Origin of the sequence: Allokutzneria sp. NRRL B-24872, from assembly GCF_002155965.1 — a bacterium.
In the GTDB taxonomy this organism is placed as follows: domain Bacteria; phylum Actinomycetota; class Actinomycetes; order Mycobacteriales; family Pseudonocardiaceae; genus Allokutzneria.
In genome coordinates this window covers 1-57,671 of the sequence record NZ_MUMH01000039.1, presented here as the reverse complement: position 1 = coordinate 57,671, position 57,671 = coordinate 1, and the positions used below count along the sequence as shown (strand labels likewise).

Annotated in this window: 32 protein-coding genes (1 of these 32 running past the window's edge); 10 read left to right on the top strand and 22 right to left on the bottom strand. The window is 69.8% G+C overall.

Going from position 1 to position 57,671, the window contains the following annotated elements; genetic code table 11:
* Nucleotides 1–927, bottom strand: partial view of an acyl-CoA dehydrogenase gene (locus tag CCN37_RS10995; RefSeq protein WP_371503971.1) — the 5' portion only. Its footprint begins 804 nt before the window's first position; only the first 927 of its 1,731 coding nucleotides appear in the window; it begins with the start codon at nt 925–927; the stop codon falls past the left edge of the window.
* A gap of 265 nt (nt 928–1,192) precedes the next feature.
* Nucleotides 1,193–2,218, bottom strand: coding sequence for a DUF3103 family protein (locus CCN37_RS10990; protein ID WP_086820626.1), 1,026 nt, complete (start codon nt 2,216–2,218; stop codon nt 1,193–1,195).
* Between the two features lie 133 nt (nt 2,219–2,351).
* Between CCN37_RS10990 and CCN37_RS10985 the strand changes: the two genes are divergently transcribed.
* The 5 genes from CCN37_RS10985 (at nt 2,352) to CCN37_RS10965 (ending at nt 8,073) form a co-directional block, all read left to right on the top strand.
* Nucleotides 2,352–4,265, top strand: coding sequence for an ATP-binding protein (locus CCN37_RS10985; RefSeq protein ID WP_086820625.1), 1,914 nt, complete (start codon nt 2,352–2,354; stop codon nt 4,263–4,265).
* Nucleotides 4,266–4,276: 11 nt separating this feature from the next.
* On the top strand, nt 4,277–4,966 hold the full coding sequence (locus CCN37_RS10980; RefSeq protein WP_086820624.1) for a PIG-L deacetylase family protein: 690 nt from the start codon (nt 4,277–4,279) through the stop codon (nt 4,964–4,966).
* A gap of 65 nt (nt 4,967–5,031) precedes the next feature.
* Entirely contained in the window at nt 5,032–5,301 is a 270-nt protein-coding gene (locus CCN37_RS10975) for a hypothetical protein (RefSeq protein ID WP_086820623.1), read from the top strand.
* 17 nt (nt 5,302–5,318) lie between these two features.
* Nucleotides 5,319–7,154 (top strand): glutamine--fructose-6-phosphate transaminase (isomerizing), encoded by a 1,836-nt coding sequence (gene glmS, locus CCN37_RS10970; RefSeq protein WP_086820622.1) that lies wholly within the window; start codon nt 5,319–5,321, stop codon nt 7,152–7,154.
* A gap of 4 nt (nt 7,155–7,158) precedes the next feature.
* Complete coding sequence (locus tag CCN37_RS10965) at nt 7,159–8,073, top strand: glutaminase (protein WP_086820621.1); 915 nt, start codon at nt 7,159–7,161, stop codon at nt 8,071–8,073.
* 149 nt (nt 8,074–8,222) lie between these two features.
* On the opposite strand, the gene CCN37_RS10960 is transcribed toward CCN37_RS10965, so the two are convergent.
* The 5 genes from CCN37_RS10960 to CCN37_RS10940 all read right to left on the bottom strand — a co-directional run bounded on the left by CCN37_RS10960 (nt 8,223) and on the right by CCN37_RS10940 (nt 13,204).
* On the bottom strand, nt 8,223–9,638 hold the full coding sequence (locus CCN37_RS10960) for an alpha/beta fold hydrolase (protein ID WP_086820620.1): 1,416 nt from the start codon (nt 9,636–9,638) through the stop codon (nt 8,223–8,225).
* Nucleotides 9,639–9,763: 125 nt separating this feature from the next.
* Nucleotides 9,764–10,990 carry a ricin-type beta-trefoil lectin domain protein gene (locus CCN37_RS10955; protein WP_086820619.1) on the bottom strand — a complete coding sequence of 409 codons (1,227 nt, stop codon included), beginning with the start codon at nt 10,988–10,990 and terminating at the stop codon, nt 9,764–9,766.
* Nucleotides 10,991–11,112: 122 nt separating this feature from the next.
* Nucleotides 11,113–11,949 (bottom strand): alpha/beta fold hydrolase, encoded by an 837-nt coding sequence (locus tag CCN37_RS10950; RefSeq protein WP_210407964.1) that lies wholly within the window; start codon nt 11,947–11,949, stop codon nt 11,113–11,115.
* On the bottom strand, nt 11,946–12,413 hold the full coding sequence (locus tag CCN37_RS10945) for a VOC family protein (protein WP_086820618.1): 468 nt from the start codon (nt 12,411–12,413) through the stop codon (nt 11,946–11,948). Before CCN37_RS10945 ends, CCN37_RS10950 begins: the two co-directional genes overlap by 4 nt.
* Nucleotides 12,414–12,424: 11 nt before the next feature.
* On the bottom strand, nt 12,425–13,204 hold the full coding sequence (locus tag CCN37_RS10940; protein ID WP_086820617.1) for an SDR family oxidoreductase: 780 nt from the start codon (nt 13,202–13,204) through the stop codon (nt 12,425–12,427).
* Between the two features lie 167 nt (nt 13,205–13,371).
* Here CCN37_RS10940 and CCN37_RS10935 point away from each other — a divergent pair, with 167 nt between their 5' ends.
* Nucleotides 13,372–13,806 (top strand): OsmC family protein, encoded by a 435-nt coding sequence (locus tag CCN37_RS10935; RefSeq protein WP_086820616.1) that lies wholly within the window; start codon nt 13,372–13,374, stop codon nt 13,804–13,806.
* A 40-nt stretch (nt 13,807–13,846) separates the two neighbouring features.
* Here the strand turns inward: CCN37_RS10935 and CCN37_RS10930 are convergent, their stop codons facing one another.
* The 6 genes from CCN37_RS10930 to CCN37_RS10910 all read right to left on the bottom strand — a co-directional run bounded on the left by CCN37_RS10930 (nt 13,847) and on the right by CCN37_RS10910 (nt 20,753).
* Nucleotides 13,847–14,065: a hypothetical protein gene (locus CCN37_RS10930; protein WP_086820615.1), complete on the bottom strand. Its 219-nt coding sequence runs from the start codon at nt 14,063–14,065 to the stop codon at nt 13,847–13,849.
* Between the two features lie 201 nt (nt 14,066–14,266).
* Nucleotides 14,267–14,443 (bottom strand): hypothetical protein, encoded by a 177-nt coding sequence (locus tag CCN37_RS39760; RefSeq protein ID WP_168200619.1) that lies wholly within the window; start codon nt 14,441–14,443, stop codon nt 14,267–14,269.
* 54 nt (nt 14,444–14,497) lie between these two features.
* Nucleotides 14,498–15,619 (bottom strand): HNH endonuclease signature motif containing protein, encoded by a 1,122-nt coding sequence (locus CCN37_RS10925; protein WP_086820614.1) that lies wholly within the window; start codon nt 15,617–15,619, stop codon nt 14,498–14,500.
* A gap of 299 nt (nt 15,620–15,918) precedes the next feature.
* Nucleotides 15,919–18,342, bottom strand: coding sequence for an Hsp70 family protein (locus CCN37_RS10920; RefSeq protein ID WP_086820613.1), 2,424 nt, complete (start codon nt 18,340–18,342; stop codon nt 15,919–15,921).
* Nucleotides 18,339–18,674, bottom strand: a complete 336-nt coding sequence (locus CCN37_RS10915) for a hypothetical protein (RefSeq protein ID WP_086820612.1) — start codon at nt 18,672–18,674, stop codon at nt 18,339–18,341. The genes CCN37_RS10920 and CCN37_RS10915 overlap by 4 nt, the downstream gene beginning before the upstream one ends.
* A 21-nt stretch (nt 18,675–18,695) precedes the next feature.
* Nucleotides 18,696–20,753 carry a hypothetical protein gene (locus tag CCN37_RS10910; protein ID WP_086820611.1) on the bottom strand — a complete coding sequence of 686 codons (2,058 nt, stop codon included), beginning with the start codon at nt 20,751–20,753 and terminating at the stop codon, nt 18,696–18,698.
* Between the two features lie 964 nt (nt 20,754–21,717).
* Between CCN37_RS10910 and CCN37_RS10905 the strand changes: the two genes are divergently transcribed.
* The 4 genes from CCN37_RS10905 to CCN37_RS10890 all read left to right on the top strand — a co-directional run bounded on the left by CCN37_RS10905 (nt 21,718) and on the right by CCN37_RS10890 (nt 49,732).
* The gene (locus tag CCN37_RS10905; protein ID WP_086820610.1) at nt 21,718–22,977 is read left to right on the top strand and encodes a serine hydrolase; all 1,260 of its coding nucleotides are present in this window, start codon (nt 21,718–21,720) and stop codon (nt 22,975–22,977) included.
* Between the two features lie 78 nt (nt 22,978–23,055).
* The gene (locus CCN37_RS10900; RefSeq protein ID WP_086820609.1) at nt 23,056–29,574 is read left to right on the top strand and encodes a non-ribosomal peptide synthetase; all 6,519 of its coding nucleotides are present in this window, start codon (nt 23,056–23,058) and stop codon (nt 29,572–29,574) included.
* The gene (locus CCN37_RS10895) at nt 29,574–48,512 is read left to right on the top strand and encodes a non-ribosomal peptide synthase/polyketide synthase (RefSeq protein WP_168200618.1); all 18,939 of its coding nucleotides are present in this window, start codon (nt 29,574–29,576) and stop codon (nt 48,510–48,512) included. The genes CCN37_RS10900 and CCN37_RS10895 overlap by 1 nt, the downstream gene beginning before the upstream one ends.
* Nucleotides 48,509–49,732, top strand: a complete 1,224-nt coding sequence (locus CCN37_RS10890) for an MFS transporter (protein ID WP_086820607.1) — start codon at nt 48,509–48,511, stop codon at nt 49,730–49,732. The genes CCN37_RS10895 and CCN37_RS10890 overlap by 4 nt, the downstream gene beginning before the upstream one ends.
* Here the strand turns inward: CCN37_RS10890 and mnhG are convergent.
* The 9 genes from mnhG to CCN37_RS10845 all read right to left on the bottom strand — a co-directional run bounded on the left by mnhG (nt 49,665) and on the right by CCN37_RS10845 (nt 57,514).
* A complete protein-coding gene (gene mnhG / locus CCN37_RS10885; protein WP_086820606.1) occupies nt 49,665–50,036 on the bottom strand; it encodes a monovalent cation/H(+) antiporter subunit G in 372 nt (123 codons plus the stop codon). The two genes, CCN37_RS10890 and mnhG, sit on opposite strands and share 68 nt — an antisense overlap.
* Nucleotides 50,033–50,299, bottom strand: a complete 267-nt coding sequence (locus tag CCN37_RS10880) for a monovalent cation/H+ antiporter complex subunit F (protein ID WP_086820605.1) — start codon at nt 50,297–50,299, stop codon at nt 50,033–50,035. Before CCN37_RS10880 ends, mnhG begins: the two co-directional genes overlap by 4 nt.
* Entirely contained in the window at nt 50,296–50,778 is a 483-nt protein-coding gene (locus tag CCN37_RS10875) for a Na+/H+ antiporter subunit E (RefSeq protein WP_086820604.1), read from the bottom strand. The genes CCN37_RS10880 and CCN37_RS10875 overlap by 4 nt, the downstream gene beginning before the upstream one ends.
* The gene (locus tag CCN37_RS10870) at nt 50,775–52,304 is read right to left on the bottom strand and encodes a Na+/H+ antiporter subunit D (protein WP_086820603.1); all 1,530 of its coding nucleotides are present in this window, start codon (nt 52,302–52,304) and stop codon (nt 50,775–50,777) included. The genes CCN37_RS10875 and CCN37_RS10870 overlap by 4 nt, the downstream gene beginning before the upstream one ends.
* The gene (locus CCN37_RS10865) at nt 52,301–52,690 is read right to left on the bottom strand and encodes a Na(+)/H(+) antiporter subunit C (RefSeq protein ID WP_086820602.1); all 390 of its coding nucleotides are present in this window, start codon (nt 52,688–52,690) and stop codon (nt 52,301–52,303) included. The genes CCN37_RS10870 and CCN37_RS10865 overlap by 4 nt, the downstream gene beginning before the upstream one ends.
* Entirely contained in the window at nt 52,687–53,181 is a 495-nt protein-coding gene (locus CCN37_RS10860) for an MnhB domain-containing protein (RefSeq protein WP_086820601.1), read from the bottom strand. Before CCN37_RS10860 ends, CCN37_RS10865 begins: the two co-directional genes overlap by 4 nt.
* Complete coding sequence (gene mbhE, locus CCN37_RS10855) at nt 53,178–55,484, bottom strand: hydrogen gas-evolving membrane-bound hydrogenase subunit E (RefSeq protein ID WP_086820600.1); 2,307 nt, start codon at nt 55,482–55,484, stop codon at nt 53,178–53,180. Before mbhE ends, CCN37_RS10860 begins: the two co-directional genes overlap by 4 nt.
* A 186-nt stretch (nt 55,485–55,670) precedes the next feature.
* On the bottom strand, nt 55,671–56,465 hold the full coding sequence (locus CCN37_RS10850; RefSeq protein ID WP_246842942.1) for a trypsin-like serine protease: 795 nt from the start codon (nt 56,463–56,465) through the stop codon (nt 55,671–55,673).
* Nucleotides 56,466–56,704: 239 nt separating this feature from the next.
* Nucleotides 56,705–57,514: a helix-turn-helix transcriptional regulator gene (locus tag CCN37_RS10845; protein ID WP_086820599.1), complete on the bottom strand. Its 810-nt coding sequence runs from the start codon at nt 57,512–57,514 to the stop codon at nt 56,705–56,707.
* Nucleotides 57,515–57,671: the final 157 nt, after the last annotated feature.

Here is a 57,671-nt window from a genome sequence, read left to right as displayed (position 1 = left end):
GACCAGCCGCGCGTAGGCGTCCACAAAGGACTGTCGGACGTGCGGGAACTCGGTGACCCGGTTGCCGTAGAGAATCCTGTTGTGCGCGTGGGTGATCGCCTCGTGGAAGGAGTGCTCGGCGATGCCGATCGAAGCCGTGCACAGGTTGAACTTGCCGACGTTGACCGTGTTGAGCGCGGCACTGAACGCCTCCGCCCCGGTGTGCAGCACGTCGGCGTCGGAGACCGGGTAGTCGTTGAGGCGGAAGGCGCTGACGAACATCTGCGAGTCCACGACGTTCTTGATCAGCTCGAAGTTCGGGTGCTGGCTCTCCACCGCGAAGAACACGTAGCCGTCCGGGCCCTCGACGTCCGCGCGCCGCCCGAACACCGACACCATGCCCGCCACGTTGCCGTTGCCGATGTAGTACTTGTCGCCCGTCGCCGTGAAACCGCCTTCCGGCCGAGGCGTCAGCACCATGTCCGTCGAGTAGACGTCGGCACCGTGCTCCTTCTCCGACAGCCCGAAGGCGAACACCGCGCCGCTGTCCAGCAGCGCCGCCGCGCGCGCACGGGCTTCGGCGTTGCCGCTCATCCAGATCGGCCCGAGCCCCAGCACCGTGACCTGCCACGCGTACCAGTAGGACAGCCCGTAGAAGCCCAGGATCTCGCTCAGCGCCGCGTTGCGCGTGGCGTCCCACCGCTTGTCGGGGTCGCCTTTGGCGTCAGCGGCCGGGGTGTTGAAGGTGGCGAACAGCTTCTCGCGCTTGATGAAGTCGAGGAAGTCGGTGTACCACTCGCGGTCGAGGTGGTCGGCGATCAACCGCTGCTTGCCGCGCGACTCGAACCAGTCCACCAGCGCCCGCAGCTTCCCGCGCGCCACCGCGTCCAGGTGCCCCAGGTCAGCGGTGACCGGGTTGAACAACGCCGGGTACTCGTTCTCGGCCACCGCGCACTCCATCCGCCCACCCATTGTTACCGCCCAGTACCCTACCAGCCAGTAACAACCTCGCTCGCGTCCCCGTAAAGCCCTGAACGACCCGTTCGCATACTTCAACGCACCAAACGACCCGTTCAGCGCGCTCAACGCACCAAACGGGTCGTTCAGGGCTTCACCACCTCAATGACTCGTTCATGTGGTTCAACGTGCTGAACGAGTCATTCAGGCGTTCCAACCACCTCAACGAGTCATTCAGCAGGTTTGACGTGGCGGGTCAGGTGGTGGGGATGTGGATGGTGTTGAGGGTGAGGACGCCGTTGGCGCGGGCGCCGGGCAGGGTGGTGGTGGCGCCGACGGGCTGCTTGCGGATGGTGTACCAGGAGTCGACGTAGTCGGCGTCGTTGGTCCAGAAGGAATCCGGGACGGCGGCGAGGATGGCGTCGACGACGGGGACGTACTCGCCGGCGCCGACGACGGACAGGATGGCCTTGGCGGCGGCCCGCGCGAGCTCCTCGTAGCTGAAGTTGTCGTCCTCCTCCATCATCACGGCGTCGGCGGCGGCGTACTTGAAGTGCGACCAGTTCACGAGCACCTGGTTGGGCGTGTAGGTGGTCTTGTCGTGGTCGAGGTAGGGCATCTGGACGGTGTCCACAACGGGCTTGTCGTCGGGGCCGACGCCCGCGACCAGCGCGTAGATCTCGGCGTCGCCGCGCAGGTCGGGCTCGTGGTCCTTGGCGAGCCGGATCGAAGTGATCTTGGCGGCGTCGTAACCCCCAGAAACCGACGGCTCGTCGGCGCGAACACCCAAGGCGCGCAACGAAGCGCGGAGCTTGGCGAGGTTCGCGGAGAGCACGCGGTGGTGGTCGACGGCCACGACGAACAGAGGCCGGTCGACAGGAGGCGAGTCGACGGAGATCCGCCGCGTCCCGGAAGCGGAGTAGGCGGTCACGTGCCGAACCTCGTCGGACGCGGGCTCGGCCACGACGAGTGCGCCCTCAAAAGACGTCAGGGCCGAGCGGTTGCCCGCACGCACTTGGAGCAGGGGCCCGAGGTCGGCGGGCAGCCGTTTCGCCGCGCGCACGTGCGCTCCGGCCTGCTCGACCCGCTGGCGCAGAGCGCCCGACGCGAGCGGGATGAGGTCGATCTTGGACGTGCCGCTGGTCAGGCCCGCGTGGACGCGGGCGAGCACGGACGGTGCGGCGGCGAGGTCGTGCGCGACCGCCTCCACACCCACCGGGGGCGCGGCCACGGCGACGCCGGATGTGACGAACAGGGACAGCACCACTGCCACAGCTCGCATGGTTTCTCCTTGTTCCGCAGGGAATCCCGACGCTAGAGGCACCACGAGAACGATCACCAGAGCGGTGAGACGAACTTGAGAATGAGCAACGCCTACTCATGTCGGGGCGGGCGCGCTCGCGCATGCTGGCCGCATGGCAACGATCGGGGACGGCCTCGTGCGCAGGCAGCTCTCGCGCTTCGTCGGCCGGGACGCGGAGATCGGCGTGTTCCGGCAGGCGCTCGCGGGCGGCCTTGACCACAACGTGCTGTTCGTGCACGGACCGGGCGGCCTGGGCAAGACGAGCCTGCTGCGGATGATGCGGCTGCTCGCGGCCGAGGCGGGGCGCCGCTGCTACTGGGTGGACGCCCGCGCGCTCGCCCCGGTGCCGGACGCGGTGGTGGACGCGCTCGCCGAAGCAACCGCGCACGACGGGGAGCGCGCCCCGGTGGTCTTCATCGACTCCTTCGAGCGGATCGGTGCGTGCGGGCGGACGCTGCGCCAGGACGTGCTGCCGAAGCTCGCCGACGACTCCGTCGTGGTGATCAGCGGGCGGCGACCGCCGGACAGCGGCTGGCGCCTCGACGGCTGGGACCAGGTCGTGGCGGAGCTGCCGCTCGGCGCGCTCACCCCGGCCGAGGCGCAGCGCCTGCTCCGCGCGCACGGGGTCACCGACGACACGGTCGCCGAGCGCCTGCGCGGCTGGTCGGAGGGCTCGCCGCTCGCGCTGACACTGGCGGCGGGCGCCTACCTGGCGACGGGCGCGACGAGCCCGAGACCGACGACGGTCAGCGCGCTGTTCGAGGTCGTCACGGAAGCGGAGCTGGACCCGGCCTTCCACGACGCGCTCACGGTCTGCGCGATCGCCCGCGAGGTCACGGTCGAGCTGCTCGCGCACACGCTCGGGGAACCGAGGGAGGCCTTCGACTGGCTCGCCGAAAGGTCCTTTGTGGACAGTTACGGCGATTCGCTGACGTTGCACGACGTGGTGCGCATGCCGGTGCTGGCCCGGGTCCGGCAGAGCCGCCCCGACCGCGTCAACAAGCTCAAACGACTGCTGTGCGACCACTTCTACGCGCGAGCGCTGAGCGGGGACGCGGGCGCGCTGGTCGACCTCGCACACCTGATCGACTCGCCGGAGATCCGTTGGGGCTACCGCTGGGAAGGCAGTTCGCGCTTCCAGACCGACCGCGTCCGCGTCGGTGACGCCGAGGTCGTCGGGCACGCGCTCACCACGCGCGGCTACGACGAGTGGTGGGCGATGAGCGAGGCCTACTACAGCAACCGCCCGCAGAACGTCACGATCGCGCGCGACGCGGCGGGCTCCCCCGTCGGGCACGCAATTTTCCTTACCCCGTCAGCACTTCCGGTGTGCTCGCGGATCGATCCGTTCGGCGCGCGTCTGCTCCGCTACGCGCAACGGATCAGCCCGGACGGCCAAGCCGTCGTGTGGCGCGACACCGTCGACCTGACCGGCGAGGGCTCGCACGTGCTGGCAATGCTCAACCTGTCGGTGGTGCTGCGCATGGAGGTCCGCAACCCGCGCTACGCGATCGTCTCCGCGTTCGGGCACAACGATCGCGTGCACGCCTTCTGCACGGCGACCGGCGGGCGGCCGATTCCCGAGCTGGAGACCGACGTCGACGGGCGCCGCGTGGTCGTCTACCTGATCGACTACGGACCCGGCGGGCTGTACGTGACCCAGCGCGACATCGTCTACCGCGAGCTGGGCGTCTGCGTGCCGACCGCGGTCACAGCGGCCGATGTCCGTGCGGCGCTTGATGGTTTCGCCTCCAGCGGCGATCTCGCGCAGAGCCCGCTGGCTCGCGGAGCCGACACCCGCGAGCGCGCTGAGCACGTGCGCGCGGTGCTGCGCTCCGCGGTGGAGCTGGAGTTCGGCACGAGCCCGCACGAGCGGCAGCTGAGCGCCGCGCTCACGCAGCGCTTCTTCGACGGGCGCGAGAGCCACGAGAAGATCGCGCGGAGCCTGGCGCTGAGCCGCGCGACGTACTTCCGCAGGCTCAATGAAGCGGTCTCGCGTCTGACAGAGCACCTGGTGCGTCGGTAGGGTCGGCGCCCATGGGAAATGTTGTCGCCTTCCACGCGCACCCGGACGACGAAGCCCTGCTGACCGGCGGAACGCTGGCGCGACTGGCTGACGAGGGGCACCGGGTGGTGATCGTCGTCGCCACCGACGGGTGCATGGACGAGGCCGACGGCGTGCGCATGGACGAACTCCGTGCGAGCGCTGAAGTGCTTGGGGCGCAACGGGTCGCTCACCTCGGGTACGCCGACAGCGGGCACGGCGCGCTGCTCTACGACGATCCGTCCGACCGGCAGCGCTTCGCTCGCGCCGACCCGGACGAGGCCACCGGCAGGCTCGCGGAGCTGCTGCGCGAGGAAAAGGCCGACCTGCTGCTGAGCTACGACCCCAACGGCGGCTACGGGCACCGCGACCACGTGAAGGTGCACCACGTCGGCGCTCGGGCGGCGGCGCTGACCGGGGTGCGCGTGCTGGAGGGCACGGTCCCGGTCCCGGGCTCGGCGAAGCGCAACCGGTACAGCCCGCGCAAGGCGATCACCCACCGTTATGACGTGCGGCGCTACGCCGCGCAGAAGCAGGCCGCGCTCGCCGCGCACCGCACGCCGGTGTTCGGCAACGGCAGGTCGGCGCCGCTCTTCCGGGCGATGGTGCGGATGCCCGCGCCCGTTTTCGGCGCCCTCTTCGGCCGCGAGTGGTACGTGGAGCGCCCTCACCAGCAGAAATGACACGCCTGCCCGATATCGGGCAGGGAACTTGAGTCGGCGGCCCGCGTCTGACACGCTCGCTCCTCGTGAGTGAAGACGGGGCGGGCGAACTGGTCCGGCACGTGTCGGCCACGACCGGCCTGCCCCCGTCGACGGCGGCCCGGGTGGTCGCCGACGTCATCGCGTACTTCGGCGAGAGCGCCGAGGACTACGTACGGCGACGGCACTCCGAACTCCAGCGCCAGCAGCTGCGCAACGCCGAGATCTGGGGCGTGCTCGCGGCCGAGCTGCGGCGGCGGCCAGTGGCCGCCCCCGCGTTCAGCGAACGCCAGCTGCGGCGCATCGTGTACGGCTGAAGGGACAGGTCACAGACGTGTGCGGCATCGTTGGGTACGTCGGGAAACGTCCGGCAGCGCCGATCCTCGTCGAGGGTCTGCACCGGCTGGAGTACCGCGGGTACGACTCCGCCGGGTTGGCGACCCCCGAGGCGGGCGGCCTCCGCGTGATCAAGACCGAGGGGCGCGTCCAGCAGCTGCGCAACCTGATCAAGGAGGAGATCCCGGCCGCCGTCGGCATCGCGCACACCCGGTGGGCCACCCACGGTGAGCCCAGCGACGCCAACGCGCACCCGCACCTGGACTCCGCGGGCCGGATCGCCCTGGTGCACAACGGCATCATCGAGAACTCCGACCGCCTGCGCGCGCAGCTGACCGCCGAGGGCGTGAGCTTCGCCTCCGAGACCGACACCGAGGCGCTCGCGCACCTGATCGGCCGCCTGATGGCCGCCGAGGACGCGCCGAGCCTGGAGGAGGCCGTCCGCGCCGCGCTCAGCCGCGTCGAGGGCACCTACGGCATCGTGGTGCTCGACCGCGACAACCCCGACCACCTGGTGGTGGCGCGCAACGGCAGCCCCATCGTGCTCGGCATCGGCGAGGGCGAGATGTTCGTCGCCTCCGACGTGGCCGCGCTCGTCCGGCACACCCAGCAGGTCGTCTACCTCGACGACGGCGAGCTGGCCGTGGTGCGCTCCGACGAGTTCCACACCAGCACCCTGGCCGTGGAGGCCAGCCCGGTGGTGAAGTCCCCGACCACCGTGGACCTGGTGGCCGACGACTACGAGCTGGGCGGCTCGACGGACTTCATGAGCAAGGAGATCCACGAGCAGCCCACCGCGCTGGCCAGGGCGCTGAGCGGACGGCTCAACGAGCGCTTCGCCACCGCGCACCTCGGCGGCATCAACATGGAGCCGCGCGAGCTGCGCGCGATCCGCCGGGTGAAGTTCCTCGGCTGCGGGTCCTCCTACTACGCGGGCCAGATGGGCGCGCAGCTGGTGGAGGAGCTCGCCCGCATCCCCGCCGACGCCGAGCCCGCCTCGGAGTTCCGCTACCGCAACCCGGTGGTGGAGGCCGACACCCTGTACGTGGCGCTGAGCCAGTCCGGCGAGACCCTGGACACCCTCGCCGCGGCGCAGGAGCTCAAGCGCAAGGGCGGTCAGCTGCTCGGCGTGGTGAACGTGGTCGGCAGCGCCATCGCCCGCGAGTGCGGCAGCGGCATCTTCCTGCACGCCGGCCCCGAGGTGTCGGTGGCATCGACCAAGGCGCTGACCAACACCGCGACCTCGCTGGCCATGCTCGGCCTGCTGCTGGGCCGCGTGCGCGACCTGTCCACCGCCGACGGCAAGCGGATCGTCGCCGGTCTGCGCCGCCTGCCCGAACAGGTCGCGGAGATCCTGGCCCAGGAGCAGGCCGTGGCCCAGGTCGCCGCGCGCTTCGCCGACACCAGGAGCATGTTCTTCGTCGGCCGCGTCCGGGGCTGGCCGGTGGCCCGCGAGGGCGCGCAGAAGCTCAAGGAGATCTCCTACGTGCACGCCGAGGCATACCAGGCCTCCGAGCTCAAGCACGGCCCGCTCGCGCTGATCGACAACACCATGCCGACCGTGATCGTCGTCCCGGACGACGAGCTGCTGTCGAAGAACATCGGCACCATCGAGGAGATCAAGGCCCGCAGCGGCGCGGTGATCGCGGTCACCAACGCCGAGCTGCCCGCCGGTCTCGTCGACGCCGAGCTGCGGGTGCCGCGCAACGAGACCGAGCTGGACCCGATCCTGTTCACCATCCCGTTGCAGCTGTTCGCCTACCACCTGGCGGCCAAGCTGGGGCGCGACATCGACCGCCCCCGCAACCTGGCCAAGAGCGTCACGGTGGAATAGGCGCGTGCACATTCCTGACCTGCTCGCGCGGATCTCCGCCGAGGTGGCCGACGAGGTCGGCAAGGGCTCGGCCGCCGACTACATCCCGGCGCTGGCCCGCGTGGACACCGCGCGCTTCGGCATGGCCGTCGCGGAGCTGGACGGGACGGTGCACGGCACCGGGGAGTGGCGCGAGCGCTTCTCCGTGCAGAGCGTGTCGAAGGTGTTCACCCTGGCCCTCGCCCTCGCCCAGCCCGGCGGGGACGAGGTCTGGGACCGCGTCGGCCGCGAGCCCTCCGGTGACCCGTTCAACTCGCTCGTCCAGTTGGAGCACGAGGACGGCATACCGCGCAACCCGTTCATCAACTCCGGTGCCATCGTCGTCACCGACGAGCTGGCCGCGCGCGGCTGCGATGTGACCGAGGAGCTGCTTTCCTTCCTGCGCAAGGAAAGCGGCTCCCCCGGCATCGTCGTCGACGAGGAGGTCGCCGCGTCCGAGGCCGCCAACGCCGACCGCAACCGGGCGCTGGCGTACTTCATGGCCTCCTACGGCAACATGCGCACGCCCGTGCCCGACGTGCTCGCCCAGTACGTGCGGCAGTGCTCCATCGCGATGAACTGCGCCGAGCTGGCGCTGTCCGGGTTGTTCCTCGCGCGGCACGGCGTGCGCAACGACGGCTCCCGTCTGCTGGAGCGCAGCCAGGCCAAGCGGGTCAACGCCGTCATGCTCACCTGCGGCACCTACGACGCGGCGGGCCAGTTCGCCTACCGCGTCGGCCTGCCCGGCAAGAGCGGGGTCAGCGGCGCCATCCTCGCCGTCGTCCCCGGCCGCTGCACCGTGTGCGTGTGGAGCCCCGGCCTCGACGCGCGCGGCAACTCCGTCGCGGGCGTGGCGGCCCTCGACCGCTTCACCACCCTCACCGGCTGGTCCGTCTTCTAGCTCCGCGGTTCGCCCTGAACGACCCGTTTGGGTACTTGAACGCACTAAACGACCCGTTCAGCTCCTTCAACGCACCAAACGGGTCGTTCGGGGAGTTGAGCGCACCAAACGGGTCGTTCAGGGCTTCCGTAGCGCACTGAAGGGGTCGTTCAGGGTTTGGGGCGGGGAGGGCCTGCGCAGGTGGTGCCGCGCGCGGGGAGGACTCCGTCGATGAGGTAGGTGTCGACGGCCTTGGTGACGCAGTCGTTGCGGCCGTAGTGCCCGTGCACCCCACTGTCCACAACGGACACCAGGCGGTAGTCCATCTTCGCTGCCATGACGGGGCCGCCCGCGTAGCCGGTCACCGGGTCGTGATCGCCCTGCACGACGAGCCCGGCCGGATAACCGGTGCGGCGCAAGGGAACCATGGGCTCGGCAGGAGTGAAGGAGCGGAAGGCGCACTCGGAGGCGGCTGCGGCGTGGGCGCCGCGACCGAAGGGGTACTCGGTGGCGAAGCGGCGCATCTCGGCGGCGTAGAGCCGGGTGTCGCGCGACCAAGCGGCCTCGCAGGTGACGGTCGCGAACGAGCCGGAGTGCAGCAGTTCGAGGCCGAGCTTGAGGTCGTTGAGCATCGCGCCGAGCGCCTTGGCGGTGTCGAGGTCGAGGGTGCCGGAGGCGGAGGCCTCGCGAACCTTCTTGACGGCGGCCGTCAAGGTCGTCCAGCCAGCGCGGTTCGGGGTCTGCGAGCCGAGCACGATGTCGAGCGCGTTGCGGTCGATGGGGTACGGCGCGCCCTGCACCACCAACGGTTTCGCGGCGAGCGCCTTGCCGAGCGCGTCCAGGGACGCCTGGACCTCGGCGGCGGTGCGGCCGAAGCCGTAGTGCGCGTGGTGCTCGGCGACCCAGCCGGTCCAGGTGCGGTAGTTCTGCCGCGCGGAGACGGCCTGCTGCTTGGCCTGCTCGTAATACAGCCACTCGGGGTTCATCGAAGAATCGAAGACACTTCGGTTCATCCGGTGCGGGAACAACGATCCGTAGACGGCGCCGAGATAGGTGCCGTAGGAGAAGCCGAGATAGTTGATTTTCTTCCCGCCAAGGGCCGAACGGATGACATCCATGTCCCTCGCGGTATTCGCGGTGCTGAGATGCGGCCGAATGGCGGCTCCAGCCTGCTGGCACGCGCGCTCACGGCGCTGCGCGTCGGCGGTGTAGTCGCGGATCTGCTGTTCGGTCGGCCTGGTCACCGGGAGCCCGGCTTCCGGCGGAAGTCCGCAGTCCAGCACCGAACTGCCCGTTCCGCGCGGGTTGAAGCCCACGACCTCGAACTTCGCTGCGATCGCGTTGTCCTTGAACGCCATCGGCAGGCCCACGCCCTCGCCGCCGGGGCCGCCGGGGTTGAGCAGCAGCAGCTCACGCCCCTTGCCGCCGGTCGCCTTCAGCCTGCTCACATCGATGGTGAGCTTGCGCGAGAACGGGTTCCGGTGGTCCAGCGCGACATCGAGCTTGACGCACTCCAGCTCGGCGGGCAGACCTGCGCACTCACCCCAGGCGAGCGCGGGAGCGGCGACGGCCGGAGTCGAGGTCATTGCGATCAAGGTCGCGACGACCAGCGCGGTTGATCTTTTCAGCACACCGGCATGTTACCCAAAAGAAATCCGCCGCTTTCTCTCTGTGAATAAAAGAAAAAGCGGCGGATTGAGCCCTTTCGGACCTAGCGCGGAACGTTCCACTTCTGGTTCGCGGTGCCCGCGCACGTCCACACCTGCAGCCGCGTCCCGTTGGCGGAGTTGTTGCCGGTGACGTCGAGACATCTGTTGCCGGAGATGCTCACGATGTCCCTGGCGGCCGGTGTCGCCCACTTCTGGTTGGCACCGCCGTGGCAGTCCCACAGCACCACGGCCGCCCCGTCGTTGGCGCCGTTGTTGTTCACGTCGAGGCACTTGCCGAGCGCGCGGATCGTGCCGTCACCGGCGACCGTCCAGTTCTGCGCGGCGTTGCCGTTGCAGTCGTGCAACTGGATCGGTGTCCCGTTTGCGGTGCTGGCGTTCGCGACGTCGACGCACTTGCCCGCGAGCCCGGTGATCTGCCCGGTCGGCGCCCCCGTGCTGTTGGTGGTGACGCGGACGTAGTCGACGACGAGCTGCTGCGGGAACACCGTGCTGCCGTCGGGGTCGCCCGGCCAGTAGCCGCCGACGGCCAGGTTGAGTATCAGGAAGAACGGGTGGTCGAAGACCCACTGCCGTCCGCCGAGGTCGGCCGGAGTCCTTGTCTGGTAAGCGTTTCCGTCGACGTACCAGGTGATCCGGTTCGGCGCCCAGTCCACCGCGAAGGTGTGGAAGCCGTCGCCGAAGTTCGGCCCGTTGTAGGCCGCGCCGATACCGCCGGAGCCGGAGTAGCCGGGCCCGTGCAGGGTTCCGTGCACGGTGTTCATCAGGTGGCCGACGTTCTCCATGATGTCGATCTCGCCCGCCTGCGGCCAGCCGACCTGGCCCATGTTGTCGCCGAGCATCCAGAACGCGGGCCACATCCCCTTGCCGCGCGGGAGCTTCATCCGAGCCTCGAAACGGCCGTACGCCTGGGTGAAGCGGCCCGCGGTGTTCAGCCGCGCCGAGGTGTACTCGCACCGCCCGTACCAGCACTGGTAGTTGCCGGGGTTCTCCCGGCGCGCGGTGATCACCAGGTTGCCCGCGCCGTCGTGGACGGCGTTGCTGGTGCTGTTGGTGTAGAACTGCCGCTCGTGGTTGTTGACGTTGTCGCCGGTCTCCAACTGCCACTTCGAGCCGTCGACCGGCGTTCCCGCGGGCAGGTTGAACTCGTCGGCGAAGGTCGTCGCCATGGTGCTGGGATCGGGAGCTGGGCTCTCGGCCTGTGCGGTGCCGCCGAGGATGAGTGCGAGTACCGCGACAACGGCCGCGGACGCGCGGAATCTGCTGGACATCACGCTCGCCTCTCAGTGCAGGGGCCTGGAAGGGACCACTGAGGCGGCCAGCGGTGACGGGGAGTATGTCCGGCCGGTTCCGCCGTCGGCAAGACCTTCGGCGGAACCGGCACCGGATGAGATCAACCGGCCAGGTGAGAGAGGATGAGAGCGCCTACCTCCGCCGGAGCCTCCTCGGGCAGCCAGTGGCTGGCGCCGGTCAGCTCGACGAAGCGGTACGGCCCGTCGACGAACTCCGAGGTGCGGTGCGCCGCGACCGGTCCGAGCGCGGCGTCCTCGCTGCCCCACACGTACAGCGTCGGCACGGTGCTCGGCCGGGCCGGGATGTCGAGCTGGTCGTTGGCCGCGCGGTACCAGTTCAGCGTCGCGGACAGCGCGCCCGGCTCGGACAGCCGCCGCACGTTCTCCTCGACCAGCGGCGCGGGAACCTTGCCGCCGTAAGCGTTTCGCAGCCGCGCGGCCCCGTCGGCGAGCAGCGACTCCTCGGCGATCCCGCCGGGCTGGCGGAAGAACCGCACGTAGTCGACGCGGCGGGACTGGTCCTCGTCCTCCGCGATCGCCTTGCCCAGCGCGCTCGGGTGCGGCGTCGCGAGCACCGCCAGCGTCTTCAGCCGCTCCGGGTGCGCGCCGGCGAAGGCCCACGCCACGATGCCGCCCCAGTCGTGTGCGACGAGGTGGAACCGTTGCGCGCCAAGGGCATCTGCGAATCCGAGCACGTCAGCGACGAGGTGGTCGACGTGGTAGTCGGCGACCTTGGTCGGCCGCGCGCCCGGCGAGTACCCGCGCTGGTCCACCGCCACCGCGCGGTACCCGGCTTCGGCGAGCGCGGCGATCTCCTCGGTCCAGCAGTCGGCGAACTCCGGCCAGCCGTGCAGCAGCAGCACCAGTTCGCCGTCAACCGGCCCGGCGGCGATCGCGTTGTACCTGCGGTCGTTCAGCACGATCTCCACGGCGGTCACCAGCTCTTCAGCGCGATGCGGTGGTTGGGGTCCAGAACCTCTTGCAGCTCGACGATGTTGCCGTCCGGGTCGTGGCCGTATGCCGTCCACACGCCGGGGAAGACCTCCTGCGGCTCGCTGTTGAACGGCACCCCGGCCGCGCTCAGGCGGCTGTACTCGCCGTGGATGTCGGTGACGTCCAGGCAGAAGTGCGTCACGCCCGGGTCGTGCGGTCGCAGCTCGGCGTTGGCGCGGCCGGACTCCGGGGTGAGGTACTGGAACAGCTCGATGTGCGCGTTCCCCTTGCGCAGCATGAGGCTGCGCGCCGAGGTCCCGGTCAGCCCGGTCACCTCGTCCGCGGCCTTGTTGCCCGGCTCCCACCGGTAGTCGGTGATCACCTCGCAGCCGATCAGGTCCAGGTAGAAGGGCAGAATCCGGTCGATGTCCTTCGTGGCGACACCGACGTGGTGCACTCCGCGGATCATGGTCGCCCTCCTCAGATCTTCGCGCGCAGGTCGGCCAGCCAGCCCTCGTGGTCGGCGCCCTTGAACGCCATCCGCTGGGCCACGTCGGGGTGCGGCAGGATCAGCAGCCGCTCGTCGGCCATGCCGTCGACCACCGTGCGCGCCACGTCCTCCGGGTCGATCAGCCCGGCCGCCGCGACCACGTCCGAGGCCCCTTCGCTCTGACCCATCGCCGCCACCAGCATCTGCGTGCGCACCGCCTGCGGGCACACGCAGGACACGCGAATCCCTTCTCCGCCATAGGTGATCGACAGCCACTCCGCGAGCGCCACCGCCGCGTGCTTGGTCACCGTGTACGGCAGCGCCGAGGGCTGCGTCAGCAGTCCGGCCGCCGACGCCGTGTTCAGCAGGTAGCCCTCCCCCGCTTCGCGCATCTGCGGCAGCACCGCGCGGGAGGCCCACACGTGCGCCATGACGTGGATGCGCCACAACGAGTCCCAGTCCTCGTTCGTCGTCTCCAACGGCCCACCCACGGGTCCGGTCACGCCCGCGTTGGAGAAGAAGACGTCGATGCGCCCGTTGGCCTCGTTGGCGAAACGCACCAGGTCCTGGACGTCCGCCTCCCGCCCCGCGTCGAACTTCCGCGCCGTCACGCTCGGCCCCGCCGCCTCCGCCGTGGCCTGAACCCCCGCGAGGTCGTGGTCCGCCGCCACCACCGCGCGGGCGCCTTCGGCCACGAAGCGCTCGACGAGCGCACGGCCGATGCCACCGGCGGCTCCGGTGACCACGATGTGCTTTCCCTGGATCTTCACGCGGCGAACGTATGCCCGTGCCGCTACCGTCCGACCCAAGTCCAACCGAGCGGTTGTCAGCCGCGGACCCCTCGTGTCCACCGTCTCACCGACTTACATTGCGTCCAATGTAAGTGTCCGCTATGTTTCTTCTCGTACCCACCGACCAGCACCCCAGGAGGCATCCCATGCCGAGCCGCGACGCCACCACCCACTGGGAAGGCGGACTCCAGAACGGCAAGGGCACCGTCACGTTCGACTCGTCCAACGCGGGCCAGTTCGACGTCTCGTTCCCGACCCGCGCGGGCAACCCCGACGGCCAGACCAGCCCCGAGGAGCTGATCGCGGCCGCGCACTCCTCCTGCCTGGCCATGAACCTCTCCGGTGTCCTGGGCGCCAGCGACCTCGTCGCCGACTCCATCGACGTCAGCGCCGAGGTCACCCTCGGCCCCGAGTCCGGCGGCGGCTTCCGCATCACCGGTATCGCCCTCACCGTGCGCGCCACCGTCCCCGGCATCGACAACGCCAAGTTCGTCGAGCTCGCCAAGGTCGCCGAGAGCACCTGCCCCGTCACCAAGGCCCTCTCCGGCACCACGATCACCCTCGACGCGGCGCTGAACTGACTTCACTGTTGCCGCGTCGGGGAACCGGCGCGGCAACGCTTCAGCTCCAGAGCACCACCCCGGTCGACATCACCACGACGTACGCCACGATGAGCAACTGGTAGGCCAGCCGATCCGCCGCGGTGCCGCGCAGCGCCAGTGCCCGGATCGCCGGCGTCCCACAGGCCACCGCCACCACCGCTCCGCAGAAGGCGATCCGCGCCGCCGTCGCCCCCGTTGGCACGTAGAGCACGTGTGCGTCGCCCGATGGCACGGTCACCAGCCATGTCCCGCACGTCCTCGAAGGGCAGCGCGAGGCTGAACAGCAACGACACGGCCAGCACCCACCGCCACCCTGTTTCGTCGAGGGGGATGACCGACTGCCAGGCGGCGGCGAGCTGAGCGATCGTGCTGAGGACCATGCACGGCGTCTTGCACCACAGGTATGCGCGCGGCGCGCATCGCAGATTGAGGAATGCCGTCACCGCTTGGAAGAGCAGTACCCATTCCAGGACACCGAGCCCGCCGCCGCGCTCCCTCCGGTGTGATCAACCCGCCGGTGCGGATTGTTGACCCGATCCTCGTCCGCATCCCGCGACCGGTTCGACGCGTCGAACACGTAGCCGTACAACCCTTGCAGGACAACGACCACCGCCATGTGCTCGACCGTCCGCACCCAACCCAGGTGCGCGTGGGTTTGCCAAAGGCGCGGCTAGAAGGGCGCGGGTTCGGCGATGGGCTCCAGTTCCGTTTCGTGAACCCGCCCGCTGGGCGTGATCCACACATGACTGCCGTCCTCACGGTTCTCACACCGCCAGTTGGAGTGGGTCTTCATGTTGTGGTGATGGCGGCACTTCGGCCGGAGGTTCTTGATGGTCGTGTTGCTGCCGTTGCAGGGGCGGCAATGATCAATGTCGCAGCGCTGCGCGGGTTGCTGGCATCCGATCGCGGTGCAGCGGGGATAGCGGGCGTTGATCAACTCCCGCTGTTTCGCCGTGGGCCGGTAGGTGTTGCTGACTTCCTCCGCCATGCCGGTGACCGGGTCGGTGAGGATGCGTTTCCAGATGCCGCCTGCGGCGATGTCTTGGGCGACGCTTGTCGGGATGGGGCCGTATCCGGCGAGCATCCCGGGGTCGTCGGTCAAGCCCAGGAGGGCGGTCACCGGCATCGTCAGGTAGACCATCGTCTGCCCCTGCGGCGCGGGAGTGTCCAGGCCCAGCAACAGGTCCCGTGCGACGTCGGCGCGCTTCTGGTCCAGGGTGCGGTCGTCTTTGGGCAGGGACTTGGCGATGCGGTCGATGTGGTCGTAGGCCATGGCGGTGTCGTGGGCGGTCATGCCCAGGCGCAGTTCGGCCATGCCGTCGTCCAGGTTGGTCTTCCACACCAACCGCTCTTTGCGCTTCTCCTCATGACGACGCTCGGCTGCTTTCGGGTCGAGCTTGTGGATCAACGTCTGAGCACGACGACGAACCGAGGTGTGGGTACGGGTCGGGGCGTAGGCCAGGAGATCCGCCTCGGCGATCGAGGCTTGCGGTTCCTTCAAGATCTGCAGCTGGTCGACGATGAGGCGGGCTTTGCCCTCATCGATCGACCCCGCCGACAACGCCGCCAACACTCGGGGGCGTTCGGTCAGCTCCAGGGAGTTGGAGAGGATGTGGTCGGCGCCACGACGGGAGATGTGCAAGGCACAGGCGACCTCATTCTGCACATACCGGTAATCACGATCATCAGCAGCGTTCTGGAACGCGGTCAAGGCCGAAGCGAGATTCGCTTTCGCATGACACAAAGCAGCGTGACTCGCCTCAACCTCGACCAACAACTCTTCGAGAGTCATACCTCAATTCTACTCTCGAATTCGAAACGATCATGGCTCTAAAGAATGAATTCCCAGGCGCCCCGCCGCCCGAAAAACGCAACCCCCACGAAACGGAACGCGCGGCTGGAATGGTCGGCTTTACCTGGGGTGCGCGTGCCATACGCTTGCGCGAGGGCCGGGTTCACTACCCGTGCCCCTGTAAGGCCCAAGGGCACGCGCAAGGGGTTCCCAGGTCAAGCCGATCCCACGCTGGAAACGGCGCAAGCTGGAAGCCCAGCCGTCCCCCGCTGGAAGCCCAGCCGGAAGCCCCCAAAAACTCACCGAACCCGATCCACAGTACTAAACGGATCAGGCGGCAATGGCGGCTCAGGCAACAAATCCCGCAGCTGCATGTTCACCCCACGCAACCGATTCAACTCCCCCGTCTCCACAGCCCGATCCCCCTCCGCGATCAACCGATCAGCATGCCCCTGATTCCGCATCTCCGGGCGCATCTCCCGCAACGCGTGGAAGAAGTGCAGCTGCAAAACCCCGCTCCGATCCAACCCGCGCATCACGTGCAGCCGCAATTCCTCCATGCGCTGCCGCAACAGATCCGCGTCCCGTGCCTCAATGGCCTCGTTGATCGCGTTCTCGTACAACAACAGGTCCCCGCCACCCACCAGATCCCTGGCCTCCGCGATCATGCCGCGCGCCTCGTTGACCAGCGACGGCCACTCCAGCTCGTCCTCGACATCGTCGATGGCGACGCGGAGGTCGAGCAACCGGCGCTCGGCGGCTGTCGCCGCGTCGGGGTCAGAGCCGGCGGCCGAAACGAGGGCGTCCACGTCGTGCAGCATGCGCTCGCTGTCGATACGGGCGATGAGCACGTCCGCCACCGGGTTGCCGAGGACGCGTTGGCGCTCCCGAACGTCAGCCAGCCGCGAGCGCTCGGCGTCGAAGGCGCGGACGAGCAGCGGCTGGCCGGGGGTGACCTCGGTGCGCAGGTTGACGGTGTCCTGGAACTCCTCGTCGAGCATGGGCACGTAGGCGCTGGCCTTGATCAGCCGGGACTCGTCGATCTCGATGGTGAAGACGACCTCGCTGCCGGAGGGCAGTCCTCGGCCGGTGTCGAACTCTAGCCTGCCGATGCGGCGGTTGCGGTCGGCGCGGTGGTACTCGCCTTCGAGGACGGGGATGCGGATCACGCCCTCGGCGGTGGTCCGCAGGGTCACGGTGCGGCGCGCGGGCAGGCCGGTTCCGCGCTCCAGCAACCACATCGCCTGGTTGCCGTCGAGGCCGACGCCGATGGAGTGGGTCAGCGGCGGCTCGGTCTCCACGGCGCCGACGGTGTAGGTGATGTGGCCGGGCTCAACGGATCGGCGCGTGCCGGTGGAGTCGGTCAGCTCGACGGCGAAGGTGTTGAGCCGCCCTGGTTCCGCCCACAGCGACACCGCGAACAGTCCGTCGTCGGAGACCGTGATCCGCCCGCTGCGCCACGGCGGCCGGGTGTCGGCGTTGATCAGCTCCACGCTCAGCCCAGCGGTGGCCGGCGAGATCTTGCCCGCGACCAGGGGCTCGGTGTCCGGGCCGACCGGCGAGTACTCGAAGTGCACGCCGAAGCCACCGGCGACCGGCTCCACAACGGCAGGAATCCTTTGCGTGCCAGCGAAAATGGCCGCTCCGCGGGCGACGACGGTCATCGGGTCCTGGCTGTGGTCGAGCGGAACGCCGAGGCCGTGCACCGGATCGGCCAGGCGCTCGCGCAGGTACGGCGACAGCGTCGGGCCGCCCACCAGGATGACCTTCTCGATGTCCGCCGGGCTCAGCGAGCGCTCGCGCAAAGCCTTGTGGCACAGGTTGATCGAGCGCACGAGCAACGGCTCGGTGATGAGCTCGACATCGGCCCGCGTCAGCTCGCAGTCGATCTCGAAGCGCCCGCCGGAGCCGTCGTCCAGCTCCACCACGACGTCCGCGGTGTCCACTCTGGACAGACGGATCTTCGCGGTCTCCGCGGCCAGCTTGAGCTTGTTCACCGCCGCGAACCACCGGGGGTCACCGCGCCGGAGCCCGGCCAGCGAGGGGGCTTGCCGGACCGCGGCCGGGATCAGCAGCTCCTCGACGATGCGCCAGTCGATCAGCTTGCCGCCGAGGAAGTTGTCCCCGCGGTCGTTGACCACGGAGAACTCGCCGTCGCGCAACTGGATGACCGCCGCGTCGAAGGTGCCGCCGCCGAGGTCGTAGACCAGCCACAGCGCGTTCTCCTCCGCCGCCTGGAAACCGTAGGCGAGCGCGGCGGCGGTGGGCTCCTGCAACAGCGGTGAGAACGACAGCCCGGCCAGCTCGGCGGCGCGACGGGTGGCGTCGCAGGAGTGGATGTCGAAGGCGGCGGGCACGGTCACCACGGCCGCGCCGACCTCCGAGCCGGTGCGCTGGCGGACGTCGGCGCGCAGCGACTTCAGCACCTCCGCCGACAGCTCCTCAGGCGTCATCTCCCGGCCGCTGGCCGCGAACCGCTTCGCCGCGCCCGCGGTTCCCATGCGCAGCTTGAACTCCATACACGTGTTGTCCGGGTCGGCCTCCGCCCGGTCCCGCGCCGCGCGGCCGACGTACAGGCGCTCGCGGCGGTCCACCCACACCGCGGAGGCCGTGGTCTCGTCGCCGTCGTTGTTCTTCAGCACCTCGGTGTCGACGCCGCGCAGCAACGCCACCGCGCTGTTCGTCGTGCCCAGGTCGATGCCGACGCCGACCGTGCCGCTCACTGAGCTTCTCCAGACGGGATGCCGACGATGACCTCACCCATGCCGATCACCTGGCCGTGCAGGTAGATCGTGGGCCGGACGGTTTCCACGATGGTCTCCTTGGTCAGCCCCGGCCGGGGTTGGAAGGCGAGCACGCGGATCGCCATGCCGGGGTCGTAGTCGCGGTCGCGGTGGGACTGGACCTCGATCCCGGCTTCGGCGAGCGCGTCCATCGCGGTCTGCGCGTGCCTGCGCGCGGGCGAGTCCTGGTCGGCGAGCTTGGCGTGCAGCCGCCACACCGCCGTGGCGATGTCGGCCAGCGAGCGGGACTCCACCTGGACGTGGGCTGACATGCTCCTCCTCGGGGGAAAGGGCTAGAGGCCGGGTGGCCGCGCGCCGAGCCGCCAGCCGAGCCCTTCGAGCTGCTGGATCGGCGGGAAGCGGGACAGGGCCGCGGTGAGGTGCGCCTGCCGCGCGGTGGCCCGGCGCTGGCGGGCGTTCACCAGCGAGCCGTACACCGCGAACAGCAGGAAGATCGCGACGAGCAGGTAGAACAGCACGGCGGGGACCTCGAAGCCCTCGTTGAACAGCACCACCATCCCGACGGCGACCAGGGGCGCGCCGAACAGCGTGATCAGCGAGGAGACCCAACCCGCCTCCAGCCAGTCGCGGTGCTGGTGCGCCTCTCGGCACGAGACGCAGCGCGGCACGGCGACGGCGGCCGTCTTCCACGTCACCTTGGGGAACTCGGACTGGTCGACCTCACCGTGCACCGCGACCTCATATGCGGCGTCCTTTCCGTTGTGGGCCTGGCAGAACCAGCACGGCGGGTTGAGGCCGCCGCGCACGACCTCGATGGCCTGGGTGATCGACACCCGCGCCTCGTCGCCGACGGCGATGTCCAGCGCTCCGTCGAGTCCGTCGAGCGTGGTCTCGTCGTCGCCGGTCGCGCCGTGGAAGGAGCCGAGGCAGCTGACGACGCACAGCGCGACGCCGTCAAGGCACTCGCGGTAGAGCGGGTTCTCCGGATCGGCGCGCGCGGCCATCGCCAGCAGCGTCGGCCGCATCTCGGCGATCAGCTCCCCCGCGATCTGCGCGCCCTGCTCCGGTAACGCGGTGGCGCGGTCGGCCGCGTCCTGGCACAGCTCGCCGAGCACGTTGGAGCCCGCCGCGACGAAGCTCGGTTCGATCGCCGCGCGCGCCTGCTCGCTGACCGCGATGTCCAGGACCTCTTCGAGCTGTTCGAAGGCGTCTTCGAAGTCGTGGCCCTCGTTGACGAACCTGATCACGCACGTGTTGACCGACAGCGCGAGCGCGTCCGCGGCGGCTCCGTAGGCCGAGGTGGTCGCGCCGAGCACCAGGCGCAGTGCCCGCAGCAGCGGCTCGACCTGGTCCAGCAGCGCGTCGACGGCGTCGGCGCCGTCCTCGGGGTCGGCGGCCGTGGCGCGCTCCGCGTTCTGGCAGGCGGTTCTGACCCGCGCGCTGAGGTGTCTCGTCGCGGCGGCGAGGGCGTCGGTGATCACCGCGACCGGAAACCCGGACCGGCGCAGGGCTTCGACGTGCGCGCGGGCGATGTCCTCCGCCCCGGCCTCGGCCGCGCGGACGGCCAGGTCGGCTTGCGGCGCGAGCACTGCTCTGGGCAGTTCGGCGCGCATGGTCTCGACGGTCTCTTCGGTGAGCCTGCGATCGGCCAACTGGACGACGCGCTCCGCCAACCACTGCCAGCACTCAGTTTCCTCGGCGACCGCGGCCCAGTGCTCGTAGGCGCGCCGCCAGAGCGCGGGGTCCGCGTCGTGCCCGGCGTCCAGTGCTTGGGCATGTGCCAGCACGGCGGCGTCGTGCAGGGCTGGACCGCTGTCGGGGGCGTCCGGAGACTGGTTTTCCCAGAACCAGAACAGTTCCTCGACGATCCGCCTGGTCGGATCGCGCACCAGCGTGAGCGCTTCCCGCACCGCCGCGGGATCTGGTGCCTCGACCGGTGGCAGCGGGGACGACGTCACGGTCACCGGGGCGCCGAGTCGTTCGGCCGCGCGCAGCTGCTCCGCGCGTCGTCGCAGGTCGCGCGCTGTGGCGTCCACCGGGAGACCGCTGAGCCGGAAAGCGTTGCGCCGGTACAGCTCCGGGTTCGCCACCGGCTCCAGCAGCTTCGGTGCCGCCGCCGCGCGACGCGGCGCGCCCGCGCCCGCGAGCCTGCGCGCCGCCACCCCGGAGTGCAGCGGGTGCCCGGAATCCGCCGCGGCGCGGTAGGCCGATCGAGCGCCCGCCAGATCGCCCACGCCCTCCAGCATCCGCGCCAGCCGCATCGCCGCTGCCGGGGCGCACTCCTCGTCGTCGGTCTCGATCACCTTGCCGTACAACGCTTTCGCCCCGCGCAGGTCTCCGGCGGCTTCCCGGTCGACGGCGGTTGCGAACAACTCCTGAGCCGAGTCCACGCCTTCTCCCTCGCTCGCCTGCCGCTGTCTTACCGCTCGCCCGGGTCGCGATCAACGCCCCGGCCAAGCCGTGACCAAGTCCATCCCCAATCGGAACGGCGATCTCCTTGGCGCACAAGCATTTCCCCATCTAGAGACGTTCCGGGCACGGGCGGAGGTGGCCCGGGGGCGCGGGGACCGATACCCGCGATTCAATTGCCAATTGCTCTCCGAAATGCGATCAAGACGTTTTTCCGGATAATGCGGGCAGGTGATCGCGGTCACCAGCCCGCGCGTCCCACGAGGTGGGAGAAAACAGCCCCGGACTGAGCCGTAAGCGTTACCGGATTGCGACGTTCGGCCGCCACTGAGCCCCCGCCGGCGCGGCGGACGGCCCCCCGGACCCCGCTCCGGCATTTCCAGCGCGAGTGCGTTTCGAAAAACGGGACCGAACCGAATGGCACGCCCGCGTCGAATATGTCCGTACACATCGCGAAAAAAGTGGTACTAAAGTCAAAGCGGGCCTGTTACTTTCGTACCACTTGGCGCTCGCACGATTCGAAGAATTCATCTGTAACGGACCGTCCGTCAGCTGACTACTCGCCGGTAGAGTCACTCAAACATGCCCTGGATCACCCGTCGGAGCAGGCCGTTACAGCAAACCCGTCGCCAATAGGGTGAATGAGCATGCCGCCCGCCAAACCTCGGGTTACATCCCCGGCGACGTACACCGTCGCATTCGGTAATACTTCCTCGAATGCTCCGTTTGGCGGTCGCTGAAAACTGGGCGGGTTGACACCGTTGCCGTGCACTCAATGCACATAACTCCGCGCGGGGCACGCGGAGTTGCGTTACGGACTCACGATGTCTTGTGGGTCACATTCTCGGGTCGGACACTGAAAACGGTTCACGGGCGTGGTGGACCGACCGCGGTGAATCAACCGAGGAACACCCGTGCCCCTGGGAAGTCGATGAGCGAGGATCGATGGATTTCGCCCAGATGTCGCGACGGCTCGGCGAGCTGGTCGTGAGCCGGGGCGTGCCCGGCGCGCAGGTCGCCGTGCTGCTGGAAGGCCGACGGACGTCGGCCGTGTTCGGCGTGGCCAGGCAGGGCCGGGCCGAACCGCTCACCGAGGGCGCGAAGGTCCCGGTGGGCTCGGTGACCAAGGCGTGCACCGCCGCGGTGGCGCTGGCGCTGGCCGAGGAGCAGGACCTGGAGCTGGACGAGCCCGTCTCCGAGTACCTGCCGGAACTGGGGCGGGACACCGCCTTCGGCGCGGTGACCACGCGCCAGCTGCTCAGCCACACCGCTGGGCTGCCGTCCGACGCGACGGACACGAGCGCGTCCTCGCCGCGCAGGCACGTGCTGACCGCGTGCCGCACCCTCACCCCGGTGGGCGAGCCGAACGAGGGTTTCTCCTACTCCAACATCGGTTACGTTGTCGTCGGCGCAGTCGTCGAGGCCGTGACCGGGATGAGTTGGCGGGAGTCCGTCGACGCGGTCCTGGGCAAGCCGCTCGGGCTCGACCTGGCCTACGTCGTCGGTGACACCCGCGTGGACGTCGTGCACGGGCACGCGGTGCGCTCCGGGCACCCCGCCCTCCCGGTCCGCCAGTCGCTGAGCGAACTGGACGCGCCCGCGGGCGCCATCGCGGCGAGCGCGTTGGACCTGCTCACCGTCGGCGGTGTGTTCCTCGGCGCCGAAGAGCTGATCGGCGAGGACCTGCTGGTGCAGGCACGGACGCCGGTGGACGGCGCCGAGCCGTTCGGCATGGCCGACGGGTGGGGTCTCGGCGTCGCGGTGCACGGCGACTGGTTCGGCCACGACGGCACCGGCGACGGCACGTCCGCGCACCTGCGGGTGCACCCGGAGTCGGGCACGGTGGTCGCGCTCACCACCAACGGCAGCAACGGTTTGCACCTGTGGCAGGAGTTCGCCGCGGAGTTCGGCCTCGGTGGGCAGCCCGCCGTCGACCGCGGCGGCCAGGTGCCCGCGCCCGAAGACTGTTGCGGCGACTACCTCAACGGTGACCTCACGTACACCGTCACCGAGGCCGCTGACGGGCGGCTCGCCCTCGCCGTGGACGGTGAGGACTACGCCGAGCTGACCCCGCTCGACGGCCTGCTCTTCGCCCTGCGCGACGTGGACACCGACGACACCAGCCAGACCGGGCGGTTCCTCACCGGCCCCGGCGGCGGCGTCGACCGCGTCCAGGTCGGCGGACGGCTCGCGCGCCGCCGCTGACCAGCACCACCCCCAGTCCCCGCCGGGTGCGCCCCGGCCCTCAAGCATGCCGACCGTTCCCGAAAGGGTCGACCACCGATGACCGCTGAGACGGCTCCGACGCCGTTGTTCGCCGCACTGACCCAGGAGTGGACCGAGGCCGCGCGAGCAGTGCCCGCGCGGACCTTCCCCGAGCTGTTCGAGGCGCGGGTGGCGCGTTCGCCGAACGCGCTCGCCGTGCTCGACGGCGACCGCCGCCTGAGCTACGCGGAGCTGAACGCGTGGGCGAACCGCCTGGCGCACAAGCTGATCGCGGCGGGCGCGGGGCCGGAGAAGATCGTCGCGCTGGTGCTGCCGCGCTCGGTGGACATCGTCGTGGCGCAGCTGGCGGTGCTCAAGGCGGGCGCGGCGTACCTGCCGGTTGACCCCGCCTACCCGCGCGAGCGGATCGCGTACATGATCGACGACGCGAGGCCGCTGCTCGTGCTGCACGTGCTCCCGGAGTGCGAGGGGCAGCCGGAGAGCGACCCGGTCGTCGACATGACCCCGGACAACGCCGCCTACGTCATCTACACCTCCGGCTCCACCGGGCGCCCCAAGGGCGTCGTGGTGTCGCACCGGGGTCTGGCGAACTTCTCCGCGGCCGAGGCCGAGCGCTTCGACGTGCGGCCGGGCGACCGGGTGCTCCAGTTCTCCTCGCCGAGCTTCGACGCCTCGGTGCTGGAGCTGTGCATGTCGCTGCCGCTCGGTGCCGCGCTGGTGGTGCCGCCGGAGGGGCCGCTGCTGGGCGAGCAGCTGGCCGAGGTGCTGGAGCGGTGCCGGATCAGCCACGCGCTCATCCCGCCGGTCGCGCTGGCCACCGTGCCGGACGGCGTGCGGCTGCCGGAGTTCCGCACGCTCGTCGTCGGCGGTGACGCCTGCCCGCCGGAACTGGTGCAGCGGTGGGCCCCGGGTCGCCGCATGATCAACGCCTACGGTCCGACCGAGGCCACGGTGGTCTCGACGTGGAGCCGTCCGCTGGTGCCCGCCGACGCGCCGCCGCCCATCGGTGGCCCGATCTGGAACACCTCCGCGTACGTGCTGGACGCCGCGCTGCGCCCGACCGAGGTCGGCGAGCTGTACGTGTCCGGTGTCGGTCTGGCGCGCGGCTACCTGCGCCGTCCCGGGCTGTCGGCGACGCGCTTCGTCGCGGACCCGTTCGGCCCGGCCGGGAGCCGGATGTACCGCACGGGCGATGTCGTCCGGCGCACTCCGGCCGGGGTGCTGGAGTTCGTGGGGCGCGCCGACCACCAGGTCAAGCTGCGCGGCTTCCGCATCGAGCTGGGCGAGATCGAGGCCGCGATGCAGGCGGTTCCCGGCGTGCGCCAGGCCGTCGCGATCGTGCGCGAGGACCGCCCCGGCGACAAGCGGCTCATCGCCTACCTCACCGGCTCCGCCGACCCGGCGGCCGTCCGCGAAGCGCTCGCGGCGGAGATGCCGAACTACATGGTGCCGGCCGCGTTCGTCACGCTCGACGCGTTCCCCTTGAGCCCCCACGGGAAGCTCGACCGCAAGGCACTCCCGGCGCCCGCGCGCGCCGGTGCGGTGGACAGCCGTCCGCGCACGGAGCGCGAGGAGGTCGTGGCGGGCCTGTTCTCCGACGCGCTCGGGACCGACCAGATCGGCATCGACGACGACTTCTTCGGGCTCGGCGGCGACTCCGTGCTGGCCGTGAAGGTGTTGGCGCGCCTGCGGGAGAAGTACGGCAGTGCGGTCTCCGCGCGCGCCGTGTTCGACGCGCCGACCGTGGCTACGCTGGCCGCGCTGCTGCCCGAGACCGCGACCGCGGCGGAGTGGATTCCGCGCGCCGACCGCAGTCGCCGGTTGCCGCTTTCCTCGGCGCAGCAACGGCTCTGGCTCGTGGAGGATCTTGCTCCCGGTGGTACTGACCACAACACCGGTGTGGCTCTGCGGCTGAGCGGGCCGCTGGACATGGTGGCGCTGCGCTCCGCGCTGGACGAGCTGACGCAGCGGCACGAGGCGCTGCGCACGACCTTCGACTCCGTTGACGGAGAGCCGTTCCAGGTCATCGCCGACGAGGGCGTGATCCCCGTGCGAGTGGTCTCCGGCGTGGACGTGGACGCCGAGCTGGAGCGCGAGCTGAGCCGCCCGTACCTGCTGTCGAGCGCGCTGACCCGCGTGCTGCTGGTGGAGGTCAGCGCCGAGGAGCACGTGCTCCTGTGGGCGCAGCACCACATCATCACCGACGGCTGGTCGGTGTCGCTGCTGTTGGAGGAGCTGGCCGAGCTGTACACGGCGGCCGTCCAGGGCCTGCCCGCGATGCTCACCGAACTGCCGATCTCCTACGCCGACTACGCGGTGTGGCAGCGGGAGCGCTCCAAGGACGTGCTGGGCGGCGGCGTCTCGCACGGGCACCTGGCGTACTGGCGGCACAAGCTCGACGGCCTCGAAGTGCTCGACCTGCCGACCGACCACCTCCGCCCGCCGGTGCGGACCTCGGCCGGAGCCGTGCACCGCAGCGTGCTGCCGACCGATCTCGTCGAGCGACTGTCCACTGTGGCCAGAGCGCACGACGCGACGTTGTTCATGACGTTGACGGCCGCTGTGCAGATCATGCTGTCCCGGTACTCGCGGCAGCGCGACATCTCCGTGGGCACGGTGAACTCGGGTCGCGGGCGCACGGAACTCGAAGGCATCGCGGGCTTCTTCGTGAACACTCTGGTGCTGCGGTCCTATGTAGACCCATTACTGGAGTTCCCGGACTTCCTCGCCGAGGTCCGCGAGACGGTTCTGGAAGCCTTCGCGCACGACGAGATTCCGTTCGACCGCCTCGTCGAACACCTCCAGCCGGAGCGCGACCCGAGCCGGACTCCGCTCGTGCAGGCCCTGGTGGCGTTGCAGCAGCCGTTGGTGCGGCGCGACCGCATGGGGCAGCTGCGCGTCAGCGAGCACGACCTGCCGCGCCCGTCGTCGCGCTTCGACGTCGTGGTGGAGTTCTGGCCGACCGCCGACTCCTTGACCACGACCATCGAGTACAACACCGATCTGTTCGACGCGGACACCATCGCGCGGATGAGCGAGCACCTTGAGGTGTTGCTCAGCGGCATCGTGTCCGCTCCGGACAGCGTGCTCGGCGACCTGCCGATGCGCGGCTCCGAGGAGGTCGTCGCCGACACCGCCGAGATCGTGCGCGTGCGCGGTTTCCGGGTGGACGTCGATTCGGTGGAGTCCGTCCTTTTGCGACACTCCGATGTGGACGATGCGGTCGCCGTGGTGGACACCGAGGCCGGTCGCGGTCGGCTCGTGGCGTTCGTGAAGGCGCGCAAGCAGGATTCCGTTGCGCTGCGGACCTTCCTGGCGCAGGTGCTGCCGGACTACATGGTGCCGACCGCGTTCGTGTTCGTGGACTCCCTCGACCGCGACGAGCTGCCGGAGATTCCAGCTGAGGCTCGCGCGGAGTCCAAGCACGTCGCGCCCAGGACGCCGGTCGAAGCCACGCTCGCGGAGATCTACGCCGACGTGCTCGGTGTGCCGAAGGTGGGCGTGCGGGACAACTTCTTCTCCCTCGGCGGCGACTCCATCCTGTGCATCCAGGTGGTGACCAGGGCGCGCAAGGCCGGGCTCGTGCTGTCCTCGAAGGACATCTTCCAGCACCAGAGCATCGCCGCGCTCGCGCCGCACGTCACCGAGGCGCGCGTGCAGCAGCAGCACAGCGAGCAGGGCGAGGTCGTCGGCGACGTGCCGCTGACGCCCATCCAGAAGTGGTTCCTCACCGGCCACAGCGTCTCCCCCGACCGGTTCAACCAGTCGATGCGGATCATGTTGGACGAGAAGGCCGACGTGGTGGCGTTGCGCGCCGCGCTGGTCGCGGTGATCGAGCACCACGACGCGCTGCGCATGCGCTTCCGCGTGGTGGACGGCGACTGGGCGCAGGACAACGCGCCGGTCGGTGCCGTGGAGCCGTTCAGTGACGCGGCCCCGGACGAGGCGTTCGACCTCGGCGCCGGGCAGTTGCTGCGGGCGAAGGTGCTGGACGCGCGGACCGTGCTGCTGACCGGGCACCACCTCGTCGTGGACGGCGTGTCGTGGCGGATCATCGCCGAGGACCTGGAAACCGCCTACCGGCAGGCTCTTCGCGGCTCCACCATCCACATCGGACAGAAGTCCACGTCGTTCCAGGAGTGGTCGCGGCGGCTCACCGCGCACACCGTTGACGGTGGTTTCTCCGGCGAGCGCCGGTACTGGGGCGAGCACGCTGAATGTGAACTGCCGGTGGACCACGAGGGCGTGAACGACGCCGCGTCGATGCGCGAGGTCAGCGTTTACCTTTCCACCACGGAAACCGATGCGCTGCTGCGCGACGTGCCCGAGGCGTACCGGACCCAGGTCAACGACGTGCTGCTGGCCGCGCTGGGCCGCGTGCTCAGCGACTGGACCGGCACCGAGCGCGTGCTGCTGGCGCTGGAGGGGCACGGCCGCGAGGAGCTGTTCGGCGACGTCGATCTGTCGCGGACGGTCGGCTGGTTCACCACCATGTTCCCGGTCTCGCTGCACCTGCCGGACTCCGGCTGGGGCGAGGCGCTGAAGTCGGTCAAGGAGCAGTTACGCGCGATTCCCGGGCGCGGCATCGGTTACGGGGCGCTGCGCCACATCTCCGGCGACGCCGCGCTCACGGCCGCACCGCAGGTGAGCTTCAACTACCTGGGCCGCTTCGACGACAGCCAGGGTGAGCTCGCGCTCGACATGGCCCCGGAGGCGCAGCGCACGTACCTGCTCGACGTGGTCGGCCGGGTGGAGAAGGGCGCGCTCGCTTTCACTTGGTACTACTCGGAAGCGCAGTACGAGGGCGACACGGTCCGCGCGCTGGCCGGAGCGCTGCTCGCCGCGCTCCAGGAGATCATCACGCACTGCGCCGCGGCCGGTTCCGGTGGGCGGACGCCTTCGGACTTCCCGCTCGCGCGGCTCACGCAGGAGCAGGTCGACCGGCTGGTCACTCCGTCCACACAGGACGTCTACCCGCTCACCTCGATGCAGGCCGGGATGGTGTTCCACGGCCTGTCCCAGGGTGATCAGGGTGCCTACTTCCAGCAGACCAGTTTCGTGCTGGACGGCGTTCGCGACAGCGAGCGCTTCGCCGAGGCGTGGCAGCAGGTCGTCGACCGGACTCCCGTGCTGCGCAGCTCCGTGGTGTGGGAGGGCGTCGGCGAGCCCGTGCAGATCGTGCACGACTCGGTCCGGCTCCCCGTCACTTTCCTCGACTGGACCGGTGTTTCCGACTCCGAGCGCCAGTCTCGATTGGCCTCGCTGCTGGAGTCCGACCGCGCCGAAGGTCTCGACCTGGCCGCCGCGCCGCTGATGCGCGTCGCGCTCGCGCGGCTGTCGGGGACCGAGGTCCAGGTGCTGTGGACGTTCCACCACGTGCTGCTGGACGGCTGGAGCGTCTTCCAGGTGCTCTCCGACGTGTTCGAGGCGCACTCCGGGCGCGGTGAGCCGTTGGAGCGGCGGCCGTTCCGCGACTACGTGGAGTGGTTGCAGGGCCAGGACAAGGACGCCGCGGAGGCGCACTGGCGCAAGGTGCTCGGCGACTTCACCGAGCCCACGCCGCTCCCCCAGGACCGCGCGAGCACCGACCTGCACGACACCGCGGCTTCGGAGCAGCAGTCGTTCGGTCTGTCCATTGAGGACTCCGCGCGGCTGTACGCGTTCGCGAAGGAGCACCGCATCACGCCGAGCGCGGTCGTGCAGGGCGCGTGGGCGCTGCTGCTGTCCCGCCACAGTGGACGGAGCGAGGTGTGCTTCGGCTCGACGGTGTCCGGCCGCCCGGCCGATCTCGCCGGCGTGGACGCGATCACCGGCATCTTCATCAACTCGCTGCCGGTGCGGGTCGCGGTACCGGGCGATACCGAGATCTCCGAGTGGTTGCGCGAGCTTCAGGCCGCGCAGGTGGAGGCCCGGGGCTTCGAGCACGTGTCGCTGACGCAGATGCAGGCGTGGAGCGGCGTCACCGGTGGCCGGTCGCTGTTCGACAGCCTGCTGGTGTTCGAGAACTACCCGATCGACGACGACGCGGCGAGCGCGCACGGGCTGCGCCTGCGCGAGCTGCGGGCGGTGGAGACGACGAACTTCCCGCTCAGCGCGACGGTCTACCCCGGTGAGCAGCTGTCCTTCGTGCTGGGCTTCGAGCCGAAGCTGTTCGACGCCGACACCATCGGCCGCCTCGGCGCCGACCTGCGCTCGCTGCTGGTCGACATCACCACCGACGGTTCCGTTCCCGCCTTCACCGGCGAGGTGGCCGTTGCCGAGGTCGAGCGCTTCAGCTCTTCGCCCGCCGCTCCGGTCGGTTACGTGGCGCCGGAGACCGAACTGGAGGAGGCGCTGGCGGAGATCTGGGCCGAGGTGCTCGGGGTGGAGAAGGTCGGCATCGAGGACAACTTCTTCGACCTGGGCGGGGACTCGATCCTGAGCCTGCACATCACCTCCCAGGTCAAGGAAGCCTTCGACGTCGCGCTCACTCCGCGTGATGTGCTCACCAGCCGCACGGTCGCCGCACTGGCCGCGCTCGTCGAAGAAACGATCTTGCGGGAGCTCGAGGCTCTCGCTGCTGAGGAAGAAAACTGATGTCGTCCAAGCAGAACCGTGCCTCCGCCCTGCCCGCGCACCTCCAGGAGAAGCTGAAGCAGCGGCTGGCGGGCAAGGCGAAGCGCGTCGACCTCATCCCTGCCGCGCCGCGCGACGAGCCGTTGCCGTTGTCGTTGGCGCAGCAGCGGTTGTGGGTCCTGCACGAGCTGCACCCGGACGACAACGAGTACAACAGCGCGCTGGCGGTGCGGCTGACCGGCGCGCTCGACCTGCCGAAGCTCGTCGCGGCGGTGCGCACCGTCCACAGTAGACACGAGTCGCTGCGGACGACCATCGGCGAGCTGGACGGCACGCCGGTGCAGGTCGTGCACCCCGCCGGGGAGCTGCCGGTCCCGGTGGTGGACTGCGCGCGTGAGGACCTGAACTCCTTGTTGGAACAGGAGTTCTCCTGGGTCTTCGATCTGCGGAACGGTCCGTTGTTCCGGGCGATGATCGCGCGCGTTGACGAGAACGAGCACGTGCTGCTGCTCAGCTCGCACCACATCGTCGTGGACGGCTGGTCGATGGGAGTGCTCGCCACCGAACTGAGCACGCTCTATGCGTCGGCAGATCTGGCCGCGCCGTCGTTGCAGTACGCGGACTTCGCGGTGTGGCAGCGTGGCCGGCTGGCGTCGATGGACGGGCACCTGGACTACTGGAAGAAGCAGCTCGACGGCATCGAGCCGCTGGGCCTGCCGACCGACCGGCCGCGCCCGGCGGTGCGGACCTCGGCGGGTGCCGCACACGAGTTCATGCTGTCGCCGTCCGTCGTGTCGCGGCTGTCGTCGTTGGCGCGCGAGTGCGAGACGACGCTGTTCACCGTGCTGATGGCCGCGTGCAAGGTGCTCTTCGCGCGCTGCTCCGGGCAGTCGGACATCGCGCTCGGCACCGTCAGTTCGGGTCGGTCGCGGCCGGAACTCGCTGGTGTGGTCGGCTTCTTCATCAACACCGTGGTCCTTCGCTCCACTGTGGACTCTTCGCGGACCTTCGGCGAGTTCCTTCGCGAGGTCAACACCACGGCGCTCGATGCCTTCGCCCACGACGAACTGCCCTTCGACCGCTTGGTCGACGCGGTTGGCGTCGCGCGCGACCCGAGCCGCAACGCGCTGTTCGACGTGATGGTGCTCTTGCAGAACGCGCAGCGCGGTCTGCCGGAGTTCGCCGGGCTCCAGGCTTCGGAGGTGAGCCTCAACCGCTGGGCCGCGAACTTCGACCTCAGCGTGGAGTTCACCGAGCGCGCTTCGGGCTTGGAGTGCGTTTTCGAGTACAGCACCGATCTCTTCGACGCCGCGACGATGGAGCGGCTGGCGTCTCACCTGACCACGCTGCTCGGATCGCTCGCGGTCAACACGCGCCTTGACCAGCTCTCGTTGATGGACTCGGGTTCGCTGGCGCGGGTCACCAAAGAGTGGAACAGCACCCAGCTCGACGTGCCGCGCAACAGCTACGTGGAGCTGTTCGAATCGCAGGTCGCGCAGCGCCCGCACGAGACCGCGCTCGTGTGCGGCACCGATGAGTTGACGTACAAGGAACTCAACGAGCGCGCGAACCGCTTGGCGCACAAGCTGATCGCCTCCGGAGCTGGCGCGGAGCGGGTCGTCGCGCTGAGCCTGCCGCGCTCGACGGAGATGGTCGTCGCGATCCTCGCGGTGCTCAAGACGGGATCGGTGTACCTGCCGATCGACCCCGGGCTCCCCGAAGCGCGGCGCACGGCGATGCTGGCCGACGCGGACCCGGTGATCCTCGTGACCGGCACGGGTTATCTGTCCGATGTGGACACGTTTCCCGCTACCAACCCGGATGTCGCGATCCACCCCGAACAGGGCGCGTACATCATCTTCACCTCGGGGTCGACGGGCTTGCCCAAAGGAGTCGTCGTCGAGCACCGCCACCTGGTGAACCTGCTCTTCAACCACCGCAACGACTTCGTGGCCGACGCGGGTGGCGGACGGCTCCGGGTGGCGCTGTCCGCCGTGTTCTCCTTCGACACCTCGTGGGAGGGCCCGGTCCTGCTGGCCGACGGCCACGAGCTGCACCTGCTGGAGGACTCGGTCCGGCTCGACGCCGACGCGCTGGTCTCCTACGTGCGGTCGCGGCGCGTCGACTTCCTCGACCTCACCCCGTCCTACGTGCAGCAGCTCATCCCCGCCGGCCTGCTCTCCGGCCCGCACAAGCCCAAGATCCTCATGCTCGGCGGCGAGGCGCTCAGCGAATCCCTGTGGCGCGAGCTGGCTTCCGTACCGGGCACCGCGAGCTACAACTTCTACGGCCCCACCGAGGTCACCGTCGACGCCGTGTCCACGCGCGTTCGCGGCTCCCGCCCGGTGATCGGCCGACCGCTGCGCAACCTCCAGGCTTACGTGCTGGACAACCGACTCCGGCCCGTGCCGCCGGGTGTCGCGGGTGAGCTGTACCTCGCGGGCGCCCAGGTCGCGCGCGGCTACCTCAACCGTCGTGGTCTGACCTCGTCGCGCTTCGTGGCCAACCCCTTCGGCGCCGGTTCGCGGATGTACGCCACCGGCGACCTCGTGCGCTGGACGGCCTCCGGGGAGCTTGAGTACCTCGGCCGCACCGACGACCAGGTCAAGATCCGCGGCTTCCGCATCGAACTCGGCGAGATCGAGACCGCCCTCGCCTCCCACCCCTCCGTCCGCGAGGCCGTCGTCATCGCCCGCGAGGACACCCCCGGCCAGAAACGCCTCGTCGGTTACGTGGTCGCCGACACCGGCGAGCTGCGTGATCACCTGCGGGGGTCGCTGCCGGAGTACATGGTTCCGGCGGCGTTCGTGGTGCTCGACGAGATCCCGCTGACGAAGAACGGCAAGGTCGACCGTCGCGCGCTGCCCGCCCCGGAGTGGGACGGCGATGACCACGTCGCGCCGCGCACGGAGGTCGAGGCGACGCTGGCGGAGATCTGGGCCAGCGCGCTCGGCGTGGACCGGGTCGGCGTGCTGGACAACTTCTTCGGGCTCGGCGGCGACTCGATCCTGAGCATCCAGATCGTGTCGCGGGCGCGCAAGGCCGGGCTGAAGCTGGCTTCGCGGGACGTCTTCCTGCACCAGACTGTCGCTGAACTGGCCGTCGCGGTCACCCCGGCCGTCGCGGCGGAGGTCGTGGAGCAGCCGTCGTGGCCCGCGCCGCTGACGCCGATCCAGCACTGGTTCCTCGCCGAGCACGGCCCGATCGACCACTTCACGATGTCCGCGTTGATCGGGCTCGCGTCCGATGTGGACGAACGAGCCCTCGAGCAGGCGCTCACCATCGTGGTGAGGCATCACGAAGCACTGCGGCTGCGGCTGAACGACCGGACGCAGTCCCCTGTGGACAGTGAGATCGTCTTGGAGCGCGGCACCGACCCGCTCGCCGCGCAGACCGGGCTGTCGCTGGAGAACGGACCGGTCATCAGGGCCGTTCTGCTGGACGGCCCGAAGCTCTTCCTGACCGTGCACCACTTCGCCATGGACGGCGTGTCCTGGCGAATCCTGCTGGGTGACCTGGAAGCCGCCTACGACCAGATCCGCGCGGGCTCCGCCCCGGAACTGGAGCCGGTCGGGACCTCCTTCGGCCAGTGGTCGCACGCGCTGTCCGCGCACGTCGCGGGCGGAGCGCTGGACGATGACCTGGCGTACTGGGCGAGCCTGCCGACGAACGTCTCACTGCCGGTGGACCGCGACGGCCCCAACACGGCGGGCTCCACGCGCAGCGTCTCCGTGCGGCTCACCAAGGACGAGACCGACGCGCTGCTGCACCAGGTGCCCGGCGTGTACCGCACGCAGGTCAACGACGTGCTGCTCAGCGCGCTCGGCCGAGCCCTGTCGTGGTGGACGGGCGAGGGCACGGTGTCCGTCGCACTGGAGGGCCACGGCCGCGAGGAGATCATCGACGGCGTCGACCTCTCCCGCACGATCGGCTGGTTCACCACGCAGTTCCCCGTCGCACTGAGCATGCCGTCCGAGGACTGGGGCACGGTGCTCAAGTCCGTCAAGGAACAGCTCCGCGCCGTGCCGCACCGGGGCCTGAGCTTCGAGGCGTTGCGCTACCTCAAGGGCGGCCTGGACAAGCACGAGCTGCCCGGCGTGAGCTTCAACTACCACGGCCAGTTCGACATGGGCTCGGAAGGCCTCTTCCGCGAGCGTCACGAGGCGGTTGGCCAGGACCTCGCACCCACCGAGACGCGCACGTTCCTGCTCGACGTCGCCGGGGTGGTGGAGAACGGCGAGCTGGAGCTGACCTGGATCTACTCGGAGAACGTGCACGACGAACGCACCGTGCGCCGCGTTGCCGAGCAGACCGTGTCAGCGCTCAGGGAGATCGTCGTCCACTGTGGACGCTCTGGGGTCGGCGGTCGCACTCCGTCGGACTTCCCGTTGGCCAAGCTCACCCAGTCCCAGGTGGACCGCATCGCGGGCACGGGCGCGAACGTCGAGGACATCTACCCGCTGACGCCTTTGCAAGCGGGAATGCTGTTCCACAGCCTCGTCGACTCCACCTCCGGCGTGTACGTGGACCAGATCCGGCTGAAGCTGGACGGCGTCTCCGACCCTCGCTTGCTCGGCGACGCCTGGCAGACCGTCGTGGACCGCAACCCGATCTTGCGCAGCGGTGTGGTCTGGGAGGGCGTTGACGAGCCCGTTCAGGTGGTTCGCCGCGAGGTCGCGTTGCCGGTCGAGCACTTCGACTGGCGCGGACTGTCCGAAGAGGACCGTGATCGCGAGCTTTCGCGGGTGCTTGACGAGGATCGCGCTGAGGGCATGGACCTCAACGCCGACGTGCTGATGCGCGTGGCGATCGCTCGTTACACCGACGACCGCGTGCTGGTGATCTGGTCCTCGCACCACGTGCTGCTCGACGGCTGGAGCACCGCGCAGGTCTTCGGCGAGGTCTGCGACGTGTACGCGGGCAAGCGCACTCCGCCCGCGCGACGTCCGTTCCGCGACTACCTCCGGTGGCTCGACGCGCAGTCCACGTCGGCGGCTGCGGAGCACTGGCACCGCGTTCTAGAAGGTTTCGAGTCCCCGACGCCGCTCCCCTACGATCGCCAGCCCACCGAGGCCCACCGCGCCGAGGGCACTTCGGCTGTCCGCGTCTCCTTGTCGCAGGAAGAGTCAGCCCGGCTGCGCGCCATCGCGCAGAGCAACGGCCTCACGGTCAACACGGTCGTCTCCGGCGCGTGGGCGCTGTTGTTGTCGCGGTGCAGCGACTCCCGCGACGTGACCTTCGGCAGCACGGTTTCGGGTCGGCCGGACGAGCTCGTCGGTGTCGAGTCGATGGTCGGCATGTTCATCAACACCGTGCCGACGCGGACCACTGTGGACAGTTCGCGGAACACCGCCGAGTGGCTTCGTTCGCTCCAGGCCGCGCAAAGTGAGTCCCGGCGCTACGACTACGTTTCCCTTGCGCAGCTTCAGAGCTACGTCGGCGGGACCACGCTCTTCGACAGCGTTCTCGTCTTCGAGAACTACCCGTTCGAGGAGAGCACCGGTGAAGGTGTTCGCGTCGCCAACGTGTCCGCGCTGGACACCACGAACCTCCCCCTGACGCTGACCGCGCACCTCGTCGACCGGCTGAACTTCGACCTCGCCTACGATCCGCGCCTGTTCGACGCCTCGACGGCTGAGCGCATCGCGGGCTGGCTGCGCATGCTGCTGTGCGAGATCGCCGAGGACGCGAACCGGCCGCTGTCCGCGCTCAGCTGGCTCTCCGCCGACGAGCGCCAGCGTGTGCTGACGGAGTGGAACGACACCGCCTGGGAGACGCCGTCGGCGCTGTTCCCCTCGGCGTTCGAGGACCAGGCCGCCCAGACTCCGGACGCGACCGCCGTGGTGTTCCAGGGCTCGGCGTTGAGCTACTTGGAGCTGAACGAGCGCGCGAACCGCTTGGCGCACAAGCTCATCTCGATGGGTGCCGGGCCGGAGAAGGTCGTCGGGCTCCGGTTGCCGCGCACCGCTGACATGATCATCGGCATCCTGGGTGTGCTCAAGGCGGGCGCGGTGCACCTGCCGCTGGACCGCGAGCTTCCCGCCGAGCGCCTGGACTTCCTGCTCGCCGACGCCGCGCCCATGCTCGTGCTCACCGAGCTGCCCGACGCCGCCGACCAGCCGTCGACCAATCCCGGCGTGGCCATCGGCCCGGACAACGCCGCGTACGTCATCTACACGTCGGGTTCCACCGGCAAGCCCAAGGGTGTCGTTGTCTCCCACGGGAACCTCGCGACCCTGTATCACGGTCACGTCCGCGACCTGATCACTCCGCTCGCTTCGTCGGGCCGCGTCAAGGCGGCGGTCACGGCGGTGTTCTCCTTCGACACCTCGTGGGAAGGCCCGATCTTCCTCGCGGCGGGCCAGGAACTGCACATCATCGACGACGAGCTGCGCCTCGATCCGCCCGCGCTGGTCGACTACGTGTCCACGCACGGCATCGACTTCATGGACCTCACGCCGTCCTACGCCCAGCAGTTGATCGCGGCGGGGCTGCTGCGCTCAGGGCTGCGCGCGCTGATGCTCGGCGGCGAAGCCACGAACGCGCCGTTGTGGCGGGAAGTTCGCGACTCCGAGGTCACCGGCTTCAACTACTACGGTCCCACTGAGACCACAGTGGACGCTGTGTTCGCTCCGCTGGACCCGCACTTCGAGCCGGTGATCGGCACGCCGATCCGCAACGTCCGCGCCTACGTGCTGGACTCCGCGCTGCGTCCGGTTCCACCGTGCGTGCCGGGTGAGCTGTACCTCGCCGGGCCACAGGTCGCGCGCGGCTACCTCGACCGACCCGGGCTGACCGCTTCCCGTTTCGTCGCGAATCCGTTCGAGGACGGTTCGCGGATGTACGCCACCGGAGACCGCGTCCGCTGGACCTCCTCCGGTGCCATGGAGTACCTGGGCCGCACCGACAACCAGGTCAAGGTGCGCGGCTTCCGCATCGAACTCGGCGAGATCGAGGCAGCCCTGCTCGCCCACCCCTCGGTGAGCGAGGCCGCCGTCATCGCGCGCGCCAACCGCCTCATCGCCTACACCGTCTCCACCGCGAGCGACCTGCGCGATCACCTCGCGCGGAGCCTGCCGGAGTACATGGTCCCCAGCGCGTTCGTGGCACTCGACGCCATGCCGTTGACGCCCAGCGGCAAGATCGACCGGCGGGCGTTGCCGGAGGTCGAAGCGCAGTCGGAGACCGTCTACGTCGAGCCTCGCAACGAGACAGAGCAGGTCATCGCGGACGCGTGGGCCGAAGTGCTCGGCGTGCAGCGGGTCGGCGCGGAGGACAACTTCTTCGCGCTCGGCGGTGACTCGATCTTGAGCATCCGCGTCATCTCCAAGCTCCGCGAAGCCTTCGACGTGCACCTGTCGCCGCGCGCGGTGTTCCGCAACCCCACGGTCGCCGGACTGGCCGCCGCGCTGCCGAAGACCAAGGCCGCGGCGATCCCCGTCGTCGAACGCGCATCGGATGGGCGAGCACCGCAGTCCTTCGCGCAGCAACGGTTGTGGTTCCTCGACCAGTTCGAGCCGGACAGCACGGACTACATCACGCCGACCGCTCTTCGACTGCGCGGCAAGCTCGACGTCGACGCCCTCAACGCCGCGCTCACCACGCTCGTCGCGCGGCACGAGTCACTGCGCACGGTCTTCGACGACGGCGTGCAGATCGTCCGACCGCCCTTCGAGATCAGCGTCGCGGTGCAGGACATCACCGCCGGGGAACTCGAAGCGATCCTCACCGAGGAGAACAGCACCCCGTTCGACCTGCGTCAGGGGCCGCTGATCCGCACGCGGTTGCTCCGCCTTTCGGCCGACGAGCACGTGCTTCTGGTCGTGCTGCACCACATCATCACCGACGGCTGGTCGACGGCCGTGCTCACCGACGAGCTGAGCAGCCTGTACGCGGGCCGCGACCTGCCCGAGCTGCCGTTGCAGTACGTCGACTTCACGCAGTGGCAACGCGAGCAGCTGTCCGCGCCGATGGTGGCCGACCAGCTCGACTTCTGGAAGCAGCGGCTGACCGGCGTCGAACCCCTTGACCTGCCGACTGATCACCCCCGTCCCGCCGTGCGTGGCGCGGCTGGCGCGATGTACGAGTTCGTGGTGCCCGCCGAAGTGCTCGCGCGGTTGAAGCGACTCGGCACGGCGCAGGACGGCACGCTGTTCATGACGCTGCTCGCCGCGTGCAAGGTGCTGTTCGCCCGCTACTCCGGGCAGGACGACATCGCCGTGGGCACCGTCGCCTCCGGCCGCGAGCGCGCGGAGCTGGAGCGCGTGATCGGCTTCTTCATCAACACGCTCGTTCTCCGGTCCACTGTGGACCTTTCGAGCACGTTCACCGGTTTCCTCGGCGAGGTCCGCCGCACGGTGCTGGACTCCTTCGCCCGCCAGGACGTGCCGTTCGAGCGCGTGGTCGACGCGCTCCAGCCCGACCGCGACCCGAGCCGCAACCCGCTGTTCGACGTGATGGTGCTGCTGCAGAACACCGCGAGCGAGGTCCCGGATCTCGCCGGGCTCGACGTTTCGCAGGTGCAGCTGCCGGTGGTGACGTCCACGTGTGACATCACCGTGGAGTTCCAGGAAGCCGGTCCCGTCCTGCTCGGCGCCATCGAGTACAGCACGGAGCTGTTCGACGAGCCGACGGTCGCGCGGCTCACCGAACACCTCGTCGTGCTGCTGACCGCGATCGCCGCCGACCCCGAGCGCGCGCTCTCCGCACTGCCGCTGACCACCGAGGCCGAGCGCACGCGCGTCCTCACCACGTGGAACGCCACCGCTCTCGACGTTCCCGTGTCGACCTTCCCCGCGATGTTCCAGGCGCAGGCGACGCGCACGCCAGACGCGACGGCGCTGGTGTTCGAGGAGCAGCGCTACACCTTCGCGGAGCTGGACGCGCTGACCACCCGTCTCGCGCACCAGCTCATCGCCGATGGCGCGGGTCCGGAGCAGATCGTCGCGCTGCGCCTCCCGCGCTCGGCGGACATGGTGATCGCGATCCTCGCCGTGCTCAAGGCGGGCGCGGCTTACCTGCCGATCGACCCGAAGCTTCCCGCTGAGCGCATCGACTTCATGCTCTCCGATGCCCGACCCGCACTGGTGCTGACCTCGCTCCCGTCCGCTGTGGATTCATCTGCGGAGCTGCCCGGTCCGCTTCCCGAGCACGCCGCGTACGTCATCTACACCTCCGGCTCCACCGGCACGCCGAAGGGCGTCGTCGTCGCGCACGCGGGCTTGGTGAACCTGCTCGTCAGCCACCGCAACGACTTCGTGGCCGACGCGGGGGGTTCGCGCCTGCGCGTGGCGTTGTCGGCGGTGTTCTCCTTCGACACCTCGCTCGAAGGCTTGGTGCTGCTCGCGGACGGCCACGAACTGCACGTCATCTCCGACACGGTCCGCATGGAACCGCATCTGTTCACGGAGTACGTCCAGCAGCACGAGATCGACTTCCTGGACCTCACGTCGTCGTACGCGCAGCAGCTGATTCCGGCGGGCCTGCTGTCCGGTTCGCACAAGCCGAAGGTGCTCTCGCTCGGCGGTGAGGCGGTCAGCGAACCGCTGTGGCGCGAGCTGTCCACTGTGGACACCACCGCGACGTACAACTACTACGGCCCGACCGAGGTCACCGTGGACTCCGTGTCCACGCGCCTGGCCGGTCCTCGCCCGCTGATCGGCCGACCGCTGCGCAACCTCCAGGCGTACGTGCTGGACACCTCGCTGCGCCCGGCCCCGATCGGAGTGCCCGGCGAGCTGTACCTGTCCGGCGTTCAGCTGGCGCGCGGCTACCTCAACCGCCCCGGGCTGACCGCGTCGCGCTTCGTAGCCAACCCGTTCGAGACCGGTACTCGCATGTACGCCACCGGAGACCGCGTCCGCTGGACCGGCTCCGGCGTGCTCGAATACCTCGGCCGCACCGACAACCAGGTCAAGATCCGCGGCCACCGCATCGAACTCGGCGAGATCGAGACCGCCCTCCTCGCCCACCCCTCGGTGGCCTCCGCCGCAGTGATCACCCGCGGCAACCGCCTCATCGCCTACGTGGCCCCCAACATCAACGCCTCCCTTGGTGCGTCAAAGGAGCCGTTGGGGATCGTTGTCGATGAGCTGCGCGAACGCCTTGGGGAGCGGCTGCCGGAGTACATGGTTCCGAGCGCGTTCGTGGCGCTGGACGCGATGCCGTTGACGCCGAGCGGCAAGGTTGACCGGCGGGCGCTTCCCGATGTGGAGGCGCAGTCGGACGCGGGCTTCGTCGAGCCGAAGGCCGGGGTTGAGCAGCAGCTGGCCGCGATCTGGGGCGACGTGCTCGGCGTGGAGCGGGTCGGCGCGCGGGACAACTTCTTCGCGCTCGGCGGCGACTCGATCCTGAGCATGCAGGTGGTGTCGCGGGCGCGGCAGGCGGGCTTGCGGATCACGTCGAAGGACATCTTCCTCCGGCAGACCGTGGCCGAACTCGCGGTCGGCGTCACCCCCGACGTGGTGGTGGAGCGCGTTGAAGAAGTGATCACCGGGCCGGTGCCGCTGACGCCGATCCAGCGGTGGTTCTTCGCCACCCAGGACCCGGCGAAGCACTACACGATGTCGATGCACGTCTCGCTCGACCCCGAAGTCGACGAAGACGCCCTTCGGCTCGCGCTGAATGCCGTCGCACAGCACCACGAAGCGCTTCGCAGCAGGTTCGACGGCTTGAGCCAGGACCTCGGCGAGGACTACGACGTCCTGTCCGTCAACGGGGAGGCCCACGCCGTACAGTCCACTATGGACGTCCACACAGGACGGTTGTTCCAGGCGATCCTGTTCCGCGAACCGGCGCCGCGTCTGTTCATTGCGGCGCACCACCTCGTGATCGACGGCGTGTCCTGGCGAATCCTGTTTGAGGACCTGGAAACCGCCTACTCCCAGGCATCCCAGGGCAAACCGGTGGACCTCGGCGGCAAGAGCACGAGCTTCCGCGGCTGGGCCAAGCGCCTCGCCGAGCACGTCAGCAGCGGGCACTTCGACGACGCGCTCACCTACTGGTCGACGCTGCCCGCAGCCGAGGCGGTCCCGGTCGACCACAGCGGTGGTAACACGGTCAGCTCGGCGCGCAGCGTGTCGGTCAGCTTGACCAAGGCCGAGACGGATGCGTTGCTGCACAACGTTCCTAGCGTCTACCGGACGCAGATCAACGATGTGCTGCTCAGCGCGCTCGGGCGGACCGTCGCGGACTGGACCGGCTCCGCCACCGCGCGGATCGCGCTGGAGGGGCACGGCCGCGAAGAGGTCATCGATGGTGTCGACCTCTCGCGGACTGTCGGATGGTTCACGAGCCAGTTCCCGCTCGCCCTGGACATGTCGGGCGGCGACTGGGGCACGGTGCTCAAGTCCGTCAAGGAACAGCTCCGCGCGATCCCCGACCGCGGACTCAGCTTCGAGGCGCTGCGCTACCTGCGCGGCGAGCTGGACGGGCACGACCTGCCCGAGATCTGCTTCAACTACCACGGCTCGTTCGACGTGGGCGGTGACGAGGCGAGCGGCCTGATCCGGGCTCGCCGCGAGGAGATCGGCCAGAACCAGCCCGACGACGCCGAGCGCGGGCACCTGCTCGACATCACCGGCGGCGTCGAGGACGGCGTGCTCCAGCTGGACTGGGAGTACTCCGCCGAGATCCACGACGAAGCCACGGTGCGCGGCGTCGCCGAGGCCATGACGCGGGCGCTCCGCGAGATCATCGAGCACTGCGCCCAGCCCGGAGTCGGCGGGTGCACGCCGTCGGACTTCCCGCTGGCGAAGCTCACCCAGGCGCAGGTCGACGCGATCGGCGACGCCGAGGACATCTACCCGCTCACGCCGTTGCAGGCGGGAATGCTGTTCCACACCCTGGTGGACACCGACACCACCGCCTACTTCAACCAGACCAGGATGCGGCTGTCCGGCGTCTCCGACCCGCGCCGTCTTGGCGAGGCGTGGCAGCGCGTGGTCGACCGCACCCCGATCCTGCGAACGTCCGTGGTGTGGCAGGGCGTCGATGAGCCGGTGCAGGTCGTGCACCGCGACGTGACGCTGCCGATCAGTTACTCCACTGTGGACACCGAGGCCGATCGCGACGCGGGGATGGACATGTCCGTCGCGCCGTTGATGCGGCTGACGATCGGGCGCGTCTCCGACGACGAGGTCGACCTGCTGTGGACCTCGCACCACATCCTGCTCGACGGCTGGAGCACGTCCCAGGTCTTCGGCGAGGTCATCGAGGAGTACGTCGGCAAGCCCTCCCCCGAGCCGCGGCGGCCGTTCTCCGACTACCTCCGCTGGCTCGGCGAGCAGTCCCCGGACGCCGCGACCGAGCACTGGTGCGGAGTGCTTGCGGGCTTCGAAGACCCGACGCCGCTGCCGTTCGACCGGGCGCCGGTGGACGCGCACCGCTCCGAGTCCTCCGCCTCGGTCACCCTGGACGTGCGGGCCGACAAGCTCAACGCGGTCGCGCGCTCCGGCGGGCTCACCGTGAACACTCTGGTCCAGGGCGCGTGGGCGTTGCTGCTGGCGCGCTACAGCGGCGAGCGGGACGTGGTGTTCGGCACCACGGTCTCCGGGCGCCCCGCAGAGCTTCCCGGCGTGGAGTCGATCATCGGCATGTTCATCAACACCGTGCCGACGCGGGTTCGCGTGCGGGAGGACGAGAGCACGCTGGCGTGGCTTCGGGCCTTGCAGGTGGAGCAGAGCGATTCGCGCCGGTTCGACTTCGTCTCGCTCGCCCAGTTGCAGAACATCGTCGGCGGAGCGCGGCTCTTCGACAGCATGCTGGCCTTCGAGAACTACCCGATGGGCGACGACAGCCTTGAGGGAGCTCCGAAGCTCGGCGCGGCTGAGGGCTTGGACACCACCAACTTCCCGTTGAGCGTCGCGGCCTACCTTGACGACGACAACCCCGTGCTGCGGGTCGAGCTGGCCTACGACCCGAAGCTCTTCGACGCGTCCACAATGGACACTCTCGCGGCGCGCATGGAGATCCTGCTGACCGCGATCGCGGAGAACCCGGACCGCCCGCTCGGCGAGCTGCCGTGGGTGTCGGCCGCCGACCAGGCGCGCGTGCTCGCCGACTGGAACTCCACCGCGCACGACATCGTCCCCGCGACGTTCCCGGAGCTGTTCCGCGCTCAGCTCGCGCGCACGCCGTCCGCACCTGCGGTACTCGGCGATGTCGTTCTGTCCTATGCGGACCTGAACACCCGCGCGAACCGCTTGGCGCACAGACTGATCGCGTCGGGCGCTGGCCCGGAGAAGCTGATCGCGCTCAAGCTCCCGCGCTCGGTCGACATCATCGTCGCGCAGCTCGCCGTGCTGAAGACCGGTGCGGCTTACCTGCCGATCGATCCGGACTACCCCGCCGAGCGCATCGCGTACATGCTGGAGGACTCCCGCCCGCTCGCCGTGCTGACGGATCTGCTCGACGTCTCTGATGATGAGAGCGACCCCGTGGTCGAGCTGCGGCCGTCCAACACCGCCTATGTGATCTACACATCGGGTTCGACGGGGAAGCCGAAGGGCGTCGCGGTGTCGCACGCGGGCCTGGCCAGCTTCGCCTCGGCCGAGGTTTCCCACTTCGAGGTCTCGCCAGGCGATCGTGTGCTGGAGTTCTCCTCGCCGAGCTTCGACGCGTCCGTCCTGGAGCTGTGCATGGCCCTCACCTCCGGCGCCGCGCTCGTCGTACCGCCGCCCGGCCCGCTCCTCGGCGACCAGCTCGCTTCGGTGATCAACACGCACGGCGTGACCCACGCGCTGATCCCGCCCGTCGCACTGGCCACTGTGGACAGTGAGCTGCCTTCGCTGCGCACCTTGGTCGTCGGCGGCGACGCGTGCTCGGCGGAGCTGGTCGCGCGCTGGGCCCCGGGCCGCCGCATGATCAACGCTTACGGTCCCACCGAGGCGACCGTGGTGTCGACGTGGAGCTCGCCGCTCGTTCCCGGCGCTGTTCCCGCGATCGGCGGCCCGATCCGCAACACCCGCGCTTACGTGCTGGACTCGGCTTTGCGCCCCGTCCCGCCCGGCGTCGCCGGTGAGCTGTACGTCGCCGGAGTCGGCCTCGCGCGCGGCTACCTCTCGCGGCCCGGTCTGACCTCTTCTCGCTTCGTGGCCAACCCGTTCGACGCCCCCGGCTCGCGGATGTACCGCACCGGCGACGTCGTCCGCTGGTCGGTTTCCGGAGAACTGCACTTCGTCGGCCGCGCCGACGAGCAGGTCAAGATCCGCGGCTTCCGCATCGAACTCGGCGAGATCGAAACCGCCCTCCTCACCCACCCCTCGATCACTCGCGCCGCCGTCATCGCCCGCGAGGACACCCCCGGCCTCAAACGCCTCGTCGCCTACGTGGTCGGCGACAACACGGGCCTGCGGGAGCACCTCTCCGAGCGGTTGCCGGAGCACATGGTGCCGAGCGCGTTCGTGGAGTTGGGCGAGCTGCCGATGACGGCGAACGGGAAGTTGGACCGCAAGGCCCTCCCAGCGCCGGAGTGGGCGGCGACCGATGGCGTGGCGCCGCGCACCGACGACGAGCGCACGATGGCCGGCATCTGGGCCGACGTGCTGGGCGCGTCGATCGGAGTGCACGACAACTTCTTCACGCTCGGCGGCGACTCGATTCTGAGCATCCGAGTGGCGGCTCGCGTGCGCGCGGCGTTCGGCGTGGAGATCTCGCCGCGCGAGCTGTTCACGGCTCCAACGGTCGCGGAGCTGACGGCGGCGATCACCGGGCAGAGCGCGGCGGAGGCGATCCCGGTCGTGCCCCGCGACGGTGACCTCGCGTTGTCGTTCGCGCAGCAGCGGTTGTGGTTCCTCAACGACTTCGACCCGCACAACACTGAGTACCTGACGCCGCTCGCGGTCCGCCTGCGCGGCGACCTCGACGTGGCCGCGTTGAGCCGCGCGATGTCACACCTGATCGCCAGGCACGAGTCGCTGCGCACGACCTTCGAAGCCGTTGACGGACGAGGGGTCCAGCGCGTTCACCAGGCCGCGCCGGTGAAGATTCCAGTGATCGACACGAAGGACCTCGAAGCCGCTTTGGCTGAGGAGAGCACGAAGCCGTTCGACCTCGCGACCGGACCGCTTCTGCGTGCGACGTTGTTCCGCACCGGGCCGAAGGAGCACGTGCTCGCGCTGAGCATGCACCACATCGTCACCGATGGCTGGTCCGCCGGGGTGATCATGGGCGACCTGGCCGAGCTGTACCGGTCGGAGCTGCTGGGCGTGCGAGCGGAGCTGCCGGAGCTTCCCGTGCAGTACGCCGACTTCGCCGCGTGGCAGCGGAGTCGCACCGACGTGCTGGAGACGCAGCTCGGGTACTGGAAGGACAAGCTCGACGGCGTCGCACCGTTGGAGCTGCCGACCGACCACCCGCGCCCCGCCGTGCACACCACCACGGGCGGCAACGTGGAGTTCGCCGTACCCGCGGTCGTGGCCGACAGGCTCCGCGACCTCGCGCGACGACAGGACGGCACGCTGTTCATGGCCCTCGTCGCGGCCTGCAAGGTGCTGTTCCACCGCTGGTCCGGCCAGCGCGACGTCGCTGTGGGCACGGTCGCTTCCGGCCGTGAGCGCGCCGAGCTGGAGCGGCTGGTCGGGTTCTTCGTCAACACGCTCACCCTGCGGTCCACTGTGGACTCCGAGCGGACGTTCACGGACTTCCTCGGCGACGTGAAGACGACCGTGCTCGACGCCTTCAGCAACCAGGAGGTGCCGTTCGAGCGCGTGGTCGACGCCGTGCAGCCCGACCGCGACACCAGCAGGACGCCGCTGTTCCAGGCCATGGTGGTGTTGCAGAACGTGCCGGGCCACAGCGAAGGGCTGATCGGCCTGGAGGCGGAGGACGTCGAGCTGCCGGTGACGACGGCGAGCTTCGACCTCACCGTGGAGTTCTACGAGCCCGAACTCACCGGTGTGATCAACTACAATGCCGACCTGTTCGACCACGCGACGGTCCAGCGCCTGGCCGACCAGCTCTCCGTTGTGCTGGACGGCATCGCGGCCAATCCCGACCGGCCGTTGGCGCAGCTGCCGGTGCTCACCGAGGGCGAAGAGCACCGCGTGATCACCGTTTGGAACGACACCGCGCACGAGGTTCGCGAAGCGACCTTCGCCGAGCTGGTGCAGGACCAGGTCGCCAGGACGCCGGATGCGCCCGCATTGGTCTTCGACGGTGGTTCGCTGAGCTACGCCGAGCTGAACGCGCGCGCCAACCGCGTGGCCCGCGTGCTCGTCAGCCGTGGTGCGGGGCCGGAGCGGATCGTGGCGATCGCGCTGCCGCGCTCGGTGGACATCATCGTGGCGGAGCTGGCGGTGGCCAAGACCGGCGCCGCGTTCCTGCCCGTCGACCCGGCGTACCCGGCCGAGCGCATCGATTTCATGCTCGACGACGCCAAGCCGGTGCTCGTCCTCCGCGAACTCCCCGACACGTCCACTGTGGACGATTCGAACCTGGATGTCGTGGTGCGCCCGGAGAACGCTGCCTACGTCATCTACACGTCGGGCTCGACAGGGCGCCCGAAGGGCGTTGTGGTCTCGCACAAGGGGCTCGCGAGCTTCGCGGCCGCCGAGGCCGAGCACTTCGACGTGCGTGCGGGCGATCGGGTGCTGGAGTTCTCCTCCCCCAGCTTCGACGCGTCCGTGCTGGAGCTGTGCATGGCGTTGCCGACGGGTGCCGCGCTCGTCGTACCGCCGCCCGGCCCGCTGCTCGGCGACCAGCTCGCCGAGGTGATCAACACGCACGGCGTCAGCCACGCGCTGATCCCGCCGGTCGCACTGGCCACTGTGGACGATGAGCTGCCGTCCTTGCGCACCTTGGTCGTCGGCGGCGACGCGTGCTCGGCGGAGCTGACCGCGAAGTGGGCAACCGGACGTCGGATGATCAACGCGTACGGTCCGACCGAGTCCACGGTGGTCACCACGTGGAGCCAGCCGCTGATTCCCGGAGCGCACCCGCCCATCGGTGGCCCGATCCCCAACACCCGGGTGTACGTGCTCGACGCGGCACTCAGTCCCGTGCCGATCGGCGTCCCCGGTGAGCTGTACGTCGCCGGAGCCGGCCTCGCCCGCGGCTACCTCGACCGCCCCGGCCTCACCGCCGAGCGCTTCATCGCCAACCCCTTCGAGGGCGCGGGCTCGCGGATGTACCGCACCGGCGACGTCGTCCGCTGGACCTCCACCGGCGAACTGCACTTCGTCGGCCGAGCGGACGAACAGGTCAAGATCCGCGGCTTCCGCATCGAGCTCGGCGAGATCGAAACCGCCCTCCTCGCCCACGGCGCGGTCACCCAGGCCGCCGTCATCGCCGTGGGCAACCGCCTCGTCGCGTACGTGGTCGGCGACAACACGGGCTTGCGGGACCACCTCGCGGAGCGGCTGCCGGAGTACATGGTGCCGAGCGCGTTCGTGGTGGTGGACGAGCTGCCGATGACCTCGAACGGCAAGCTCGACCGCAAGGCGCTGCCGGAGCCGGACTTCAGCGCCGCGCAGGCGGAGTACGTCGCGCCGAGCACTCCGGTCGAGCAGGCGCTGGCCGAGATCTGGGCCGACGTGCTCGGCCTGGAGCGGGTCGGCGTGACGGACAACTTCTTCAGCCTGGGCGGCGACTCGATCCTGAGCATCCAGGTCTCCTCGCGGGCCAGGCAAGCCGGACTGCGGCTGGCCACCAAGGAGCTGTTCCTGCACCAGACGATCAGCGCGCTCGCGCCGCACGTCACGACCGCACAGGACGACGCCGACCGCGCGGCCGTGGTGGGCGAGGTCCCGCTGACGCCGATCCAGCACTGGTTCTTCAGCGAAGAGCGGGTGAACCCGCACCACTTCAACCAGTCCCACTTCGTGGAGCTGGCGGAGCGGCCCGACGTGGACGCGCTGCGCCGAGCCCTGAACGCCTTGCTGGAGCAGCACGACGCGCTGCGCATGCGCTTCGAGCAGCGCGACGGCCAGTGGCACCAGCACAACGCGGACGTGAGCGAGGTCGACGTCCTCACACTGTCCACAGAGGACGATCTGGAGGTGGTCGCCGACGAGGTGCACGCGAGCTTCGACCTGGGCACCGGGCCGCTGTTCAAGGCGGTGCTGTTCAACCACGAGAAGCTCTTCCTCGTCGCACACCACCTCGTCGTGGACGGCGTGTCGTGGCGAATCCTGCTCGACGACCTCGACCGCGCCTACCAGCAGGTGGTGCGTGGCGAGAAGATCGACCTGGGCGGCAAGACCACGTCGTTCCGCGACTGGTCGAAGCGGCTCTCGGAGTACGTCGCGGAGGGCGGCCTCGACCACGAGCGCGACTACTGGGCCTCCGCGACGGCAACCGCCGACCTTCCCGTACGAAAGGGCGAGGCGGGCTCGGTCCCGGTGCTGCTCAGCGCCGAGGACACCGAGGCCCTGCTGCGCGGAGCACCCACCGCCTACCGCACGCGCATCAACGACGTGCTGCTCGCGGCGCTGGCGTGGGCGCTGTCGCGGTGGACCGGCGAGGACCGAGTTTCCGTTGCGCTGGAAGGACACGGGCGCGAGGACGTGCTGGACGGCGTCGACCTGAGCAGCACGGTCGGCTGGTTCACCACGATGTACCCGGTCGCGTTGACCGTGCCCGACGGAGGCTGGCGCGAGCTGGTCAAGTCGGTCCGCAAGCAGCTGCGCAAGGTGCCGGGCAACGGCTTCGGCTACGGCGCGCTGCGCCACCTGGGCGGCCTGCCCGAAGGCGGCCCGGCGCCGCGGATCTCCTTCAACTACCTGGGCCAGTTCGATTCCAAGGCCCAGGACACCGAGCACAGCCTCTACCGCACGGCGCTGCTGTCGATCGGCGCCGACCAGGACTCGCGCGACAGCGCGGGCCACCTGGTCGACGTGGTCGGCGAGGTGACCGACGGGGTGCTCGGTTTCTCCTGGTACTGCCACGACGTGGAGTCCGTCTCCCGGGTGGCCGCCGACTTCGAGGCCGCGCTGCGCGGTATCGCCGAGGACTGCCGATGACCACGACCGTTCCCCTGTCCCGCAACAGGAACTACACGATCCTGTGGACCAGCCAGGCGCTGGCCGAGGTCGGCTTCAGCGCGACCTCGTTCGCGTTCCCGCTGCTCGCGCTGCTGATCACCGGCTCACCGGTGGTGGCGGGCGCGGTCGTCGCGGTGGAGTCGCTCGGCCAGGTGCTGGTCGGGCTGCCCGCCGGGGCGCTGGTCGACCGGTGGGATCGCAAGAAGGTCATGGTGTGGTGCGAGGCGGCGCAGGCGGTCTCGCTCGGCAGCCTGGTCGCGGTCCTGTTCTGGGGCACCGTGACCGTGCCGCACCTCGTGGTCGTCGCGGCGGTGATGGGCATCTGCCGCGCGCTGTTCGAGCCCGCCGAGGACGCGTGCTTGCCGAACCTCGTCGCGGAGAGCCAGCTGTCCACGGCGATCGGGCTCAACGCGGCGCGCAGCGCGCTCGGGGACTCCGGCGGCAAGGCGCTCGGCGGCGTGCTCTACGGCCTGAACAGGGCTTTCCCGTTCCTGCTCGACATGATCACGCACATCATCGGGTTCTTCGCGCTGCTGTTCCTGCGCGTCCCGCCGCGCGAGCGCGTCAAGCCGGAGAACCCGCACCTCGGCCGCGAGATCGCCGAGGGGCTGCGGTGGGTGTGGCAGCGCAAGGAGATCCGCGTGACCACCATCTGCGCGGCCGTGCTGAACATGTTCTTCGCGGGCTTCTACCTGGTGGTCCTGGTGCTGGCGAACGGGCGCGGCATCCCCGAGGCGGAGCTGGGGTTCATGGCCGCGATGCTCGGCGTCGGCGGCATCGTGGGCTCGCTGCTCGCGCCCACGCTGTGCGAGCGGCTGAGCCCCTACCTGTCGATCGTCGGCGTGTTCTGGGGCGTGACGCTGCTGACCCCGCTGACCCTGCTGTTCGACAACGGCTACCTCATCGGTGTCCTCTTCGGACTGATGGCCCTGCTCGCGCCGACCGCGAACACCACGATCAGCACGCACCAGATGCTGATCACCCCGGACGAGCTGCGCGGCAGGCTGGGCAGCGTGCTGACGCTCGTGGTCGGCGCCGCGTTCGGCATCGGCTCGCTCGCCGGTGGTCAGCTCGCCGCGTCACTCCCGCCCACCGCGGCCGTGCTCACCTGCACGGGCGGGATCGCGGCGGTCACGCTCCTGGTGACGCTGAACCCGACTCTGCGTCGCTATCCCGCGAACCATCCCGAACAGCCTTGAGGTCGTCGCAGAGCAGCGTGGACTCCTCGACGGCGCCCGTGCGGTAGGCGGCGCGCCCGAGGAACTGCGAGAGCACCGGCGCGGTCAGCACCTGGAACAGCGCGACCAGCGCCAGTCCGACCGCGTACGACGGCGGCAGCTGCAACGCCGTGCCGGAGAGGATCAGCAGTAAACCGAGCGTCTGCGGCTTGGTCGCGGCCTGAAGGCGGCTCGGCACGTCCGGCAGGCGCAGCATGCCCAGCGCGCCGAGCACGCAGAACAACGCTCCGCCGAGCAGGAGGACGGAGGAGAGCACGTTGGTCACCGGTGGTCCTTCCTGTCCTCGATGAGCCGGACCGCGCCGATCGAGCCGAGGAAGCCCAGCAGGGTGATCGCCAGCAGCAGCGCGATGTTCATCGCCCGGCCGGACTCCGCCATCTCCACGGCGATCCCGCAGGCGATGAGCACCACCAGCACGTCGACGGCGAGGATGCGGTCCAGCGTCCTCGGCCCGCGCGCGAGCCGGACCAGCGTCAGCACCCCGGCCAGCACCAGCAGCCCGAAGGTGATCGTGAAGACAGTGCTCATGCCGGTTCTCCAAACGCCTTGATCACCCGGCGTTGCAGGCCGAGCACGTCCTCCCGCGCGCGATCCACTTCCGCGTCCGAGCGCACTCCGAGCGCGTACACGTAGAAGATCCGCTCGCGCCGGTCCAGCTGGAGCACGAACTTGCCCGGCCCCAGCGACAGCAGGTTCGCGGCCGTGGCGATCACGTAGTCCTCGTCGGAGAGCACCGGGACCGCGATCACCGCCGCGCGCACCTTCCGCCCGTAGCGCAGCGCCTCCCAGGCGACCCTGATCCCCGAGGTCACCAGGTCGGCCAGCAGGAACAGGCCGAGCCCGAACAGGCGGTGCGGGCGCCGCAGCACCCGCGAGCGCACCGCCGGCAGCGGGTAGAGCAGCAGCACGCCCGCGGCCACCACTCCGCCGAGCAGCACCAGACCGAGGTCCGCCGAGCCCCAGAGCATCAGCCACACCACCACGAGCCACACGAACGTCGAGATCATCGGGCGGCCCCCAGAACGGCTTCGCGGTAGGACTTCCCGTCGATCAGGTCGTTCGCCGCGCGCCCGCTGATCCCCGCCAGCGGCCCGGCGAACACCGCGATCGCCACGCCCGTCGCGACCAGCGCGGCGGTCGCCGACACCATGCCGCGCGAGGTGTTCCCGGTGCCCACGGTGACCTCGTCGGTCGGATCGGGGTCCTCGTAGGGCGGTTGGGTCTTGCCCCAGAACGCGCCGACCCAGATCTTCGTCACCGCGTACAGGCTGAGCAGGCTCGTCAGCACCGCGCCCCCAGTCACCAGGTAGGCGGTGAGCGTGGCCGACTCCGCGCCCGCGCGCAGCAGGGCGATCTTCGCGACGAAGCCGGAGAACGGCGGCACCCCGGCCAGGCTCAGCGCCGGGATGGCGAAGAGCACGGCCACCAGCGGGTAGGCCGTGGCCACCCCGGACATCGCGCGCAGCGACACCGTCCCGGTGTGCCGGGTGATCAGACCGCCGACGAGGAACAGCGACGCCTGCACGGTGATGTGGTGCACCACGTAGAGGATCACGCCGGTCAGCCCGATCTCGGTGTAGAGCGCGAGCCCGAACAGCATGTAGCCGATGTGGCTGACCAGCAGGAAGGACATCATCCGGTTGATGTCGTTCTGCGCCAACGCCCCCAGCGCTCCGACGATCATCGTCAGCAGCGCGGTCACCAGCAGCAGCGTCCAGATCGCCTCGCTGGTGAAGATCAGCGTCTGGGTCCGGATCAGCGCGTACACGCCGACCTTGGTCAGCAGGCCGGCGAAGACGGCGGTGACCGGCGCGGGCGCGGTGGGATAGCTGTCCGGCAACCAGAAGTGCAGTGGCACCAACGCGGCCTTGATGCCGAACACCACCACGGTGAACAGGCCGAGGCTGGTCCGGATGCCCGGGGGCAGCTGCGCGACCTTGTCCGCGAGGTCGGCCAGGTTCACCGTCCCGGTGGCCGCGTACACCAGCGCGATCATCGTGATGAACAGCAGCGAGGACGTGAGGCTGACGATCACGTAGGTCATGCCCGCGCGCACGCGCTGCGCCGTGGTGCGCCTGGTGATCAGCACGTAGGACGCGGACAGCATGATCTCGAAGCCGACGAACAGCGTGAACAGGTCGCCGGTGACGTAGCAGAGCGCGACGCCCGCGCACAGCACGAGGTACATCGAGTGGAAGGTGTTCGACGCCGTGCCCCGGCCGTAGTCGGTGATCCGCTGGCCGATCGAGAACACCAGCACGGCCAGCGTCACCACGGCCGAGACCAGCAGCAGCAACGCCGAGAGCCGGTCGGCGACCAGGGTGATCCCGATCGGCGGGCTGTAGCCGCCCATCCGCAGCACCACCGGGCCCGCGCGGTCGACGTGCGCGAGCAGCACCGACGCGTCGACCACGATCGCCGACAGCACGATCACGCCCAGCACCCGCTGCACGCGCGGGAAGGTGTTGAACGCCAACGACAACGCGGCGGCGAGCAGGGGCAGCAGGACGGGCAGCGCGACCAGGATGCTCACGGCGCCGCCTCCTGCACGAGGTCGTTGCGCTCGGCGGTGGTGCCGACGCGGCGGTCCTCGACGTCGTCCTGCACCTCGTCGTGGCCGAGCAGCACGAAGGAGCGGAAGGCCAGCGCCAGCAGGAAGGTGGTCAGCGCGAAGGTGATCACGATCGCGGTCAGCGCCATCGCCTGCGGCAGCGGGTCGACCATGGCCTCCGGCGCGGAGAGCCCGGCGAACGGCGGCACTCCGGGCGGCCCGCCCGCGACCTGGAGGAACAGGTTGGCGCCGTGGCCGAGGATGACGATGCCCAGGATCACCCGCATCAGCGAGCGCTGCATCAGCAGGTAGAAGCCGACCGAGTACAGCCCGGCCAGCAGGACGGCCATGGTGATGGTGATCGTCACTGGTCCTCCTCCAGGCTCACGCCGAGCGTGCCGAGCAGGTCGACCACGACGCCCACGATCAGCAGGTACACGCCGACGTCCAGGAACAGGCTGGTGGCGAGCTTGACCGGGCCGAGCTGCCACACGTCGGTGGTGAGCACCGGCAGCCCGAACAGCGTCGGCACCAGCGCGGTGATCACGGCGATGCTCAGCCCGGTGCCGATCACCACCGGCGGGCGCACGCGGACCACCGCGCTCAGCTCGACCTTGCCGCCCGCCAGGTAGCGCAGCACGAACGCCAGCCCGGCCACGAGCCCGCCGGTGAAGCCGCCGCCGCTGTTGTTGTGCCCGGCGAAGAGCAGGTACACCGACAGCACGAGCACCGTCGGGAAGACGATCCGCGCGCACACCTCCAGCAGCAGCGAACGCGGCCAGCCGTTGCAGTCCTGTTCGGTGAGCAGCCACCGCTCGCGCGGGGCGTCCCACTCCCACCACGGTCCCCTGTCGCTCACCGCTCCGCCTTCCGCCTGGCCCGGTGCGAGGCCAGGATCAGGCTCGCCGCCCCGGTCGCCGCGACCGCGAGCACGGCGATCTCGCCGACCGTGTCGAAAGCGCGGAAGTCCACGATGATCGCGTTCACCACGTTGCTCGCGCCCGCGTCCTCCTGCGCGCGCTGGATGTACTCCACGCTCGCTTCGGGCAGGCCGTCCCGGTTGGCGGAGAACAGCACCGCCAGCACCGCGACGAAGGTCCCGGCGACGCACGCCACGACGGCCTTCACCCACCTGCCCTCGCTGAGCGGGCGCCGGTCCTCGCTGAACCTCGGCGGCATCCGGCGGAGCACGAACACGAACACCACCAACGTCAGCGACTCCACCAGGAACTGCGCGAGCGCGAGGTCCGGCCCGCCGTCCACCAGGAACAGCGCACCGATGCCGTAGCCGATCACGCCCGTCACCAGCACGGCGGTCAGCCTGCGCCGCGCCAGCACCACGAGCCCGGCCGCGACGAGCACCGCGATCGCCAGCGGCACCTGCATCCACGAGTCGAACCACTGCATGCGCGGCAGCGGAGCCAGTCCCGCCAGCAGTCCCGCGCCCGGCACCACCACCGCGACCACGAGGATCACGCCGAGGTACACCGGCACCGAACCGGCCTGCAACCGCCCGGTGACCCCGCGCGCCAGGCCGTCCAGCGCCATCACCACGCGGTCGTAGCCGGTCTGCGCGTGCACCGCCTCCGGCAGCCACTCGGAGCGCCCGGTGGCGAAGCGGTACACCAGCCAACCGCCGCCGAGCACCACCGCGGACAGCAGCAGCGGCAGCGTGAAACCGTGCCACAGAGCCAATCCATAGGGTTCGGCGACGGGGTAGGCCGAGGCGTAGCCCGCGATCACCGGCTCCACGATCCCCGGCGCGAAGGCGAGCACGAGCCCGGCCAGCGCGGGGATCGCCACCGGAGCGGCCAGCCCGGCGCCCGGCCGCACACTGTCCACAAGGGACACTCCGGGTTTCGTGCCGAACGCCCCGATGAGGAACCTCAGGCTGTAGGCGACGGTCAACGCCGAGCCGAGCACCAGGACGACGAGCACGACCGGTTCCGCTTGGAGCGCTTCGAAGGCGGCTTCCTTGCCGACGAAGCCCAGCAGCGGCGGCGCTCCGGCCATCGACGCCGCCGCGAGCACGACGAAGCCGGTGAAGACCGGCCACCGCCCGCCCAGCCCGGACAGCTCGCGGATGTCCCTGGTCCCGGCGAGCTTGTCGATCACGCCGACCGCGAGGAACAACGCGGACTTGAACAGCCCGTGCGCCAGCACCATCGTCGCGCCCGCGACGGCCGCGACGTGCTCGCCGACGCCCAGCAGCACGATCAGGAAACCGAGCTGGCTGACCGTGCCGAAGGCCAGCAGCTTCTTCAGGTCGTGCTCGCGCAGCGCCCTGATCCCGCCGAGCACCATCGTCCACAAACCCAGTACCACCAACGGAATCCACCACGCGGGCAGCTCCGCGAACCCGGGCGCGAACCGGGCGACGAGGTACACGCCGGCCTTCACCATGGCCGCGGCGTGCAGGTACGCGCTGACCGGCGTCGGCGCCACCATCGCGGCGGGCAGCCACGGGTGGAACGGCACCTGGGCGGACTTCGTCAGCGCTCCGACGAGCAGCAGCACCACGGCGACCTCGACCACCGCGCCGGAGGGCGGGTAGGCCACGATCGCGGAGATCCGGAACGTGCCCGCCGCCGTGCCGAGCAGGATCAGCCCGAGCAGCATCGTCAGCCCGCCGAAGCCGGTGACCAGCAGCGCCTGCGTGGCCGAGCGGCGCGCCGCCTTGGTCAGCCCCGCGCCGCCGACCAGCAGGAACGAGCAGATGGTGGTGAACTCCCAGAACACGTACAGGGAGAACACGTCGTCAGCGGTGACCAGGCCGAGCATCGATCCGGCGAAGATCACCAGCAGCGTAGAGCTACGGGCAATGCCTGCTGTGTCCATGCTCGACCCCGCAAGCGGGTCTTCGGGAGACGTGTAGGCGGCGTAATAGAGGAACACCAGCGCGCCGACCCCGGACACGAGGACGATCATCAGCAGCGAGAGCGGGTCGAGCCGCAGCGTCAGGTCGAGCCCGATCGTCGGCGCCCAGGTCAGCGTCTCCGTCGGCGGCGATCCATTGAGGACGGTCGCCGACCACGACAGCGCCGTCACGAGCGCGGCGGCCGGCGGAAGGGCGGCGAGGACGAACGCGGCCTTCCCCCAGCGCGCGGCGACGGCGGGAAGCAGTGCGGCTACGAGAAAATGGACGGCGATCAGGACTAGCACTCCGGCACCACCCGGTGCCACTGGCACTTGATCACCGTCACCGCCCGTCGCTCGATCGACCCCGAACCACGCACCACCATACTTCGCCGGTCCGACATTCGCCCACTCCTGGGCGGGAACCGTTGGCGCGCAAGGGAACGAGCGAAGGCGGGCGACCCGGGTGGGCCGCCCGCCGAACGCGACGCGTCAGAGCTGCTGCTTGATCAGGTCCACGTAGGAGGAGACCCGGGCGTAGACGCCGGGCTTGCCCGCGAGGGCGCAGCCCTCACCCCAGGAGACGACGCCGATCAGCTTGCCGCCCGCGACCAGCGGACCGCCGGAGTCGGCCTGGCAGCTGTCCTTGCCCCCGTTCGGGTAGCCCGCGCAGACCATCGACGCCTTGCGGTAGTCGGTGCCGTAGGCCGTGGCGCAGGTCTGGTCGGAGGTCACCGGCACGTCGACCTGGTTCAGGGTGTCGGAGTAGGTGCCCGTGCCGGTGGTGTCGCCCCAGCCCAGGGTCTTCGCGACGGTGCCGGCCGCGTACAGGCCGGAGTCCGCCGTGGTGGCCAGCGGCAGGGTCTTGTACGGCAGGTTCTGGTCCAGCGTCATCACGGCGACGTCGTCGCCCTGGGTGACGCTGCGGTAGTTCGGGTGCTGCCAGACCTTGGTGACCTTGGCCAGCACGCCCTCGCTGGTGCGCAGGTCGGTGCGCCCGGCGGCGACGCCCCAGGAGCTGGCCGCCTTGCCCGCCGTGCAGTGCGCGGCGGTGACGACCTTGTTCGGCGCGACGAGCGTGCCGCCGCACCACTGGGTGCCGTTGTAGATCAGCGCGACCGTCCACGGGTACTGCTCCGTGGTGGCCGGGCTGCCGCCGACGATCATCGGCGACAGGTCGCCGGACGGCTTGGCCGGCGCGGCGGTGGCGGTTCCGGTCGTGGTGGCGGCGATGCCGAGCGCCGCGGTGATGCCGACGATCTTGACCAGGTGACGCAGGGAGTTCACTAGGTCACTCCTTTCCCCGTGCCCTCGAACGAGGTCCGGCCGCAGGCGGGCCGGTTGGGAAAAGGCAACTCCAGAACGGGTTCTCCGGACAAGCGACGCCGGGAGGGCGGCCGATCGGAGCAGGAACGGGGCCCGAACGCCGCAGCGCACCAGGGCTTTCCCGGCCGTCAAGTGCTTGGGCGAAATCCGGAGGAATTGTTGATTCCACAGTGGACTGCCGGAGAAAGTCCTTGCTGGACCTATGAAAGCAGATGGTGTACGAGTCGCGCGAGCGCCTTGGCCGAACTGGTACCGGACTCCGCCGTGTAGACGACGACTCGCTGCCCCTCGTCGTCCGGCAGCAGCATCAGCTCGTCCGTCAGCGTCAGCCGTCCCACGACGGGGTGGTCGTACTCGCGCGCGTTGAACGCGCAGTTGCGGACCGGGTACTCCGTCCAGAGCGCGGCGAAGTCCTTGCTCCGCAACGACAACTCGTCGATGAGTTGCGCGATGCCGTCGTCTCCCGGGTAGGCACCGGAGATCATTCGCAGGTGCGCGACGGCATCGCGCATCTTCCGGTCGTGGTCGACGTAGAGCTCCCGCGTGGCCTGGTCGAGAAAAACCAACCGTGCGAGGTTCACGGTGTGCGGCTCCGCGAAGTCGTGGTGCGGCGCGAGCAACGCGTGCGCGAGCCGGTTCCACGCCAGCACGTCCGTCCGCCGCCCCATCACGAGCGCCGGAACGTCCCGCATCGAGTCGATCATGAGCTGAAGGCTCGGCCGGAGCCGTTCTGGCGTGGCGTGGTCGGTTCCTCGCGCCAGCCGGTAGAGGTGCGCGCGCTCATCGCCGTCCAGCCGCAGCACGCGCGCCACCGCGTCCAGCACGGAGTCCGAGGCGTTGCGGTCGCGCCCCTGCTCCAACCGCGTGTAGTACGGCACGCTGATCCCCGCGAGCCCCGCCAGCTCCTCCCGCCGCAACCCCCGCACCCGCCGCCTGCCACCCGTCGGCAGCCCCGCGTCGGCCGGGCTGATCCGCGCGCGGCATGCCTTCAGGTACTCCCCCAGCTCCATAACCTGACCCTCCCAGGGTTCTGGCTAGCGTTTCCAGTACGGGCAACGCTGGGCGCCATGAGAATCATCGTCGTCGGCGCGAGCGGCACCATCGGGTCCGCCGTGTCGTCCCTGCTGGAGGCCTCTGGCCACACCGTGATCCGCGCCTCCCGGTCCG

Excerpts from the sequence above, each read along its gene's own strand:
- CCN37_RS10960 (WP_086820620.1), bottom strand. The coding sequence starts at position 9,638 with ATGACCTCGACTCCGGCCGTCGCCGCTCCCGCGCTCGCCTGGGGTGAG.
- CCN37_RS10925 (WP_086820614.1), bottom strand. The coding sequence starts at position 15,619 with ATGACTCTCGAAGAGTTGTTGGTCGAGGTTGAGGCGAGTCACGCTGCT.
- CCN37_RS10980 (WP_086820624.1), top strand. The coding sequence starts at position 4,277 with ATGGGAAATGTTGTCGCCTTCCACGCGCACCCGGACGACGAAGCCCTG.
- CCN37_RS10990 (WP_086820626.1), bottom strand. The coding sequence starts at position 2,218 with ATGCGAGCTGTGGCAGTGGTGCTGTCCCTGTTCGTCACATCCGGCGTC.
- CCN37_RS10845 (WP_086820599.1), bottom strand. The coding sequence starts at position 57,514 with ATGGAGCTGGGGGAGTACCTGAAGGCATGCCGCGCGCGGATCAGCCCG.
- CCN37_RS10935 (WP_086820616.1), top strand. The coding sequence starts at position 13,372 with ATGCCGAGCCGCGACGCCACCACCCACTGGGAAGGCGGACTCCAGAAC.
- CCN37_RS10945 (WP_086820618.1), bottom strand. The coding sequence starts at position 12,413 with ATGATCCGCGGAGTGCACCACGTCGGTGTCGCCACGAAGGACATCGAC.
- CCN37_RS39760 (WP_168200619.1), bottom strand. The coding sequence starts at position 14,443 with ATGGCGGTGGTCGTTGTCCTGCAAGGGTTGTACGGCTACGTGTTCGAC.
- CCN37_RS10915 (WP_086820612.1), bottom strand. The coding sequence starts at position 18,674 with ATGTCAGCCCACGTCCAGGTGGAGTCCCGCTCGCTGGCCGACATCGCC.
- CCN37_RS10875 (WP_086820604.1), bottom strand. The coding sequence starts at position 50,778 with ATGATCTCGACGTTCGTGTGGCTCGTGGTGGTGTGGCTGATGCTCTGG.
- CCN37_RS10880 (WP_086820605.1), bottom strand. The coding sequence starts at position 50,299 with ATGAGCACTGTCTTCACGATCACCTTCGGGCTGCTGGTGCTGGCCGGG.
- CCN37_RS10905 (WP_086820610.1), top strand. The coding sequence starts at position 21,718 with ATGGATTTCGCCCAGATGTCGCGACGGCTCGGCGAGCTGGTCGTGAGC.
- CCN37_RS10985 (WP_086820625.1), top strand. The coding sequence starts at position 2,352 with ATGGCAACGATCGGGGACGGCCTCGTGCGCAGGCAGCTCTCGCGCTTC.
- CCN37_RS10895 (WP_168200618.1), top strand. The coding sequence starts at position 29,574 with ATGTCGTCCAAGCAGAACCGTGCCTCCGCCCTGCCCGCGCACCTCCAG.
- CCN37_RS10890 (WP_086820607.1), top strand. The coding sequence starts at position 48,509 with ATGACCACGACCGTTCCCCTGTCCCGCAACAGGAACTACACGATCCTG.
- CCN37_RS10955 (WP_086820619.1), bottom strand. The coding sequence starts at position 10,990 with ATGTCCAGCAGATTCCGCGCGTCCGCGGCCGTTGTCGCGGTACTCGCA.
- CCN37_RS10900 (WP_086820609.1), top strand. The coding sequence starts at position 23,056 with ATGACCGCTGAGACGGCTCCGACGCCGTTGTTCGCCGCACTGACCCAG.